This is a genomic window from Levilactobacillus zymae DSM 19395, from assembly GCF_001434115.1.
Classification (GTDB): Bacteria; Bacillota; Bacilli; order Lactobacillales; family Lactobacillaceae; genus Levilactobacillus; species Levilactobacillus zymae.
The window spans coordinates 1-57,671 of record NZ_AZDW01000037.1; the positions used below are offsets into that span (position 1 = coordinate 1).

General features: G+C 52.5%; 57 protein-coding genes and 1 riboswitch (1 of these 58 running past the window's edge). Of the genes, 43 read left to right on the plus strand and 14 right to left on the minus strand.

Annotated elements, in window-relative coordinates:
- Positions 1-64 precede the first annotated feature (64 nt).
- Together FD38_RS08975 and FD38_RS08980 are read left to right on the plus strand one after the other, a co-directional pair.
- Positions 65-430: a restriction endonuclease subunit S gene (locus tag FD38_RS08975; RefSeq protein WP_057733430.1), complete on the plus strand. Its 366-nt coding sequence runs from the start codon at positions 65-67 to the stop codon at positions 428-430.
- A 144-nt stretch (positions 431-574) separates the two neighbouring features.
- Positions 575-1,492: a site-specific integrase gene (locus tag FD38_RS08980; protein WP_057733432.1), complete on the plus strand. Its 918-nt coding sequence runs from the start codon at positions 575-577 to the stop codon at positions 1,490-1,492.
- A gap of 44 nt (positions 1,493-1,536) precedes the next feature.
- On the opposite strand, the gene FD38_RS12625 is transcribed toward FD38_RS08980, so the two are convergent.
- A complete protein-coding gene (locus FD38_RS12625; RefSeq protein WP_338087640.1) occupies positions 1,537-1,983 on the minus strand; it encodes a restriction endonuclease subunit S in 447 nt (148 codons plus the stop codon).
- A gap of 134 nt (positions 1,984-2,117) precedes the next feature.
- Here FD38_RS12625 and FD38_RS12630 point away from each other — a divergent pair, with 134 nt between their 5' ends.
- Positions 2,118-2,651 (plus strand): restriction endonuclease subunit S, encoded by a 534-nt coding sequence (locus tag FD38_RS12630; protein ID WP_225430779.1) that lies wholly within the window; start codon positions 2,118-2,120, stop codon positions 2,649-2,651.
- Between the two features lie 350 nt (positions 2,652-3,001).
- On the opposite strand, the gene FD38_RS08985 is transcribed toward FD38_RS12630, so the two are convergent.
- Positions 3,002-3,949 (minus strand): alpha/beta hydrolase, encoded by a 948-nt coding sequence (locus tag FD38_RS08985; protein WP_057733434.1) that lies wholly within the window; start codon positions 3,947-3,949, stop codon positions 3,002-3,004.
- Between the two features lie 114 nt (positions 3,950-4,063).
- Positions 4,064-4,858, minus strand: a complete 795-nt coding sequence (locus FD38_RS08990; protein ID WP_057733436.1) for a tyrosine-protein phosphatase — start codon at positions 4,856-4,858, stop codon at positions 4,064-4,066.
- Positions 4,859-5,024: 166 nt separating this feature from the next.
- Between FD38_RS08990 and FD38_RS08995 the strand changes: the two genes are divergently transcribed.
- Positions 5,025-5,918 (plus strand): alpha/beta hydrolase fold domain-containing protein, encoded by an 894-nt coding sequence (locus tag FD38_RS08995; RefSeq protein WP_057733438.1) that lies wholly within the window; start codon positions 5,025-5,027, stop codon positions 5,916-5,918.
- A 164-nt stretch (positions 5,919-6,082) separates the two neighbouring features.
- Entirely contained in the window at positions 6,083-6,568 is a 486-nt protein-coding gene (locus FD38_RS09000) for a hypothetical protein (protein WP_057733440.1), read from the plus strand.
- A gap of 65 nt (positions 6,569-6,633) precedes the next feature.
- Here FD38_RS09000 and FD38_RS09005 read toward each other — a convergent pair whose 3' ends face one another.
- Positions 6,634-7,290, minus strand: a complete 657-nt coding sequence (locus tag FD38_RS09005) for a DUF6198 family protein (protein WP_057733442.1) — start codon at positions 7,288-7,290, stop codon at positions 6,634-6,636.
- 183 nt (positions 7,291-7,473) lie between these two features.
- On the opposite strand from FD38_RS09005, the gene FD38_RS09010 reads away from it, so the two are divergent.
- The 4 genes from FD38_RS09010 (at position 7,474) to FD38_RS09025 (ending at position 10,621) form a co-directional block, all read left to right on the plus strand.
- Entirely contained in the window at positions 7,474-7,719 is a 246-nt protein-coding gene (locus tag FD38_RS09010) for a hypothetical protein (RefSeq protein WP_057733444.1), read from the plus strand.
- A gap of 310 nt (positions 7,720-8,029) precedes the next feature.
- Positions 8,030-8,677, plus strand: coding sequence for an endonuclease III domain-containing protein (locus FD38_RS09015; RefSeq protein ID WP_057733445.1), 648 nt, complete (start codon positions 8,030-8,032; stop codon positions 8,675-8,677).
- A 132-nt stretch (positions 8,678-8,809) separates the two neighbouring features.
- Entirely contained in the window at positions 8,810-10,315 is a 1,506-nt protein-coding gene (glpK, locus tag FD38_RS09020) for a glycerol kinase GlpK (RefSeq protein WP_057733447.1), read from the plus strand.
- Positions 10,316-10,351: 36 nt separating this feature from the next.
- Positions 10,352-10,621: a type II toxin-antitoxin system Phd/YefM family antitoxin gene (locus tag FD38_RS09025; protein WP_057733449.1), complete on the plus strand. Its 270-nt coding sequence runs from the start codon at positions 10,352-10,354 to the stop codon at positions 10,619-10,621.
- 94 nt (positions 10,622-10,715) lie between these two features.
- Here the strand turns inward: FD38_RS09025 and FD38_RS09030 are convergent, their stop codons facing one another.
- Both FD38_RS09030 and FD38_RS09035 read right to left on the minus strand, forming a co-directional pair.
- Positions 10,716-11,570 carry a DUF368 domain-containing protein gene (locus tag FD38_RS09030; protein ID WP_057733451.1) on the minus strand — a complete coding sequence of 285 codons (855 nt, stop codon included), beginning with the start codon at positions 11,568-11,570 and terminating at the stop codon, positions 10,716-10,718.
- 465 nt (positions 11,571-12,035) lie between these two features.
- On the minus strand, positions 12,036-12,965 hold the full coding sequence (locus tag FD38_RS09035) for a LysR family transcriptional regulator (protein ID WP_057733453.1): 930 nt from the start codon (positions 12,963-12,965) through the stop codon (positions 12,036-12,038).
- Positions 12,966-13,100: 135 nt separating this feature from the next.
- On the opposite strand from FD38_RS09035, the gene FD38_RS09040 reads away from it, so the two are divergent.
- From FD38_RS09040 to FD38_RS09060, 5 genes are all read left to right on the plus strand, one after another.
- On the plus strand, positions 13,101-14,444 hold the full coding sequence (locus FD38_RS09040) for a YeeE/YedE family protein (RefSeq protein ID WP_057733455.1): 1,344 nt from the start codon (positions 13,101-13,103) through the stop codon (positions 14,442-14,444).
- Positions 14,445-14,463: 19 nt separating this feature from the next.
- Positions 14,464-16,167, plus strand: coding sequence for an FAD-dependent oxidoreductase (locus FD38_RS09045; RefSeq protein WP_057733457.1), 1,704 nt, complete (start codon positions 14,464-14,466; stop codon positions 16,165-16,167).
- A 187-nt stretch (positions 16,168-16,354) separates the two neighbouring features.
- Complete coding sequence (locus tag FD38_RS09050) at positions 16,355-17,134, plus strand: ABC transporter permease (RefSeq protein ID WP_057733459.1); 780 nt, start codon at positions 16,355-16,357, stop codon at positions 17,132-17,134.
- Positions 17,131-18,141: a taurine ABC transporter substrate-binding protein gene (locus FD38_RS09055; RefSeq protein WP_057733461.1), complete on the plus strand. Its 1,011-nt coding sequence runs from the start codon at positions 17,131-17,133 to the stop codon at positions 18,139-18,141. The genes FD38_RS09050 and FD38_RS09055 overlap by 4 nt, the downstream gene beginning before the upstream one ends.
- Before the next feature lie 8 nt (positions 18,142-18,149).
- Entirely contained in the window at positions 18,150-18,899 is a 750-nt protein-coding gene (locus FD38_RS09060; RefSeq protein ID WP_057733462.1) for an ABC transporter ATP-binding protein, read from the plus strand.
- A 95-nt stretch (positions 18,900-18,994) separates the two neighbouring features.
- Here the strand turns inward: FD38_RS09060 and FD38_RS09065 are convergent, their stop codons facing one another.
- Positions 18,995-19,435, minus strand: coding sequence for a DUF2628 domain-containing protein (locus tag FD38_RS09065; RefSeq protein ID WP_057733464.1), 441 nt, complete (start codon positions 19,433-19,435; stop codon positions 18,995-18,997).
- Between the two features lie 71 nt (positions 19,436-19,506).
- Positions 19,507-20,952, minus strand: coding sequence for a 23S rRNA (uracil(1939)-C(5))-methyltransferase RlmD (gene rlmD / locus FD38_RS09070; protein ID WP_083485330.1), 1,446 nt, complete (start codon positions 20,950-20,952; stop codon positions 19,507-19,509).
- 349 nt (positions 20,953-21,301) lie between these two features.
- Between rlmD and FD38_RS09075 the strand changes: the two genes are divergently transcribed.
- The 6 genes from FD38_RS09075 to FD38_RS09100 all read left to right on the plus strand — a co-directional run bounded on the left by FD38_RS09075 (position 21,302) and on the right by FD38_RS09100 (position 29,334).
- Entirely contained in the window at positions 21,302-22,138 is an 837-nt protein-coding gene (locus tag FD38_RS09075; protein ID WP_057733466.1) for an oxidoreductase, read from the plus strand.
- Between the two features lie 45 nt (positions 22,139-22,183).
- Positions 22,184-22,289, plus strand: a riboswitch (TPP riboswitch).
- Between the two features lie 127 nt (positions 22,290-22,416).
- A complete protein-coding gene (thiM, locus tag FD38_RS09080; protein ID WP_057733468.1) occupies positions 22,417-23,205 on the plus strand; it encodes a hydroxyethylthiazole kinase in 789 nt (262 codons plus the stop codon).
- Positions 23,206-23,225: 20 nt separating this feature from the next.
- Positions 23,226-24,041 (plus strand): bifunctional hydroxymethylpyrimidine kinase/phosphomethylpyrimidine kinase, encoded by an 816-nt coding sequence (gene thiD / locus FD38_RS09085; RefSeq protein ID WP_057733470.1) that lies wholly within the window; start codon positions 23,226-23,228, stop codon positions 24,039-24,041.
- Positions 24,041-24,703, plus strand: a complete 663-nt coding sequence (thiE, locus tag FD38_RS09090; protein ID WP_057733472.1) for a thiamine phosphate synthase — start codon at positions 24,041-24,043, stop codon at positions 24,701-24,703. The genes thiD and thiE overlap by 1 nt, the downstream gene beginning before the upstream one ends.
- A gap of 62 nt (positions 24,704-24,765) precedes the next feature.
- Positions 24,766-26,691: an ABC transporter ATP-binding protein/permease gene (locus FD38_RS09095; protein WP_057733474.1), complete on the plus strand. Its 1,926-nt coding sequence runs from the start codon at positions 24,766-24,768 to the stop codon at positions 26,689-26,691.
- Between the two features lie 498 nt (positions 26,692-27,189).
- Positions 27,190-29,334, plus strand: coding sequence for an amidase family protein (locus FD38_RS09100; RefSeq protein WP_083485331.1), 2,145 nt, complete (start codon positions 27,190-27,192; stop codon positions 29,332-29,334).
- A gap of 522 nt (positions 29,335-29,856) precedes the next feature.
- Here the strand turns inward: FD38_RS09100 and FD38_RS09105 are convergent.
- Positions 29,857-30,909 carry a hypothetical protein gene (locus FD38_RS09105; protein WP_057733476.1) on the minus strand — a complete coding sequence of 351 codons (1,053 nt, stop codon included), beginning with the start codon at positions 30,907-30,909 and terminating at the stop codon, positions 29,857-29,859.
- 304 nt (positions 30,910-31,213) lie between these two features.
- On the opposite strand from FD38_RS09105, the gene FD38_RS09110 reads away from it, so the two are divergent.
- The 3 genes from FD38_RS09110 to FD38_RS09120 all read left to right on the plus strand — a co-directional run bounded on the left by FD38_RS09110 (position 31,214) and on the right by FD38_RS09120 (position 32,313).
- Positions 31,214-31,765, plus strand: a complete 552-nt coding sequence (locus FD38_RS09110) for an RNA polymerase sigma factor (RefSeq protein ID WP_225430780.1) — start codon at positions 31,214-31,216, stop codon at positions 31,763-31,765.
- Between the two features lie 92 nt (positions 31,766-31,857).
- Complete coding sequence (locus FD38_RS09115; protein WP_057733480.1) at positions 31,858-32,055, plus strand: hypothetical protein; 198 nt, start codon at positions 31,858-31,860, stop codon at positions 32,053-32,055.
- A 33-nt stretch (positions 32,056-32,088) separates the two neighbouring features.
- Positions 32,089-32,313: a DUF2922 domain-containing protein gene (locus tag FD38_RS09120; protein ID WP_057733481.1), complete on the plus strand. Its 225-nt coding sequence runs from the start codon at positions 32,089-32,091 to the stop codon at positions 32,311-32,313.
- A gap of 79 nt (positions 32,314-32,392) precedes the next feature.
- On the opposite strand, the gene FD38_RS09125 is transcribed toward FD38_RS09120, so the two are convergent.
- Entirely contained in the window at positions 32,393-33,301 is a 909-nt protein-coding gene (locus FD38_RS09125) for a LysR family transcriptional regulator (protein ID WP_057733483.1), read from the minus strand.
- Positions 33,302-33,647: 346 nt separating this feature from the next.
- On the minus strand, positions 33,648-33,878 hold the full coding sequence (locus FD38_RS09130) for a hypothetical protein (protein WP_057733485.1): 231 nt from the start codon (positions 33,876-33,878) through the stop codon (positions 33,648-33,650).
- 662 nt (positions 33,879-34,540) lie between these two features.
- Here FD38_RS09130 and FD38_RS09135 point away from each other — a divergent pair.
- The 4 genes from FD38_RS09135 to FD38_RS09150 all read left to right on the plus strand — a co-directional run bounded on the left by FD38_RS09135 (position 34,541) and on the right by FD38_RS09150 (position 40,119).
- Entirely contained in the window at positions 34,541-35,911 is a 1,371-nt protein-coding gene (locus FD38_RS09135; RefSeq protein ID WP_057733486.1) for a hypothetical protein, read from the plus strand.
- 316 nt (positions 35,912-36,227) lie between these two features.
- Positions 36,228-37,631 (plus strand): hypothetical protein, encoded by a 1,404-nt coding sequence (locus FD38_RS09140; protein WP_057733488.1) that lies wholly within the window; start codon positions 36,228-36,230, stop codon positions 37,629-37,631.
- 175 nt (positions 37,632-37,806) lie between these two features.
- Positions 37,807-39,171 carry a hypothetical protein gene (locus FD38_RS13130; protein ID WP_057733490.1) on the plus strand — a complete coding sequence of 455 codons (1,365 nt, stop codon included), beginning with the start codon at positions 37,807-37,809 and terminating at the stop codon, positions 39,169-39,171.
- Positions 39,172-39,369: 198 nt separating this feature from the next.
- Entirely contained in the window at positions 39,370-40,119 is a 750-nt protein-coding gene (locus FD38_RS09150; RefSeq protein ID WP_057733492.1) for a MucBP domain-containing protein, read from the plus strand.
- Between the two features lie 59 nt (positions 40,120-40,178).
- Here FD38_RS09150 and FD38_RS09155 read toward each other — a convergent pair whose 3' ends face one another.
- A complete protein-coding gene (locus FD38_RS09155) occupies positions 40,179-40,811 on the minus strand; it encodes a hypothetical protein (RefSeq protein WP_147007830.1) in 633 nt (210 codons plus the stop codon).
- A gap of 350 nt (positions 40,812-41,161) precedes the next feature.
- On the opposite strand from FD38_RS09155, the gene FD38_RS09160 reads away from it, so the two are divergent.
- Together FD38_RS09160 and FD38_RS09165 are read left to right on the plus strand one after the other, a co-directional pair.
- Positions 41,162-41,974, plus strand: a complete 813-nt coding sequence (locus FD38_RS09160; protein ID WP_057733496.1) for a hypothetical protein — start codon at positions 41,162-41,164, stop codon at positions 41,972-41,974.
- 206 nt (positions 41,975-42,180) lie between these two features.
- Positions 42,181-42,570, plus strand: a complete 390-nt coding sequence (locus tag FD38_RS09165) for a MarR family winged helix-turn-helix transcriptional regulator (protein WP_057733498.1) — start codon at positions 42,181-42,183, stop codon at positions 42,568-42,570.
- 67 nt (positions 42,571-42,637) lie between these two features.
- On the opposite strand, the gene FD38_RS09170 is transcribed toward FD38_RS09165, so the two are convergent.
- Together FD38_RS09170 and FD38_RS09175 are read right to left on the minus strand one after the other, a co-directional pair.
- Positions 42,638-42,898 carry a hypothetical protein gene (locus FD38_RS09170; RefSeq protein ID WP_057733500.1) on the minus strand — a complete coding sequence of 87 codons (261 nt, stop codon included), beginning with the start codon at positions 42,896-42,898 and terminating at the stop codon, positions 42,638-42,640.
- A 131-nt stretch (positions 42,899-43,029) separates the two neighbouring features.
- Positions 43,030-43,599: a hypothetical protein gene (locus FD38_RS09175; RefSeq protein ID WP_057733502.1), complete on the minus strand. Its 570-nt coding sequence runs from the start codon at positions 43,597-43,599 to the stop codon at positions 43,030-43,032.
- 327 nt (positions 43,600-43,926) lie between these two features.
- Here FD38_RS09175 and FD38_RS09180 point away from each other — a divergent pair, with 327 nt between their 5' ends.
- The 14 genes from FD38_RS09180 to FD38_RS09245 all read left to right on the plus strand — a co-directional run.
- Complete coding sequence (locus FD38_RS09180) at positions 43,927-44,193, plus strand: hypothetical protein (protein WP_057733504.1); 267 nt, start codon at positions 43,927-43,929, stop codon at positions 44,191-44,193.
- A gap of 166 nt (positions 44,194-44,359) precedes the next feature.
- Positions 44,360-45,001, plus strand: a complete 642-nt coding sequence (locus FD38_RS09185; RefSeq protein WP_057733506.1) for an SDR family oxidoreductase — start codon at positions 44,360-44,362, stop codon at positions 44,999-45,001.
- A 1,255-nt stretch (positions 45,002-46,256) separates the two neighbouring features.
- Entirely contained in the window at positions 46,257-47,084 is an 828-nt protein-coding gene (locus FD38_RS09190; protein WP_057733507.1) for an alkaline phosphatase family protein, read from the plus strand.
- Positions 47,085-47,330: 246 nt separating this feature from the next.
- Positions 47,331-48,587, plus strand: coding sequence for a NupC/NupG family nucleoside CNT transporter (locus FD38_RS09195; protein WP_057733509.1), 1,257 nt, complete (start codon positions 47,331-47,333; stop codon positions 48,585-48,587).
- A 240-nt stretch (positions 48,588-48,827) separates the two neighbouring features.
- Entirely contained in the window at positions 48,828-50,162 is a 1,335-nt protein-coding gene (locus tag FD38_RS09200) for an NCS2 family permease (RefSeq protein WP_057733511.1), read from the plus strand.
- 75 nt (positions 50,163-50,237) lie between these two features.
- Entirely contained in the window at positions 50,238-51,152 is a 915-nt protein-coding gene (gene rihC, locus FD38_RS09205; protein WP_057733513.1) for a ribonucleoside hydrolase RihC, read from the plus strand.
- A gap of 486 nt (positions 51,153-51,638) precedes the next feature.
- Positions 51,639-52,484, plus strand: coding sequence for a metallophosphoesterase family protein (locus tag FD38_RS09210; protein ID WP_057733515.1), 846 nt, complete (start codon positions 51,639-51,641; stop codon positions 52,482-52,484).
- A gap of 222 nt (positions 52,485-52,706) precedes the next feature.
- Entirely contained in the window at positions 52,707-53,435 is a 729-nt protein-coding gene (gene rsmG, locus FD38_RS09215) for a 16S rRNA (guanine(527)-N(7))-methyltransferase RsmG (RefSeq protein WP_057733516.1), read from the plus strand.
- 20 nt (positions 53,436-53,455) lie between these two features.
- Complete coding sequence (noc, locus tag FD38_RS09220; RefSeq protein WP_057733518.1) at positions 53,456-54,292, plus strand: nucleoid occlusion protein; 837 nt, start codon at positions 53,456-53,458, stop codon at positions 54,290-54,292.
- A gap of 14 nt (positions 54,293-54,306) precedes the next feature.
- A complete protein-coding gene (locus FD38_RS09225) occupies positions 54,307-55,074 on the plus strand; it encodes a ParA family protein (protein ID WP_057733520.1) in 768 nt (255 codons plus the stop codon).
- On the plus strand, positions 55,064-55,948 hold the full coding sequence (locus FD38_RS09230) for a ParB/RepB/Spo0J family partition protein (protein ID WP_057733522.1): 885 nt from the start codon (positions 55,064-55,066) through the stop codon (positions 55,946-55,948). The genes FD38_RS09225 and FD38_RS09230 overlap by 11 nt, the downstream gene beginning before the upstream one ends.
- A gap of 12 nt (positions 55,949-55,960) precedes the next feature.
- Positions 55,961-56,170 carry a DUF951 domain-containing protein gene (locus FD38_RS09235; RefSeq protein WP_024747235.1) on the plus strand — a complete coding sequence of 70 codons (210 nt, stop codon included), beginning with the start codon at positions 55,961-55,963 and terminating at the stop codon, positions 56,168-56,170.
- 5 nt (positions 56,171-56,175) lie between these two features.
- Positions 56,176-57,276, plus strand: coding sequence for a redox-regulated ATPase YchF (gene ychF, locus FD38_RS09240; RefSeq protein WP_057733525.1), 1,101 nt, complete (start codon positions 56,176-56,178; stop codon positions 57,274-57,276).
- Positions 57,277-57,289: 13 nt separating this feature from the next.
- Positions 57,290-57,671, plus strand: the 5' portion of a protein-coding gene (locus FD38_RS09245) for a DUF1129 domain-containing protein (RefSeq protein ID WP_057733527.1). Its footprint extends 356 nt past the window's final position; 382 of the gene's 738 nt are visible here — the first part of the coding sequence; it begins with the start codon at positions 57,290-57,292; its stop codon lies beyond the right edge, outside the window.

Here is a 57,671-nt window from a genome sequence, read left to right on the forward strand (position 1 = left end):
GTTTTTGAAAAACATGAAAACTGACGACTTTTTTGGAAGGTATGAATAATTCAGGACGCTTGTAATGATCTTAAGTGAACAAGCTCCCGGATTATTAGGAATGACAACCCAAATTCCATATGATAACCGCTTTGTCCTAAATCAGCGTGTGGCAGAGATAAGGCCAAATGAAGAAATAGATGGGGCATTTCTATCAATGCTAATTAACTCTAACCAAAGATATTTTAGTAAACGGGGAGCTGGTACTAAAGTACAAAATATATCGAAAGCTAATGTGGAAAATTTTTCTTTTCAAATTCCTTCCCAATCAGAACAAAATAAAATTGGTGAAGTCTTTCGTACATTAAATTTAACTATCGCTTCCAATCAAAAACAGCTCGACCATCTCAAAAAATTAAAAAAATGGCTTCTACAAAATATGTTTGCTTAATTTTTCTGGTCTATACCGTTACTTTCGCTGCTGTTCAGCGAAAGTTTATAGGGGTTAATACTGGCTAAAAACAGATATATTTGTATTAATAGGTTAGGTGACTTTGCTAAGTTGCCTAATCTATTTTCGTATGGAGGTGTCGTTATGGCACAGGAGGTAAAGCTACATCAATATTTCTATCAGTGGATGCAGTTATATAAACAAAATGCCGTCAGACCAGTAACCTACCGCAAATATGAAATGACTCATCGCCAATTAATTAGTCTCGTTCCAGATTTACAATTAAGCGATTTATCCAGATTGACTTATCAACAACTTTTGAACGACTATGCGGAGAATCACGAACGACAAACCGTTATGGATTTTCACCGCCACGTTAAAAGTGCCTTGATTGACGCATTAGAAGAGGATATGTTGGATCGTGACCCGACGCGAAAGGCGATTATTAAAGGCGTTCAACAGCGGCAACATAAGGCTAAGTATTTAAATCAACACGAGATGCAAAGTCTCTTGAACGTTCTTAATTTAGATGAGGGTGTGAATTGGGATTATTTTATCTTGCTCATTTCAAAGACGGGATTGCGATTTGCGGAAGCTCTGGCTTTAACCCCAAAGGATTTTGACTTTGCACATCAATACCTTAATGTCGGCAGAACGTGGGATTATAAATCAAGACAAGGAGGCTTTGCACCAACCAAAAATAAATCATCCGTACGGAAGGTTCAATTGGACTGGCAAACGGTCATTCAATTTTCCCAACTCACGAAACGATTACCCGAAGATCAGCCGATTTTTATTCAAGGAAAGGTCTACAATGATACGATAAATCACTACCTTGAACGACTTTGTAAACAGGCTGATATCCCAGTGATTTCAGTACATGGACTGCGACACACTCATGCATCATTGTTATTGTATGCAGGGGTAAGCATTGCTTCGGTGGCTCGTCGTCTAGGTCATGCGGATATGACGACTACTCAGCAAACTTATTTGCATATTATTCAAGAACTTGAGAATCAGGATAACGACAAAATAATGAAGCACCTTGCTAGTCTGGTATAAGCATTAGCTGATAGGCCATGATTTTTTTAAAAATCGTGGCTTTTTTACTGTTGCTGATTGGAAGCGATAGTGGCGTCTAGTCGGGATAACAATTCACTTACTAATGATTGTTCAGCAATTGTAGGTGATTTAAATATGAATTTATTCATGTCTACTTGAAAAAGATGTGGAATGCCACTTCCCGATACCTTTTGATGTATTAGTCTTTCAAATAGTGAGCCACGTAATACTTGATATAAGAAATACGGAGATATGGTTTTATCTGTTCTCACAAGCATCATTGTAGAATTGATGGTTGCCTTTATCTGTAAATTACTTATAACTGCAGGATTTCCCAATCGAGAACCATCTTTAGTAAAAATAATATCGCCGTTTTGTAACATTATTTCCGGTGATTCTTCATAACGCCATTCCGGAATATGATCCACACTTTGCCAATCTATTTCTCCAGATTCAATATACCTACCAGAAACCATACTTGGTCCAGACACAGTATATTCTTCATGCTTTAGATTTTTCCATCCTAGTCGGCCCTTAATTACAGAGTTGTCACCCAACTTACGCTGTTCCCAAGAGTTAACTAACAATTGCGCTAAAAACCGATTGGAATTTAAGGTGATTCTGCATTGACGTCTGGGAACAGCGTAAGTTAAAAAAGTATTTCAAAGAACGTAGTGAACGATCCGGTAAAGGGGAAATGCTTTCTGTAACTATTAATGACGGAGTTGTTAAAGCTAGCAGTCTTAAGCGTAAGGATAATTCTAGTAGTGATAAGTCTAACTATAAATTAGTGCGTAAGGGGGACATTGCATATAATTCGATGCGTATGTGGCAGGGAGCAAGTGGAACTTCCCCATATAGCGGAATTGTAAGCCCTGCATATACGATTATTACGCCTATCAATAACATAGTAGTAGATTTTTTTGCTTACCAATTTAAAATGAAATCATCACTATACAAATTTCAAAAATATTCGCAGGGACTTACCTCAGATACATGGAATTTAAAATTTCCACTGCTAAGGGAAATAAAAATGATAGCTCCTAATAAAAATGAGCAAATCAAAATTGTTTGCTTGTTAAAAAAATTAGATTCCACTATCGCTTCCAATCAGCGTCACCCATTTCTTCTCAAAATCCGTCCCAGACCCCCACCATAACAAAAATCTAATTATCCTAACCCACCAAACTACCAGCAAACTGAACAAAAACCCCTTCAGCCGAGGAAGCCGAAGGGGTTCTTTCATGAGGATTGAGTTCCTTTGAGGGGAGAAACTCAAATTTGAGGAGTTTCATCAGGTTTGAGGAGGACCTGACTAGGAGTTGAATTCTCTTAGGGGGAGAGAATTCAATAGGGGATTGGATATAGATTTTGACTAGTAATCGTTACTGGCGAATTACTATGATGCTAACTATACCCGGGAGTTGTGAATAGAAAATGGGGTAAGTCGTGACGACTTTTTGACGATTTTTTAAAGTAAGTCTAAAGTCCTTAGATTCTGGTTAAGACCTACGCCGACGGTTGCTGCGGGTCGAAATACGTGTTTAAGAAGTGGACCACCCGTTGCTGGTAGCGCTGCGGGTTGATCCAGAAACTCTCCGCGTGCGACGCGTTCTTCACGATCCACAACTGCTTAGGCGCGTGGGTCGCCGCGTAGTTCTCGTAGGCCATCCCCACCGGCACGTACACATCCTTTTCGCCGTGGATGAACAGGATCGGTCGCGTGTTTTTCTTCAGTTGACCGGTTGCCGTCACGTCGTTTAAATAGTAGCCCAGCCGGCGCTTGGAAATGGTGGACACTAACGGTTCGATTGGGTACTTGGGTAAATGGTATTGGCGCTTCAGTAAATAGACCAGTTCGGCCTCGACACTGGAATAACCGCAGTCGGCGATGATGGCCTTGACCTGCGGCGGGAGACTTTCGCCCGACAACATTTCCATGGTCGCGCCGCCCATCGATACGCCGAACAGGAGGATCTTCACGGGGCGGTTGCTACGGTCGATGACCTGTTGGATCCACTGCAGGTAGTCCAGCCGGTCCAGCCAGCCGAAGCTGATGTACTTACCGGCGCTTTCGCCGTGGCCCCGGTCGTCGGGGAGCAGGACGTTAAAACCCAGGTTGTGGTACATTTGAGCGAAGTTCGCCATGGTCTCGCCGTTGCCCTTGTAGCCGTGGCCGATGATCACCGTGCGGTCGCTGGCGGTCTCGGCGGGGATGTATTCGGCGACCATCCGGTTACGCGCGTCGTGTTCGTGCAAATACCAGGTCTGCTTGTCGATGGCCTGGTACCAGTCGACGTAAGCGTAGTAGGCGTCCGCGTATTTTTGCTTGTCCGCGGAGGTTTCGGGGACGTAGTTGACCCGTTTGAACGCGAAATTAAACAGGTGTTCGCTGGCCAATAAGGCGGTCGCCGCCGCACCCACTAAGGGGAGGGCTAAGGTTAGTTTTTTCTTCACGGGAATCGTCCTTTCTTCTTATGCAAATACCCAGTCATTATAGAAGAAGCCGTGGTGGGACACAAGCCAAGTCTCACGAAAAAACCGCCACCGGAAATCCGGTGACGGTCTGACTTAATCAAGATAAAGTTCTTTAAGGGCCTCAACGTCTTTACGCGAAAAGTCGAGGACGTCGCGCAGGTAATCCTGGACCCCGCCGTACTGGGTGTTGATGACCTTCATGGCGGTGTCGAAATAGTCTGGGTTGACCGTGGAAAGCGCGCGGATGTTGGCGACAAAGGCGTCTCCCTTGCCGGCCGCCTGCGCCTTAGCCAACATCTTGTCGACCACGGGCGTGACGTTTTCGTTAGTCAACAGGTAGTCGCGCCGAATGACCTGTGGATCGACGCCTAACGCGCTTAACGTTAAGAAGGCGCCAATGCCGGTGCGGTCCTTACCAGCCGTACAGTGGAATAATACGGCCTGGTCGGGTTGCTCGTTAGCCAACAGCGTCGCCAAAAATTCGTGGTAGGCCTGCTGGGCCGTCTCTAAGGTGACCATGTTGCGGTAGACGTCGAGCATGTGCTCGTAGCCCGCCGTATCGTCACTAGAGAACCGGCGTTCCAGATCGGCTTGGCTGGCTGAAGCGTCGGTCTCGTCGCCGTCCGGGAAGACCGGGAGAAAATGGTAGGTGGCACCGGTCGGAACTTTGTCGGGCGCCTGGGTCCGTTCGTCTTGGGAACGGAAGTCCACGTCGGCCACGACCCCATAATTGGCGAGATTATCCTGGTCGGCGGCGGTGAGCTTATTTAAGCCCGCCGAGCGCACCAGCTTGTGCCATTTGACGGTGCGCCCATCGACGGTAGGATACCCCCCGAGTTCGCGGAAGTTGAGGCCGCCCGTCACCTTTAAAATCCGACTATTTGTCATTCGTTTTACCACCCTTTCAATCAGCGTTGTTCTGGCTCTATTCTAACGGTTTTCGCGAAAATAGCCTAGTGATTCCTTTCGAGAGTTCAAGCGTTTTGGGCCGAAACGCTGTATACTATCCCTAAGAGTGCGAGAAATTGACGAAGGAAAAGATAGGGTGATAGTCGTGAGCTTGCGTGGGAAATGGTTACTCTTCAAGACCCAGCACAGTCAACTCAAGCAACAGATTCAACAGGCCTTTTTACAACCGAGCCGGCGAAACCTCGCCGTGGTGCCGGAAAAGTTTCCGGCCGACATCGTGACTAAGGAGCGGGAGATCTTTGGCGGCCGGATTCTGACCGCCGCGACCGGGGCACCGTTGCCCCAACACATCATCTTATTTCATGGCGGCGCCTACACCATGCAGGGGACCGCGAGTCACCGCGAAATCATGACGTCGTTGATTCGCGAGGCCAACCTACGAATCTCGTACGTCGATTACCCCCTGGTGCCCGAAGCCACGGTCGACGACACGTTGACGTTTGTGGGGCGAGCCTATGAGTATTTGCACGCCCAGTATCCCGACGATCAGTTCTTCTTGATGGGTGATTCGGCGGGCGGTGGCTTGGCGCTGGCGCTGTTACAGCAGCTCAAGAGCCAGCAAGCAGATCTGCCGGCCGGGACGATTCTGATCTCGCCCTGGACCGACCTCAGCATGATGAATCCGGACCTGACCACGGCGGCCAAACGCGACCCGTACCTGACGCTAGACACGTTGAAGAAGATTGGCTACCAGTACGCCGGTGACCATCCGGTGACCGATCCGCGGGTCAGTCCGATTTACGGCAACTTCGACGATCTGGGTCCGATTCTGTTGTACTACGGGACCAACGAACTCTTGGCGGCCGACGACCAGCGACTGGTCCAGAAACTAGAACAGGCCACCGGCACCGACTTTACGGTCCACGCGGTGCGCTCGATGCTCCACGATTACGTCTTGTGGCTCAAGCTCCCGGAAGCCAAGCGGACGTTGAAGGAAATCAAACAGTTTATTTTGACCGGCACGTTACCGGAAGACTAGGAGGGTTTCCCACGAATGCGGTGGGAAAGCCTTTTTAGCAGCAGTCGGCGCGACAATCGGATTATTCTTAATTGAACATTTTATGAAATGGATAAATTATTAATTCAAAGAACTTTCATGTCCCCCAAAGTGCTAGCCTTAGACTTAGGGAAGGGGTCATGAAGATGCAAAATGAAGTTAAGGGATTGTTAGCGTTAGGCGCGAGTCTGGGAGTTTTGGGGGTTACCACTCCGGCATCGGCCAGCAGTAACTATTCAGTAGCACGGAGTAATTCTGTGCGGTTAGTGTGGCGGCATTCGATGGGCCAGTATTCGTATACCGCGACTAGGGGCGCACGTTACTCGGCCCATCTGGGAGTGCGGTACGGGGCTAACGCCGCGACACCGAACCAGGTCTGGTACACCAACGCACACGAAAAGCTCTACGATCGGGCAACTCACCGTCATCTGATTTATTACCACTTTAAGGCCCAAGCACCGTATGATGCCACAGCGATTGACCGGGCTCTAAGTAAGGTCGGTTATGATGCTAAAACCCGTGCGAGTTATAGAGGTTGGGCCGTCGGTGGTGGCGTCTTAGCTCTCAGCAACGACCAGGCTGATGCGGGAGAATACCCGGGCGAGGGGTTAGTTTTACTAGTGAGGGAATAAAAAAGCATCCGTTCGTTGACGCTAACCACGTGGCTAGCTCAATAAACGGATGTTTTGAATTATAGTTAAACGTCAACGTGGTGCTTCAACCGCGAGAAGACGTGAACGTCGGCCCAACCCATCACGGCGCCTTGCGTAACGAGCGCCCAGATGGTCCCGAAGCCGATGGCGTGCAGTTGGCCGGTCGCCAGGTAGGACAGCACGATGATCGTGACGGGCGGCAGGTAGCTGGCCCATTGCGCGATGATGGACGATCCGTGCAAGAACCGAAAGCGGATGATGTAGGACAGGTCGTCGTTGGGGTGCATGATGATGTTGCAACGTTGGTAGATCGATACGGCAAACGCCACGCCGGTCAGCCCGATGATGTCGATCACGATGCGGGCGGGAAGCCCTAGTTGGCTGACGCCCAGCCAGTCCCAGAAGTACCCGATCCATTCGACCAAGTAGCTAAATGGGATGATGTAGAGGATGTTGGACACGAACCGCCGCCGGTCGAACCGCCCCAGAAATAACTGGTTCATGATGGTGATCACGATGCCGTAGATGAACATGGTGGTCCCCAATGGCACGTGAATCCAGCTGGCCAGGTTGACCGACGACCCGGTCCACACGGCACTCCCCAGGTTGGTGGAGATGGTTAAGGCGTTGGCGGCGGAGTTGAGGAAGATGGAAAAGCCCAAGAAGCGCATGCGTTGCCCAAAATCCTTCATTTTCGCCACCGGTGTCATCTCCTCGAGTTAGTCTAGTTGTTAGTCTAACCTAAAAAAGGGTGAAGGGAAAGGTGCTGACGATATTTAGTTCCAGAAAATGTTCGCGGCGATAAAATAATTAACAAATGATTCATCGAAAACTATAGTAGAATAGTAGGTGTAACGAAATTAAATATAAGCGAGGTAGAAATGATGACTGAACGGCAGTTGATTCAAGAAATTTTGAATTCCGAAGCGATTGAATACCACTTCGAAAACGTCGATGAAGATTCTAAGGAATACACGCTTTTATTAAAACGCTTGGATAAGGACGTGCGGCCCGTCGAAGAACTCAACGACGAGATCAAGCACTACTTTAAGAGTGCTGATTTTGATTACAACGAAGAACTCCATCCTAAAGACGTGGATGCCGACATTCGCTTAACCATCAAGCGGTAAACGTGTTTTGCCGGTGATTGTTAGCGGTTACCGGCGTCAATCGTCAGAGGGTTCACGGAAGGGAGACCTGCAGAGGCCTCCTTTTTGCGTTAGCTTAAACTGGCTGGACCTCTAGACAAGATGGGATCATTCCCGTGAGTAAGCCTTTAACGTTTAGAAATGTAAATTGCTAAAGTTTATGGCAAATTTGGGAAGCTGATTTCTTCTTGGTTAGGGATGAATAATGCCGATTAGTTGTAGATGATTGGCGGGAAGGAACATCGCTAGCTCACTTTAAACGGATATTTACGAGATAGATTGGAGACACACCATGACCATTGAAGAACTGTACCACACCATGGCCCACGCGATGGGGCCGCAACCCTGGTTGAAGCCGGGGACGCCCTGGGCCGAGACGCCGGTGGAAATCATGCTGGGCGCCATTCTGGTGCAAAACACCAACTGGCGTAACGTCGAACCGGCATTGCGCAACCTCAAACGCGAAACGGCCTTTGAACCCGCGAAGTTGCGGGCGTTGACGCCGGCGACCCTCACGCCACTGATTCAAAGCAGTGGGTTTTACCGCCGCAAGGCCGCGGCCATCCTGAGCCTAGCCGCGTGGTTGGGCGACCACGATGACGACTTGGATGCACTTAAGCACGGCGACGGGGCGCAGGAACGCGCCGAACTGTTAGCCATTACCGGGATTGGTAACGAGACCGCCGACTACATCTTGATGTACACGCTGGATCACGGGACCTTCATGGTCGACACCTACGCCCGGCGACTGTTTAGCTGGTTGGGCGCGACCATGCCCAAGACCTACCCCGCGTTTCAAAAACGGGTCCTGGCCCAATTTCCGTTGGGGTTGCGCGACCGGCAGGAATTTCACGCGCTGATCGACGAATTCGGTAAGCAGGTCAAGACTGACGGCGACTTTGCCGCGTCGTTTCTGGCGGGGCAACACCTGACCGTTTAGTTTAGTCAGCAAGCTGGCGGCGATGAAAAAAACAAATTTTCCCGAGTCACGCACACTTCGTGATATGATAAGTGCAGCGAATTTGAAACCGTTTCCGAAATAACGAACGGGAAACTGGAAGGAGTTTTACATATGGCACTAAAGCAGCCGGAAAACTACGTGTTAGCGATTGACCAAGGGACCAGTAGTACGCGGGCCTTCATCTTTGACCACAGCGGACGCAAGGTGATTGAGGGGTATAAGGAAGTCCATCAATCCTACCCGCACGCCGGTTGGGTCGAATCCGACGCTAACGAGATCTGGAACAGCGTCTTGTCGGTGATTGCCAGCGCGTTGATCGACGCGTCGATTCACCCGGAAAATATCCAGGCCATCGGGATCAGTAGTCAACGGGAAACCACGATTGTCTGGGACAGGGCCACCGGCGAACCAATCTATCCGGCCGTGGGTTGGCAAAGTCAACAGACCGCCGCGTTAGCCAAGCAGTTGGCCACGGACCACGGCGACGAGATTCAGGCCAAGACCGGGTTGGTGGTCGACGCCTACTTTAGTGCCACCAAGATTCGGTGGATCTTAGACCACGTGCCGGGTGCCCAGGAACGCGCCGAGAAGGGCGAGCTGGCCTTCGGGACCGTCGACAGTTGGCTGGCCTGGAAGCTGTCCGGAGGGAAGATTCACGTCACCGACTACAGTAACGCCAGCCGGACCATGTTGTTCAACATCCACGAACTCCAATGGGACGCCGACGTCTTGAACTGGTTGAACATCCCGGCGGCCATGTTGCCAGCCGTGAAGTCCAGTTCCGAGGTCTATGGCGTCACCCAAAACTTCCAGTTCTACGGCGTCGAGGTCCCGATTGCCGGGCTGATGGGGGACCAATCGGCCGCCTTGTTGGGACAACTGGCGATTAAGCCGGGGATGGTTAAGAACACTTACGGCGACGGGGCCTTCGCCATGATGAACACGGGCCACGAGCCGCAAACGTCCAAACACAACCTGCTGACCACGATTGCCTATCAGCTGGACGGCAAGGTCACCTACGCCCTCGAAGGGTCGATCCTGGTGGCCGGGACCGCGCTGGCCTGGTTACACGAGAGTTTGAAGATCATCGACAACGTCCCCGAATCGCGGCAGGCCGCCATGGCCTCGACCGATGACGATGAGGTCTACGTGGTCCCGGCCTTTAACGGGTTGGGGGCGCCGTATTGGGACCCCGATGCGCGCGGGGCGGTCTTTGGTCTGACACGCGGGAGTAACCGCAACGACTTCGTCAAGGCCACCTTGCAGTCGATCGCCTACCAGACGCGCGACGTCTTGACCACCATGACGCAGGACACCGGTATCACGATTTCTGAACTGATGGCCGACGGTGGGGCGTCGCGGAACCGCTATTTGATGCAGTTCCAGGCCGACATTTTAAATACGCCGGTCCAACGGGCGGCCGACGAAGAAACCACGGCTACGGGGGCCGCAATTGCAGCCGGGCTGGCGGTCGGCTACTGGGATAGCCTCGACGAGATCGAGCAGATCCACGCCGATGGCCGCATGTTCGTGCCCGACATGGGCGAGGCCCGGCGTCAACGACTGTATGCCGGTTGGCAACAAGCCGTCAAAGCCACGCGGACGTTTAAGCCCTAACGAATTTGGGGGAATTCCGTTGAAGGGGGAGTAAAAATGACGCAAATCAAAGATACGACAACCAAGAAGCTGCGCAAACATTTTGCCCACTATGCCGATTGGGTCAACCAGCATAACGGCGCGGTGGTCGTGCAGCGCCAACACCACGCTAACGTGGTCATGGTCTCCAAGGCCGAGTACGAGGCCTGGCAACAGACCCTGGAGGCCTGGTCGACGCTGACCAAGAACGAAGACCTGCAGCGCAAGATGGACCGGTTGACTAACGATGCCGATTTGAGTGATTCGGCACCGGATAAACAGGAGTGATGAAAAGGCCGTTACCGTGGGGTGGCGGCCTTTTTTGAGGCCATAAAGCACGAAACGGACGTGATCCTCTACAGGGAATCACGTCCGTTTTAGGTTATTTATACTTAGCTTCCAACCGACTCATCCACCAGCCCAGGGCAATCCCGGCTCCGGCGGCCAGTAGACTGACACCCCAGGTCAGCGGCGTGGTCCCGGCGTAGGAAATGCTTTCGGTCGCGTGAGCGTTAGGAATCAGGATCAGCGCGGTACTGGCGACCACCAGGCCGATGATGAAGTGGTAGACCCGCGAGTGATGGTGGTCGATCAGGTATTCGATGCCTTTCGCCAACAGGGCCATGGTGATCAGTCCTCCGATGGCGATGGGCAAGAAGACGCCCAGCAGGTCGAGGTTCTTGAACCCCAGGAGCATCGGGGAGAACAGCCCCAAAATCAGCAACAGGTTCGACGGGCTGAGACCGGGCACCAGAACGCCTAAGGCAATCAGGCTGCCGGCCACCACGAAGCCGATGAAATTGGCGGGGAGCGTCCCCAAGTGGCTAACGTTGTATAGTCCCAGACCACCCACTAGTAGCGTTCCGCCGAACCACAACCAGTCGACTAGGTCGCGGCGCGAGTGTTGCGTGGCGGTGGCGAGGAGGGCGGGGAGGGTGCCGATAATGGCCCCGGCGAAGCCCCACAGAACGATGACCTGCGCGTGGGTCAGCAGGTAGGCTAACGGCGCGGAGAGCAGGGCGACGCCTAAGATGCCCCCGATGCCGACCGGCAGAAAGAACGGCAGGTCCTGGCGCCAGCGCTGGCGGGGATGGGCCATGAAGCCCAGCAGGCGTTCGTAGAGTCCCAGAATGGCGGCGAGCACGCCACCGGAAACACCGGGCAGAATAAAACCGAGGGCAATAACGATCCCTTTAAAAATGCGGGTCACGAGACTGGACGTCCGTTGGGTCAACATGAGCAGGTTCCTCCTTGTCAGCGAAGCGGGCAACTGAGTTTTGTCTTAGCATATCAAGGTTCACGGTGTTTATCAATTCTTGAGGCGGGGCTTAAGCAAAATTTGAACTCTTTAACTAGGACCTGTCTTAAAAGACTAATTTTGAGTATTCAGCGCCTCCGGGCCAGTCAGAAACGGGCTGGAACGGGGTGGGCACGGCTTCAAGCCCATAGCCCAGGTCTTGAAGACCGACCTTTGTCTAGGCCGGCAAAGGACACCGACCAACACAAATTTCACCCCTGAGCCCATTTCTGACTGGCCCTCCAGCTTATACGAGTTATAACAATAAATAAACTGGATTCTTTTCAGTAAAGGATAATGGATGATCATTTAAATCGGTGATTGAGTTTTAAAACAGACCCTAATTTCCGCGAAAAAACGAGCGCCAAGCCGGTTCCAGTCTGGCGCTCGTTTGGCAATTAGGCGTTAACGCTGGCATTCTGGTTTCAAGGCGGTCGTCAAGTCGATGACGTGCATGAATTCACGCATGGCCTGGGTCAACGGCCGGTCGCGTAGGTAGGCCAACGCCAGGCTCGCTGACAGGGTATCGAGGGGCAGCTTATACACGTTACACCGGGTGGCGTCGAAGTGGGCGGAAGCGAAGAAACTGGGCACGAAGGTGCAACCTAGGCCCGCGTAAGCCATCCGCACGGCGGTTTCGATGTAACGCATCTCGAAACGCCGTTTGATTTTCAAGCGGTTGCTGGTCAAGAAGAGTTCGATCAGACGCATGAAACCAGAACCGGCGTGAAGGGTGATGAAGTCGGCGTTAGCAATCTTGGCCGGGTCGAAATCGGTCTGGATGGTGGTGTGGTGCGGGTCGAACAGCGCGCTGGAGTGATTGACCACCAGGTAGACGGCAAATTGCCCCAATGGTTGGTAGCTGATTTGGTTGGGAAAGATGGGCAACATCCGGATGTGAAAGTCAATCTCTTGGTCGAGTAGTTGTTTTTCCAGGTCGCGGGAGGGCAGTTCCTCAAACGAGATGTGGTTTTGGGGATACTTAGTCAAGTATTGCCGGGCGACCACGGGCGCGATTTCCGTGGAGATGGACTGGTTGATGCCTAACCGGATATGGCTGGTCTGCTGGTAGGTCATCTCGGTGATCTGCGAGAGTAGTTGGTTATAGTCGCTGTCCAGGGTTTCGATACCCTGCAGAAACTTGGCACCGATGTCGGTCAACGCGATGGGCCGTTGTTTGCGGTCTAGGAGTTGAGCGCCCAGTTCGTCTTCGGCTTCGTGGATGTAGCGGCTGAGGTAGGGTTGGGAAATGTAGAGCTTTTGCGCGGCGGCGGTGATGCTCCCACTGGAAATGATGGCTTTGAGGTAGGTTAAGAGCAGTGAACGGTTGTCCATGAAAGGGCTCCTTTGACGGGGGCATAACTGTGAGGTTATGGAACCCCGATAGAATTGGTATTTTACGGGACTGATGAAAGCGAATACAATTTACTTGTGATAAAAAATACATAGAAAGTTTGAGGTGGATGGATAGTGATTGGACATGAGCTTGAAGCCAACGGTTTAGATAAACGCCAGCCTATCTGGGGAATTATTCTGATGGTTGCCATTCTCGGATGGGGCTTTTACCTAGCGGATACGGTGCCTAAACTGCCCATGTTTTTAACGGCCGGACTGATCATCGGGTACTCGTTGACCCGGTCGCGGTTCGGATTTGCCGGCGGGGTCAAACGGACCTTTTACCGGGGTGAATCGAGTTTAGCGGTGGCCTTAATTCTATTATTCACAATCACGGCGATTGTGAATATCGGGATTCAGTGGGCGGCGGCCAGCAAGGGGGCGTTACCCGCTTGGGAAGTCACCAACGCCACGCAAAGCGTGATTCCCGGAACCCAGAACGTGCGAATCGGGAACCTGTCCGTGATTATCGGGGCCTTCATCTTCGGCATGGGAATGATCATGGCGGGGGGCTGTGCCTCCGGAACGTTGAGTGACTTTGGTGAAGGGGAAGGACATGCTTGGATTGCCCTCCCGTTCTTCGTCCTCTTCGCCGCACCAGGCCAATACTTAGGTTACCAGCTAGACAACACGGCCATCGGGAAAATCGGTATTAACGCCTGGTTACCCGAATATCTAGGCTTTGGTGGCGCGATTGCGGCCACTCTAGTGGTCATGCTTCTATTGTACGTCATCACGAAGCGTTACGAAAACCGGAAAAAGCAGCGTGGCGCGTACCTGGATGCTAAGGGGGATTGGCTAGACTTTGAAAAACCGTTACAGGACGACGGTCAGCCGGTCAACTTCTTCTCGTGGCGGACCTACCACAAGTTCTTCGTGGAACGGTGGACGTTCATCACCGGGGCGGTCGGTATCGCCATCGGGGCTATCTTCGTGTTGACCACGACCGGCAAAGCCTGGGGGGTGACCACCGCCTTCGTGACCTTAGACCAGAAATTCTTTGGCCTGTTCGGTCTCAACTTCACGTCACCGGCCTTCGATGAAACAGCGGAAGCCATGAAGGGCTCATTATTAGCCGATGGTGGGACGGTCCGCAACATTGGCCTGGTCTTAGGCGCTGGCGTGGCCTTCCTGATGGCGGGCCGGTTCAAGATGAAGTTTAAGATGAACTTTCGGGACTTCTCCGGGTTTGCGGTCGGCGGTGCTTTGATGGGGCTCGGCTCACGGATGGCTCGGGGCTGCAACATCGGGGCCCTGTATTCCGGCATCACGAACTTCTCCGTTCACGGATACATTTTCATGATTTTCTTGATCTTAGGTGCAGCGTTTGCGATTAAGTTGTTCGAAGGGCGCATCGCCCTGTGTCCGACCTATCGTGACGACGCGACACCCAAAACGAACTTAACGGCAACCGATTAATTGAAAGGACAGGATAAAAATGAGTAAAAAAATCGTAGTTATTGGCGGCGTTGCAGGTGGAGCTTCCGTTGCGGCTCGTGCTCGGCGGTTAGATGAATCGGCTCAGATTACCATATTTGAAAAGGGGCCCAACGTCTCGTTTTCCAACTGTGCGTTACCTTACCATTTATCCGGGACGATTGAGAACGCCGACAATTTGGTCTTGATGGATCCTAAGCAGTTCAAGGGACAATACAACATCGACGCCATCGTGAACCACGAAGTCACAAAAATCAACGCCGCTCAACAGACCGTGACGGTCAAGGACGTTTTGACGGGAGACGTGGAAGACGTGCCGTACGATGACCTGTTCTTGTCACCGGGGGCCGACCCGATTCTGCCAAAGTCCATCGAAGGGATTCAGGGCGACAATGTCTTTACGATTCGTAACGTTGACGATATCCGGGCCATCAAGGGATTCTTGGACGACCATCAGGTGAAAAACGTGTCCGTGATTGGGGCCGGATTCATCGGCATCGAAACCGCCGAAAACTTGATTGAGGGCGGCTACCACGTCAACCTGGTCGAAGGGATGGACCACATTTTAGGAACCATCGATGACGATATGGCTCAAATCATTCAGAAGACCATGATCGATCACGGAGTAGACCTGGTTACCGGTGACACATTAACTAAGATTACCGCTAACGACATCACCCTGGCTTCGGGGAAGACCTTACCGAGTGAAGCGGTCATTATGTCCGTCGGGGTCGTACCGTGCACCGGTCTGGCCAAGCAGACGGGAATCGAACTGGGCGAAACCGGAGCCATCAAGGTCAACCAGCACTTCCAGACCAACTTACCACACATCTACGCGGTCGGTGACGCCATCGAATTGGTCAACCGCCAGACGCGCCAAGCCACGAAGCTTAACCTGGCCTTCCCGGCACAATTGGAGGCGCGGCAAGCTGTGGACCACGCTTACGGCCGGCAGATTCGAAACCGAGGCATCATCGGCTCACAATGTATTCCGGTCTTTGAAATGAACGTGGCGTCGACCGGGCTGACCGAAAAGATGTGCCAAGACCAACACATCGCGTACCAGACGGCAACGGTGATTCCTAAGGACAAGGTGGCGTTGATTCCGAACGCCAAGCCACTGTACTTCAAATTGATCTTTGCGGACCCATCCGGTGAATTGCTGGGAGCTCAAGCCGTGGGCGAAAGTGGCGTGGACAAGCAGGTCGACGTGATTGCCACCATGATTGCCAACCATAACTACGTCGAAGACCTGGAAGGCCTCGAACTCTGCTACCAACCAACCTTTAGTACCGCAAAGAACGCGGTCAACATGGCCGGCTTAGTGGGCACCAACCTGCTTAACGGTGAATTCAAGCAAATCACGGTCGACCAAGTACGGCCACTGGTCGAACAGGGCGCTTGCATCATCGACGTCCGGGAGACCTTCGAGTACCAAGAAGGCCACATCAAGAACGCGGTGAACATTCCGATGAGCGAGTTCCGGGACCGGCTGACGGAAATTCCGACGGACCAACCCGTTTACATTCACTGCCTGAGTGGGCAACGGAGTTACAACGTGGTCCGGGCTTTGGTCAACCTGGGTTACACCAACGTTTACAATATTGCCGGGTCCTTCCTGGAAATCTGTGAATACGAGTATTACAGAGACCAGGTCGACCACCGCGACCCAATCGTCACGGCTTACCGGTTCGATTTACTCTAGGTCGGCGATAGGAGGTCAACGGAAGAGTCGAGACTAACCCGCCAGCCCAACTCAATGGTAGAGGTAGGAATGGTGTTGGCGGTAACCCGCTCGATCCTGCGCAAAATAAAGTTTAGAGAATTCCGGGAGAGACGGTCCGCTACTTGGCGGCTGTCTTTTTCGGGTTATTCCGGAGGAGTGTGTACTGATGGAAACGAAACGTCCAACTAAATATCGTCGACTCAGTCTGGGGGTGCTCCTCTTGATTCTGGCGCTGTGGTTCGGCGCCACGGCCGCCCACCTGGTGTCAGGGATTTTACTGCCGTCGCCGCAACGCGTGGTGACCACGTTTATCAGTCTTTGCCAACACGGGTATAACGGCGTGTCGCTGGGGACGCATTACCTGGTGACCATGCTACGGCTGATCATTGCGGTGGTCGCAGCTATCCTGATTGGGGTTCCCCTGGGGTTAGTGAGTGGCTACCTGCTACGGGTCAAGGCTATCGTGGACCCCATCATTCAGTTCATTCGGCCGATTCCCCCGTTGGCTTACTATACTTTACTGATTTTATGGTTAGGGATTGGTGAATCATCAAAAATTAGCTTGCTATTCTTAGCGGCGATTCCCCCCATCTACATCGCGTGTTTTGACGCGGTAAAAAAGGTGAACGTGGAGTACCTGCAGAGTGCCGCTTCGCTGGGGGCCAACGCGAAACAACGGTTCTGGCATATCGTGTTTCCCGCCGCGGCACCCGATATCTTTACGGGGGTCCGGTCGGCGGTCGGCGTGGCCTACACCACGATTGTCTCGGCCGAAATGGTGGCCTCGTCGACCGGGATCGGTTGGATGATCATCGATGCGTCCCACTACCTCAAGAGTGACGTGATGTTCGTTGGCATTATCGTCCTGGGCGTGACGGGAGTCGCACTAGACTGGGGCATCAAAGCGTTGGAACATCGGCTGATTAAATGGAGTGGTCGCGTATGAAAAACCAACGACGATTAAAATTAGGCGGCCTGTTGGGCGTGGTGGTCCTAGGTTTGATTGGGCTCCTGGTGATGACCGGGGCGTCGCGGCCGACTCAGTCGACGACCACCATTCGTATCGGCATCTTACGGGTGCCTAACGACGTGACGGCCGCCCGGCAACGCGGTGACCTACAACGTGCGGCCCGGCAACGGGGGTATCGCATCAAGTATTACACCTTTGATTCCGGGGTGGACGCCAATAAGGCCTTATTAGCGAACAGTGTCGACCTGGCGACCATGGGCGATACCAACGCGGTGGTTGCCATGGCGGCCAAGATTCCGGTCAACCTGGTCTGGGTCAACGACGTGGTCGGTAGTAACGAACAGTTGGTGGTGCGGCGACAGTTGGGCATTCAGCGGCCCCAAGACCTGGTGGGGAAAACCATCGCGACGCCGTTTGCTTCCACGTCCCACTACAGTTTGATGATGTATTTGAAGGCTCACCACCTGTTAGGGAAGGTTCACCTGATGGACATGCAGACCACGGAGATTGTCGCGGCCTGGCGACGGGGCGACATCGACGGGGCCTACACCTGGGAACCCAGTCTTTCGAACCTGACCCACGCCCAGACTCTCACGGATAGTCAGGCACTGGCCAATGCGGGGTACTTGACGGCGAACGTCACGCTGGCGACGACCCAATTTCAACGTCAGCACCCCCAAGCCTTACGGATGGTCCTAGACGTTTTAGGGCAGATGCACGACCTGAAACAGACGCATCCGGGAGAAATCAACCGGACCACGGGGAAGTTTTTGGACCTGACCGCCCAGCAGGCACAGACCCAGATTGGAACCTCCCGGTGGGTGAGGGCCGATGAGATGCCCCGATTTATGACTCACCAATTTACGCGGCAGTTCAACACGGCCTGCCAGTTCATGGGCCAGCAACAGACCCTGAATAGCCGACCGAATTATCGCGACTGTCAGCGGTTTATCGATGCGCGCTACTGTACCGGAGGAGAGTGAGGGAAATCATGAGTTTATTAGAATTACGCGACGTGAGTTATCGCTATCCCGAAAGCCAAGAGGTGTCGATCGAACACGTCGACTTAACGGTGGACGCCCACGCCCTGACCGTCATCGTCGGGCCTTCTGGGGTAGGGAAGAGTACCCTGTTGAACCTGATTGCGGGCTACACGACACCTCTAAACGGTCAGGTCTTGATGAACCAACAACGGGTGCAGGGGCCTAGTTGGCAACGCGGCATCGTGTTTCAGGACATGGCCCTGTATCCGTGGTTGACCGTGGCGCAAAATATCTGTTTTGGCCCGAAAATGCGGGGGTTGGCGGCGACGACCTACGAACCGTTGCTGACGGAACTGCTGACCGAAACGGGATTGTTAGCCTTTCAAGACCAACCCGTGTACGAACTATCGGGAGGCTTGAAGCAACGGGTCGCCTTGGCGCGAGCCTGTATCAATCAACCGCCGCTGTTGATGCTGGATGAATCGTTCAGTGCGCTGGATAATTACACGCGTAACGAGATGCATCAGCTGCTGTTGAACCTGTGGCGTCGCTTGGAAAATAGCATCATCGCCATCACTCACGATATCGACGAGGCCATTTTCTTGGGGCAACGGATTTTGGTGATCAACGGCAAGCCGGGGACCGTGGCGGCTATGCTAGATAACCCGTATTTTAACCAGGACGTGACCACGGGCTTGGGCACCGATTACGTCGCGTTTCGGCAAAAGCTGTTGGGGTTGATCGAACAGACTAATTAAAAAGAGACACCCGAGCACAGTCACGTGGTCGGGTGTCTCTTTTAACGGCAATGAACGCAAAACAAAAACCGCTCCCTCACAGGAACGGTTCGTTATTAATCAGTTGATTTGGGTTTCCAGTAGTGGGCCCGCGTAAGCAGGTCGCGCGAGCGCTCGTCGGCGGGCACGAAGCCCTGATTGAACAGGTGCTTGTAGTACATCATGTTGTAGATGGCGCCCCAGAGCAGGGCGATACCGAGTTCGACGCTTCCAGTAGCCGTGACCCGTTGATTACCGGGCACGAACATATTGAATAACATTTGTAAGGCGAGTTCCACCCCGATGATACACAGCAGGTTGTACCAGTCCGCGCGGAAAATCGTGGGGAACGGGTGGAACAGAAACATGGTCCACGAGAACCCAACTTTTGCGATGCGGAGGTTACCGGTTTCCGGGTTCACGACGGTGGCGTAATTCGGCGGTAAGGGCAGTCCTTGAGGGCCGTTACCGTTGTTATTGTTGTCGTCATCGTTAAAGCCCTTAAAAGGATCTTGCATGAGATTAGCCAACTTTCTAACAAAATTCGTTAATAAAAGTCTAACACGAAAGCCGTGCGTTGCCTATTATTCTATCGTTGCGACAACTTGACGACCGCTTCGCAGCGGGCCGTTTGCGGCATCATGTCGACGGACTGGATGTAGTCGACGCGGTAATCGTCGGTCAACGTATCCAAATCCTTGGCCAGCGTCGAGGGGTTGCATGAGATGTAGACCAACTTTTGCGGGTGGATCGCTAAGATGGTGTCCATCAGGTGGCCGTCCAGACCGGTGCGGGGTGGGTCGACCACGATGGCGTCCGGCCGGAATCCGGCCACGGCCCATTTCGGCAGAAGGTCTTCGGCGGTGCCGACCTCGTAGTGGGCGTTGGTGATGCCGTTAAGCGCCGCATTGGCGTTGGCGTCGGCCACGGCTTCGGGGATGACGTCCATCCCCCGGACTTCGGCGGCCACGTCGGCTAACGACAGCCCGATGGTGCCGACCCCGGAGTAGGCGTCGACCACGGTTTGACCGGGTTGCAGGTCCAGGGCCTTCTTGGCTTGGTCGTACAAGACTTCGGTCTGGGCCGGGTTGAGTTGGAGAAAGGCCCGCGCGGAGAGCTTGAAGGCCAGGCCGCCCAGCTTTTCGGTGATGGTTTCTTCACCGGCCAGGTGCTGGGTCTCCTCGCCCCAGACCAAGGACGTCTTGCCCGGGTTGATGTTTTGCATCACGGAGGTCACTTGCGGCAGCTCGTCGGCCATCCGCAACAGGAGTTGGTGCTTGTGCGGCAGCTTTTTGGAGTTGGTGATGAAGGTGACCTGGACGTCGTCGGTGTTGGCGGCCGCACGGACCACCAGCGTTTTAACGATGCCGGAGTTATGTTCTTCGTCGTAAATCGGGACTTCTAAATCTTGCAGCATCTTGACCAAGGCGCGCATCACGGTCATGGTGACGGGCATCTGCACGGAGCAGGTGGGCAGGTCGATCAAATCGTGGCTGCGTTCGGCGTATAGCCCGGCTTGGACCGTGCCGTCAGCGGTTTGCCGCACCTGGAATTGGGCCTTGTTGCGGTAGGCGTACGGGTCGGCCATGCCCAGCGTGGGACGGACGTCGTAGTCCTTGAAACCGTAAGGGTGGTAGCGTTCCAGCGACTGACGGACGATGTCGCGTTTGAATTCGAGTTGTTGCGGGTAGGCGAGGTGTTCGAGCTCGAAGCCGCCGACCTGATCGGCGTAGCTGTCGCGTGGTTCGACGCGGTACGGGCTGGCCTTGCGAATCCGGTGGACCTTGGCGCGCAAGTAACGGTGAGAGATGCTGGTGACTTCCACCACGGCTTCTTCACCGGTCAACGCACCGGGCACGAAAACAGCCATGCGCTTGTAGTAGCCGATGCCTTCGCCGTTGATGCCCATCTTCTTGATGGTCAGCGGAAAACGTTGGCCCTCTTCGACTTCGACCTGGGGCTCGTCCCGGTGGTCGTTGCGGCGGCCCCGGCGGTAGTTGTCCCGGTAATCGTCGCGTTTTTGATAATTTCTCATTGATTTTCTCCTAATATAGTGACAGTTGAAACCTATTAATCTTGACCATTATACCAAAGATTGCCGTCAGACGGGGTGGGACGCCTGACCACTAAAAAAATTATTAAAATGAGGCCGCTTTCATAGCCAGTCCTTGTGCTTTTGGGTACAATTGAGTTACCTATGTGGAAGACTGAGGCGATGAGTGGGTAAGCAGTCTAGAACGACGCGACTAATCATCTAATTGAGTAAAACGAGAGGATTAATTGCTCGCTTGAAATTGAGTGATTGCCATCGCATGCTAAGACTGCCCCGGAAGCGCTCTGTCTTTCCAACATCCAGGTACCGAAAAATTTAAGGGGGCTTGACCATGCATCATCGTAAAGTTGCGCTGGTAACCGGCGCATCGTCAGGAATCGGCAACGCCATTGCGCGCAGCCTGCACCGCAACGGGGTCACGGTATACGCCGGGGCCCGGCGGGTGGACCGCATGAATGATTTGGACGACTTAGGCATCACCACGGTGGCGCTAGACGTGACCGACGCCGATAGCGTGGAACAAGTGGTCGACCGGATCGTCAGCGAGACCGGACGCATCGATATTTTAGTCAACAACGCGGGCTTCGGCCTGCTGGGCGCCTTAGAAGACGTCCCCATCAAACAAGCTTTGGGTCAGTTCGACGTCAACCTCTTCGGGGCGGCGCGGCTGATCAAATCGGTCCTGCCGATGATGCGCCAACAGCACAGCGGCCGGATCATCAACATTACCTCGGTCGACGGCAAGGTGGCGCAACCCATGGCCAGCTGGTACGTGGCATCCAAGTTCGCCCTAGAAGGCCTCTCGGACACGCTCCGGTTGGAACTCCAACCCCACGGCATCCACGTGGCCGTGGTCGAACCCGGTGGGATTAAATCCGAATGGGCCGACATCGCGGCGACCCACCTGCACGAGACCTCGGGCGACGGGCCGTACGCCAAGACGGCGACCATGGCCGCGGCGATCCTGACGGCGGTCAAACGCTACGCCAGTGAACCGCAAGTCATCGCCCGGTTGGTCGATCGCGCGGCGCTGACCCGGCGTCCCAAGACCCGCTACCACGCCGGCGCCGGGAGTCAGATTCTGCTGGCCCGCCGGTTCTTATCCGACAAGACCATGGACCGTATCTGGCGGCTGACTGGTCAAGCAGCCCAACGAATCACCCACTAATCTAAGAATCGTTGACGTGCCGCGTCAACATGCTATGCTAAATATAACTAACACTAGGAGTGTCCGTGTACGGGCTGAGATGTGACCTTGTCGCAATTCCTTTGAACCTGTCAAGTCCATGCTTGCGAAGGGAACGTGTTTTGACTGGCGACGGCCACCCGTTCACTTACCGAATGGGTGGCCGTTTTGGCGTTTTTTTGACCGGTTGGGCGTCACTTTTAGCCACGTTGGCGGACCTATCTAGGATTAGCACAACTATTTTTGGGGGTATTTATCAAATGAAAGTCAGTTTACTGGATGATTTACGGCGGCAAAATCCGATTGTGTTCAACATTTCTAATTTCGTGACGGTCCAAGACGTGGCCAACGGCATCAACGCGATTGGCGCGTCGCCCATCATGTCCGAGGAGGTCGACGAGGCCGACGAGATGGTGCAAATGTCGCAGGCGGTCTGCTTGAACCTGGGCGCCTTTACCACGCCGCAGGTTCACCAGATCAAGGTGACCGGCCAATTGGCCAACCAGTACCACAAGCCGTTGGTCGTCGACCCGGTGGCGGTGGGGGCCGTTAAATACCGGGCGCAGGTGGCCGCGGAGCTGTTCCAGGCCTTTCAGCCGGACGTCTTGCGCGGGAACGCCGGCGAGATTGCGGCCTTAGCCGGGATCAACTGGCAGGCCAAGGGCATCGATGCCGGTGAGGGGGCCGCAGACCTAGTCACGATTGCCGAGACCTGTGCTAAGAAGCAAAAGTGTACGGTGATCCTGTCCGGGCCGACCGACGTGATCACCGACGGGACGCGCACCGTGCAGGTCATCAACGGGACCACGCTGTTCCAAACGCACGTGGGGTCCGGCGACATGCTCTCCAGCATCGTGGCGGCCTTTTGTGCGATTGAGGACGACTACTTCGAAGCGGCCCAGACCGCGTGCTTAGTCTTCGCGGCCATCGGACAACGGGTCGCCCAAGCGGACCCGCAGATGGGGGCCGGCACCTTTATTATTAAATTAATGGACGCCTTGCAGCAGACCACCGTGGCACAGATTGAAGCGGTCGCGGCCTACGAATAGGTGGAAAGGATGAGTGACAAATGACGAATGAATTTCCCCAAACGTTAACCATCGCGGGGACCGACAGCGGCGGGGGCGCCGGGGTCATGGCCGACTTAAAGACCATGCAGGAACGCCACGTCTTCGGCACGGCGGTGATCGTGGCGGTGACGGCGCAAAACACCAAGGGGGTCCAAGACTTCCTGGCGTTGCCGCAACAGTTGATTGACGAACAGTTTGCCTCGCTGGCCGATGATTTCAAGATTCGGGCCTGCAAGACGGGGATGCTGGCCGACGCCGAACACGTTCACGGGGTCGTGGAGAATTTAAAGCGCTATAATTTCGGCCCGTTGACGGTCGACCCCGTGATGATTGCCAAGGGGGGCGCGGCTTTACTGGCCGATGACGCCGTGGCGACGGTCCGCGACGAATTGTTGCCGTTGGCCGACGTTTTGACGCCGAACCTGCCGGAAGCCCAACGCCTGACGGGGATGCCCCTCGACACCAAAGAGGAGATGGAGGCCGCGGCGGTCGAACTGCAGAACCTGGGCGCCAAGAACGTGATCATCAAGGGCGGCCACGAAGCCACTCCGGACCAGGCCAGCGACTTTGTCCTGCTTGAAGACGGCCGGTCGTTTTGGTTGAGCGCGCCGCGGATCGACACGGTGCGGACGCACGGCACGGGCGACACCCTGTCGTCGTGTATCACGGCCGAGCTGGCGAAGGGTGCCGACTTCGAAACGGCCATTCGTTTGGGAAAGGATTACGTCACCGCTGCCATCGCCCACCCCATCGAGGTTGGCCACGGCCACGGACCGTTGAACCATTGGGCTTACAATCAAGGGGGAACGCTATAATGTCAGTAACTTTTGAACCCGGTTTGCTCCGGGCCTACTTTGTGGCGGGCAGTCAAGACGTGCCCGGCCGGGACTTACGCGACGTGTTGGCCACCATGCTAGCGGCCGGCATCACGGCCTACCAGTTTCGCGACAAGGGGGCCAGCACGCTGACGCCCGAACAACGGCTGGCGCTAGGCCGCGACCTGCGCGACCAATGCCGGGCGGCCAACGTGCCGTTCATCGTCGACGATGACGTCGAGATGGCGCTACAGCTAAACGCCGACGGGATTCACGTGGGACAAAGCGACGAACGCATCCAACAGGTCTTAGCGGCCACCGACGACCGGCAGATGTTCGTGGGCCTCTCGTGTTCGACGGCGGACGAGGTCGCTGCGGCCAACCAGATCGACGGCATCGCCTACCTGGGCAGTGGCCCCATCTACCCGACGGTCTCTAAGGACGACGCCGACCCCGTGATTGGTACGGCCGGCTTGGCCCAACTGGTGGTCCAGTCCAAGGTGCCGGTGGTGGCCATCGGCGGGGTGACCCTCGAATCATTACCGGCCATCGCTCAGACGGGGGCGGCCGGCGTCGCGGTGATTACGCTTTTGACCCGCCACGACCAGCCCCAGACCGCGGTTGCGGCCATGCGCGCGGCGTTTACTAAACCGGCAAAATAATTGCGTTTTAAGCGAAAATAGGTTATCGTTCAGGATATTACTGAACCAAAAGGGGTTTACCTATGAGCTTTTTAGAGCTAAAAAATATTCACAAATCTTATTACATGAACAAGACGCCCTTTCCCGTTCTGAAGGGAATCAGCCTGAAGTTCGACCGCGGCGAGTTCGTGTCGATTCTGGGGGAGTCCGGGGGTGGGAAAACCACGCTGATGAACATCATCGGTGGGTTGGACGCCCAGTACGAGGGCGACGTCTTGCTGAACGGCGAGTCGTTACACCACGCGTCCGTGAAGCAACTGGATACCTTCCGGCGGCAAACGATTGGGTTTATCTTCCAGAACTTTAACCTGATCAGTCACCTCAGTATCCTAGACAACGTGATGGTGTCACTGCAGATGACCAAACTCAGTCGCAAGGAACAGCGCGAACGGGCCACCGAGTTGTTGGACCAGGTGGGGTTGAAGGAGCACCGGCACAAGCATCCGAACCAACTCTCGGGGGGGCAGAAGCAACGGGTCGCCATCGCGCGGGCCTTGGCCTCGGATCCCGACATCATCATTGCCGACGAACCTACCGGGGCACTGGATTCGCAGAACACCCAGGAAATCCTGGTGTTGATGGACGACATCGCGGCCAGTGGCAAACTGGTCATCTGTGTGACCCACTCGCAAGAGGTCGCCGACCACGGGACGCGAATCGTGCACATGGCCGATGGGGTCATCGACCGCGACGAGAACCTGAAGGAACCGTTTCCGGTCAACGACCACGCCGAAATGCCCGCAAAGCACCTGGGCTTCATGGCGATGGTCCGCATGGCCTTACAGCACATGCGTTATAACCTGGGGCGGAACCTGTTGATCATCTTCGGGGCGTCCATCGGGATTTTCAGTGTGATTCTGATGCTGGGCTTAGGCCGCGGGGTCAAGGGCTACATTAATCACGAAATTTATTCGCAGATTAAGCCCACCGCGGTCCAGGTGGCCCAGAAGACCACCAGTGAAAACCCTAAGAAGCTCGAAATGAAGACCGCCGACGTGCAGCGCTTAAAGAAGCTCGACCACGTCAAGAAGGTTCAACTCGGTTTCTACACCCAGGGCGCCCAGGTCCAACGCAACGGGACCAGTTCGACGGCGCAGATCGTCCAAACGGTCACCGACCAGATGTTGGCCAAGAGCGTCAAGAAGGGCCACACCCCCAAGACCGGTGAAGTGATGCTGTCGAAGGATTTCGCCAAGAAATTCAATAAGCAACATCCTTATCGGCTGGTGGGCAAGACGGTCAAGGTTTCCCTGACGGCCATGGACAAGAACAACATTCCGACCGTGATGACCAAGAAATTGACGGTCAGCGGGGTGACCGATGGCAGCAGTGGTCAGTTACAGACCAACCTTCAGACCATCAAGCAGATGTATCAAAGCAAGCACCTGACCTTCCGGGCCAACTTCGCGACGGTCGACATTGCCGGCTTTAGCCACGTGACTGGCGTCCAGGATAAGATTCGGGCGCTCAAGGCCAGCAACGGCAAGGCCCAGTATCAATTGACGGGGGCCGGTGCCATCGTGTCGACGCTGAACACCTACATCCAGTTGGCGTTCTACGTCTTGGCCGCGATTGCCGGCATCTCGCTGTTGGTTTCCGCGATCATGATCATCGTGGTGCTCTACATCAGCGTATCCGAACGAACCAAGGAAATCGGGATTCTGCGAGCCTTAGGGGTCCGGCGCCGCGACATCAAGAACCTGTTCTTGTCGGAGGCCTTCTTCTTGGGACTGTTCTCCAGTATCTTGGCGTTGGCCTTCACCGAACTGGTGGCGGTCTTAGCCAACAACGTGGCCACCAAGTACATCGGCTACAGCATCATTGGCATCACCGGCAACTACCTGCTCTTCGGGGTGGTCGTCGCCATCGTGATCAGCCTGCTGGCCGCGCTGGCACCATCGAGTCGGGCCGCCAAGCTCGATCCAATCGAAGCCTTAGCCTACGAATAATCAATAAGAAAACCGTTGACGTTTAAACGCGTCAACGGTTTTTAATTTGGTTACGGTTTTAATGGGGTGTCACCCTAAAAATAACGGCTGAAAACGGAAAGAACCCGTCCACGAGATAGGTGCAGTAGGCGGGCCGTTTCCGTCACAGAATTTGAGAAGTTAAGCTGACTAAGACCTAACTTTACGGGTTTATTCTAACATGTGGGACGAGGAAAACCAACCCTAAGATGACAGCTTTAGCTATTATCTTTACTAGGGAATTTAGTGGTAAAAATTGCTGGGTCGTTAGAGGATTGAACGAGTTTTGGAGAGATGCTAATATTAAAAATAACTTCATTGGGAAGAGAACCCTGTTAGGAATAGAGTAAAGAAATGGCTAATAAGTTGCAGTTAGAAACTGCCTTTTATACAAATTAATTTATAAGACAAATTGCTTAGGAGTTTGCAGCTAAACACGTAAACTGGGAGATGGTTAGAAAAAAGGAGGAATTTTAGGTTATGGTTAAATGGGCTTCTGGTCATCACTGTTGGAAACGATCTCTCGGTCGGTGGTTCCTACTGGGGTTAACGTTTGTGAGTGTTGGCGCGCCGGTGGTTACAGGGCGAGCATCTACCTTACCAGTAACAGTTAATGAAGCGTCAACGGGATTATCATCACAGGTGTATCGTCGGAGTTCAGCGCTAGCTTTGGCGGCTGCTATTCGAAGCGGTAAGGTTACAAGTGTTGAATTAGTTAAGCAGGCATTTGCCAAGTTAAAGGCAGATAATCCCCACTTGAATGCAGTCATTACGCTACGAGAAAAGCAGGCATTACAAGAAGCGGCTAGTCTAAAGGATACGGGCCAACCCTTTTTGGGCGTCCCCATTTTAATCAAGGGACTGGGCCAGGCTATGGCGGGAGAATCTAATACCAACGGTTTGTTGACGGCACGTCAGGCAACTTATAGTAAAACTGGAACTTTTGTGGCTAACTTACAAAAAGCAGGCTTCATTGTTATTGGTCAGACGAACTTTCCTGAAATGGGATTGTTGAATGTAACTACGTCAAAGCTTTACGGGGATGCGCGTAATGCGTGGAATCCCGGGTTCCAACCGGGTGGCTCATCAGGTGGTTCTGCGACCAGTGTAGCTGATGGAATAGTTCCGATTGCTACGGGAAATGATGCGGGTGGATCTATTCGTATTCCGGCATCGTGGTCTGGATTAGTAGGATTGAAGCCAACTCAAAGCATTATTCAAGGAGATAGCCACACAGGTCATGGGGTTAACTTTGCTGAGACCAAGACGATGGCGGACACGGAAGCCCTATTTAACGCTTTAGCAACGAATCAAGCTCAACCAGCACCTAAAACGCTTAAGCACGTAACTGTTGCTTATAGCTTGAAATCGCCAGTTAATACGCCGGTTAGTCCAGATGCCATTCAGGCGGTACAACAGGCAGTCAAGTTCTTAGAACAACAGGGGATTAAAGTAAAACAGGTTGACCCGCCATTGGATGGTGTGGCACTGATGAAAGACTACTATGTCCGTAACACGTCGGCGGGGGCCTATTCGGCGCAATTAACTAAGACTTATCAAAAGCGAGAAATGGTGCCTGATGATGTAAGTCCGTTAAATTGGGGCCTCTATCAGGCTTCCAAGAACGTGACGGCTCAACAGTTAAAGGCTGCTGAAACGGAGATTGATCAGGCAGCTAACACCATGGAAAACTTTCATCAAAAGTATACTCTGCTTCTACAACCTACTACGGCCACAACGGCACCAAGTATTGACGATCCCTCAGTATTGCCAGAAAACGAGGCTAAGTTACGGCATATGGAAACCATTCCCGTTAACCAACAAATGCCATTAATTTACGACTCTTGGCTACATGGTTTGACTAAAACGCCATACACTCAACAGGCTAATTTGACCGATGAACCGGCGATTAGTTTACCAACCTATGTCTCGGCTAAGGGAATGCCTCTAGGGATTCAGTTCAACGCAGCTAAGGGCCAAGACCGTCTATTGATGAAGGTTGGGGAACTCTTTGAGCAACACCACCAATTCAAACTACTGCAAGACCAAACGACTACTGAAACCACCACGACGCCTTCAACGTCTACGGACACGACACCGACGTCCCCGAGTGAATCGGCTAAGCCAACCACGCCAGCGCCAACGCAACCTAGCGTAACCGCGCCAACGTCGCCCGCGAAGCCGACCGTTCAGCCTAGTCGGACCGTCAAGGCCGTTTACCTGACCAAGGCCTTTAAACTCTACCAAAACGTCACGAATCTAACCGTTAAGCGTAGTTACAGCGCGCACAGTCGGGCTACGGCACCACACTTCAAGGTGACGGGCATCGTGACGCTCAAGAACGGCCAGCGGTTCTACCGGGTCAAGGGCGGCTACATTCGCGTCAACGCGGCGGCACATAACCTGTACTATCAACGCAAGACCAAGCGGGTGGCGGTCATCGCTAAGCACGGCATCTACGAGTACCGCCACGCCACGTTGAAGGCCAACCAGCGCGTCAAACTGGTCAAGCCCAAGACCGTCTTAAAAGTGAAGAAAATCGTCTTTCAGGGCCACGTCACCCGGTACCAACTGACCAACGGCCACTACATCACGGCCAACCGGCAGTTCATCCAGTGGCGTTAATCCTAAGAATTTGCTGAGAACGACTAAAGCGTGACTGGCCAACGTTTGGCGGGGGTCGATTAATTAACAGCCGCAAGTTGAATTGACGAATGCCGTTTGAGGCGGTAAAGTGGGCGCAGTGGGCATCGAGAATTGGCCCACCGTGATTCGGGAGAGAACCGGATCGCCGCTTACGCCAATGGCGGGCTGCTGGGGGCGGGCAACCTCACCCCGGAAAACAAGCCTTGCCATTCTGAACGTATGTTCGTATAATGAGAAGCGAGACCATCGCGGCTTTTTAGGGTAGTATTCCCCTCATCTGGGGCGACCCCCGGGTGCAACGTATGATTTTTGCACGGTCAACTTTTGTCGTCTGACTAGCAATGGGTCACCATCACCGGGATGGTGGCCGGGAAGACCTTACCGGCGAGCGAAATCCTCGTGGTCGTCGCGTCTATCAATAAAGGAACCAAGTTTTCGTGGGGATACGAAAACTTGGTTCCTTTTTTTCGTTCAAATCAATTGGGATTGCCGGAGTTACCGTTAGAAGGCGCGAGTGGTCTTCATGACCTGGGCCGGTCGGTTGGTTAACAGGTAGCCCGTACCGTTACTGGTGAACTGTAAGCCTTCAAATTCGCGTTTGCCGTTCAGGTTCGTGGCCTCAACGTCGCGGGCCTTGAGGTGGCCGAGCTTGCTGACGGGTACGGACGAGATGCTGCCGTCGCTGATGAAGTACAGCCGGTTACGCTTGGTGTTGTACGCCAACGACTGATTCTTGGTGCCGGGATTGTGCCGCAGACCCTGCATGATCAGGTGGAATTTCACGGACTTACTGTGAATCTTTCCCTGGTAGATCTTGACGGTGCCCTTAGGTGCCCAGCCGCCGTTGGAGTAGGTGTAAAAATAGGCGTTACCATGCTTATCGAAGGTCAGGTTTTCGCCCATCGGGACCGTGTTCTTCAACATGAAGTTGATCCGCTTAACGGGTTTTAGGGTCTTGGTGCTGACCTGCTGGACGTTGCTATGGATGGCGGTGGCGCCCACGAACCAGAGTTGACCGTTCTTGGGGTTGCGGGCTAACGATTGGCCGTGACCACAAGCGAAGTCCGGCCCGACCTTGACGTTCTTCAGGATGGCCTTATCTTTAGCTGTCAGGGCGTGGTTGACCCGGTCCTTGTCGGCCTGCGCCAACGCGGCTGAGGTGGCGCCCAGCTTGCGGAGGGCGGCTAAATTGTACTTGGCGATGAAGCCGCGGTTGTTGTGGTGGGTACTCAGCACGTACATGGTCCGACCGGTGCGGTCTATCACCAGACTTTGGGGATTCTGCCAGCCAATCTGGTCGGGCAACAGGATGTCGGTCTTGAAACCGACCTTGGTGCCCTTGGTACTGGTCAGGGTCGTCCCGCCGCCCGTGAAACTGTAGCGCGGAACGAAGAGGTTCCGGTTATTTACCGTTTTATAGTGGGCCACGTTATAGTTGGCCAGGGCGTTGCCGTGTTGGGTGTAGGTCTTGGCCGCGGCCGTCAGACTCGTCCCGCCGACGAAAAAGAGGGCGGCAACCGTGGCGGTCAGCCAGGCCCAGGTATTTTGGTGCATCGATAATCCACTCCTTATATGCTAAATTCATCACAAGTTATTTATAACACGAACAATCCGAAAAAGAAAATTTTCTTGCGACCAACTATTTAAAATCAACCGGTTTCTTGGCCCCTTAGTGGCGGCGGGACAATCAAGAGAACGCCGCAATGGGAGCGTTCTTATAACTAATGGATATGAATTGAAAGCGGCTAATTAAGGGGAAAGTGGGCAAAATTAGGAGTTAGACGGGTCTAGACCAACCCGGTATGCTAGGTTCTGTTCCCCAGGGAACTAAACCTAAATAGAAATGAGGATTTTGGATTTGAGAAATAACAAAGAAGCGTTTGATTTCTTATTTGCTGGTGACCACGAACGGATTCTCCACGCGGCGTTAAAGCGACTGCACCTGTCGCCGTTGCATGCTGACTATGACGATTACCTCCAGGAAAGCCGACTTCTATTTCTCAAGATTTACCAGCGGTTTCCGGACGATCCGTTGGAAAAACCGCACCAATTCCTGGCGTACGCGCACCAGAAGGTCTACTGGACCTTGTTGGACCGTTTGCGCAAGGAACGCCGACAGGACCAGCACCGTGCCGAGGGGGATCACGAGACGCTGCTGGCCAGCTTACCCGCGACCCGGGTACCCCAAGAAGACGTGGAACGCCGGTTGACTCAGGAGCGGCTCTTGAAGGTCATCCACGCGCAGGGCACCTTGGGCGAGTGGACCTACCTGAGCGGCACGTTAGTCGACCAACTGACGCCCTCCGAGATTGCACGCCGGTGTAACGTCAGTCGGCAGACCGTGTACCGCTGGCGACGAACGCTGGTCAAACGACTCCGGCAAAATAAATTTTGGCTAATGTGGCCTTAGGGGGTGACAAACGCGGGCGGAATTTCGTTAGTAAGAGTGTAAGGGTTGGCCAACCAACTTACATCACCTAACTTTGAGAGGAGTTTCAACTTATGACAAAGACTTGGTTAAAGACGTCAATCACTTTCCTGATGGGGACCAATCCCGCGCATCCCGTCCACATCGTGCTGAACAACGGGGTCGCCGCACCGGAGTCCGAACAGGTCGAAGCCTTTGGAAGCTATTTAGCCAACTTGACGGGGTTACCCTTCATTCGAGCCAACGTGACCACGCAAAACGCTGTTGCCTAAGTAATTTAAGACCAACGAGGAGGACGTTAATCAATGAAGAGTTTGGAATTAGTTTTCAAGGGTACTGACCACCGGATCAAGAACCTGCGACTGAAGTACGTGAACGCCGATTTAACGGCGGAAGAAGCCGAAGCCATCATGGTCAAGATGGCGGCGACCAAGCTATTTGCCAAGCAAGACGTGGAACTCTACGCCACGCCGGTGAGCGCCACCGTGGTGGAAACCACCAAGACGCCGTTGCCGGGAGCGGCCGGCTAGCGCAACCCTAACCTAACCGGGTGACAATCAAAAAACGCAGGTCCCTGTCCGGGGGATCTGCGTTTTTACGTGGATGGAGTTAAACGGCCCCCGGGTGCTGGAGGACCTTGGCGGGATACTTGGTGGTCACGTAGGCGGTGATGGCGGCAATCATCTTGGCGGTCGACGGGGCCTTGGCCTGCTCGCTGTTGACCACCAGGCAGATGGTGCGGTAGAAGCGGGTGTCGAACGGGTAGACGTTGACGTCGCCACTGATGCGTTCCAGCGCTAGTTCCGGTAAGATACCCATGCCCATGCCGGCCTCGACCATGGCCAAGATGGATTGGTCGTCGATGGAGAACCGCAGGGCGTTGGGCTGAATCTGATAGTGGTCCAGCGCGGCCTTGGTGTCCTTGTCGTAGTCGCCACGCTGGAGGATGAAGTTTTGTTTGACCAGGTCGGCCGCGGTCACCGTGGTCCGGTTGGCGGGGATGAAGTCGGCCGGGGTGATGCAGTAGATTTCATCCTTGATCAGGGGCAACACGGTGAGTTTCTCGTTGACCGGAAGCGCGGAGAAGCCTAAATCGAGACGCCCGGTCTTGACGGCCGCCGCAATCTCCGTGAAGTCGGCTTGTTCGACGTTGATGGCGATGTCCGGGTAATCCTGTTTGAAATTTTGGATGATGGGGGGCAGCCAGTTGATGCACACGGACGAAAAGGCGCCTAGCCGCACGGACCCGGAGTTGAGGCCCTTGATGTTGGCGGCGGCCTGTTCGAGGCGCTCCTCGGCGTTGACGATTGCCTGAATCAGCGGTTGGACGGATTTGCCGTCGGGGGTCAGTTCGACGCCCGAACGGTTGCGGATGAACAGGCTGAAGCCGAGTTCCTTTTCCAGCTGGTTGACCGAATGACTAATGGCGGACGGCGTGACGTTTAAGATCTGGGCTGCCCGGTAAAAGGTGTGTTCTTGAATGATGGCTTGAAAGACGCGATAGGCAAATGGAAGCATGCCCGGCCACCTCCTTGGTTAAAATGAAGAATTTTCACGTAAATGGTCAATACATGAATAGTTCTTTCCGTTAAGGCCATTCTATCATATCGCCGGGGCGGGGGATAGGGCGACTAGCGGGTTCGGTGGGTCGCGGAACCGACTGGAAAAATAGAATAGTAATAATAGGAAAAGATTTATTTCAGAGGCACTCTTTAATCGGCCTTTTACCGCCAGACCGCGCGCTTAACGGCAATAAAAATCGACGCTCAACCAGTCAATTGGTCGAGCGCCGGTTCGGTGGGTCGCTGATGGTCTGATATCTCAGACGATGTGAGCGGAGCACATACCATGACAGATCAAACTATCAACGAAAGGCAATCCGGTAATGTTGGACGCCGTCAATCGTGCGGACGGTCTCCTCGGCACCGTCGGTCAGCTTCCCGTCATGCCAGAAGCTGGGGTGTTGGTGACCCACAAAGTAGAAGGTATACCGTGCCGTGTTGGCTTGCTTGGAAACGGACAAGTAACCACGGTCTTGATCGGACAACTGAACGACTTGATCCTGTTGCTTAGGATCGACATAAATCGTGAGCATCTCTCTCACCTCCACCTTGGAGTATAGCCGCTCTTCCCAAGTGTTACAACGATTTAAAGGATTATATTAGGGATACCTTAACTTTTTGTTGGCTAGTAAGGGTAGTGGGAGAAGCAACCCGTCCGACCGGTAGTTATTGGTCAAGTCGTTCTCGTGAAACGCGGGGCGCAACGGTCAAGGGGCGACCTGAAGGCAAAATAAAAGACCGGCGAGAGCATTTCGCCGGTCATCCCTTAAAGAGATTAGTCGTTTCCGTTCTCCGCGGAAGCGATCACTTTAAGGCTACATTGCGTTGCCAAAAAGCATCACCCCCTTTCATTTGATACTTGCAGTTTAGAACCTTTGGGGTGGAAATGCAAGTGACTTGCTTAACCTTAATGGTGGATTAAATTTAACCAAAAAATAGAATGCAAAATAATAGTAACGAAGCCGTTACAAGTAACAGTAATATTACAAAACCCATAAAAATATTTCATTCGGACGACAAAGGAAGCAATTTCCTTGTTTCTAGGGCGTGGAATCGCTATAATCGGATTTGTAGTTAAGGGATGGAGTCATGGTTTATTGATTGGAGAATAAAATTCTTAACAAAATCACTAATATCATGATATACTATTCCTGCTTGATAAATTACATACAATATGTTTGGAGGAAAAAAGATTATGCAATCAAGTTTAAAGAAATCTCTTTACTTGGGCCTCGCTGCATTAAGCTTTGGTGCCGTTGCTACGGTTTCAACCACTGCTTCAGCTAAGTCCTACGCAACCGCAGGTGCATATACTGCCTTAAAGACCGACGCTACTACTCGTAACGTTGAAGCTACGGGTACTAACGCACTTTACACTAAGCCAGGTACTGTTAAGGGTGCTAAGGTTGTTGCTTCCAAGGCCACTATGGCTGAATTAGCTACTTCCAAGAAGTCCGCTAACTACTTCCGTGCTTACGGTGTTAAGACCACTAACCGTGGTTCCGTTTACTACCGTGTTGTCACGATGGACGGCAAGTACCGTGGTTACGTTTACGGTGGTAAGTCTGACACTGCCTTTGCTGGTGGTATCAAGTCCGCTAACACGTTAACTGACGCAACCATGCCTGCAAATAAGACTGTTTACTTGACGAACACTAACAAGAACACTCTTTGGACTTCGCCTAAGTACACTCAATACAAGGCTTCCAAGGTAAACCTGCAAAACACTACGAGCAATGATGCTTGGACTGTTCTTGCTGCTAAGACTAAGACTCGTGAAGGTTCATTGTACTACTATGTACAAAACACCACGACTCCTACTATCAAGGGCTGGGTTTACGCTGGTGGTACTTCCACTAACAGTACCGCAGCTACTGCTTACAACAGTGTAACTATCAAGTACCAAGCTGCTGATGGTTCGACTGTATCTACTGCTTCATGGGTAAACCCAAAGGCTACGACTGCTAACGCTGGTCAAGCTGTTGCGGATGCTGATGTAAACAGTTCAAACGCTAAGTTAGCTGACTTTGTTAAGAGTGCTACGCCTACTGGCTACGTTGCTTCTTCCATCAACAACGACTTAACTGGTGTTAAGTACGGTACTACGGTTGTTATCAACGTTAACAAGCAAGCTACGTCTACGCTTTCCTTCTACGATACCACTAACGCTAACGGTATCACTGGTGGGACTGCCATGACTGCTGCTAACTTTGTTGGTGGTGTATACCCAGCTGTTACTGCTAGCGCACAACAAGCTGCTTTACAAGGTGACTCTACTGTTGCCTTCAACACTGACAACCTTGCTACTATGTTCAAGGGCGTTGCCTTCAACTCTGCTGACAAGACTTCTACTACCGATGTAAAGGCTTCTGATGGTACTACTATCAAGGCCGGCACTGTATACCACTACGTATACGGAATTGACACCGAAGCTACTAAGGCTGCTAACACGAACGCTAAGTACGGTGACAACATCAAGGTTGGTTTGAAGGTTACTAGCACTGTTGCAGGTTCTGCAACTAACACTAGTGTTTCCGACCCAACTAACAGTAACTACGCTAAGTAATCTTTGATTACCGATGCCTAGGTTCTGTGAAAAAACTCAATCCTACGGGATTGAGTTTTTTTGTGGAATAAATTAGAGATGATCTTTATTCGTATTAATATTCTCTTGCTATATAAAGCAATTTATTCCTCTTTAACACCGTATTAGGATTTTACGACATAGTTATCAAAAATGCGTGTTAACAGGACTAAAACGACATTTTATTTAGAATTTTATACTAGATTTGACTCATTATCTAGGAAACTCTTTTGAAAGATGGCGACTCTTGGTATACTTGTCCCGTAACAAAATCTAATTTACTTAGGGGAGAAATAAAATGCAATCTCGTTTGAAGAAAACATTGTATTTAAGTTTAGCTGCAATTAGTTTAGGCGCAGCGTCATTATCTGCTACATCTGCATCTGCAAAATCTTATGCTACGGCGGGCGCATACCAGGCCTTGAAGACCGATGCTACCACTCGTAACGTTGAAGCTACGGGAACTAACGCACTTTATACCAAGCCGGGGACGGTTAAGGGTGCTAAAGTTGTTGCTTCTAAGGCTACCATGGCTAAATTAGCATCATCTCAAAAGTCCTCTGATTACTTCCGTGCTTACGGTGTTAAAACTACTAACCGCGGCTCTGTTTACTATCGTGTCGTTACGATGGATGGTAAATATCGCGGCTACGTTTACGGCGGTACGGTTGCGACTGCTTTTGAAGGTGGTATCAAGTCGGCTAACACGTTAACCGATGCCACGATGCCGCTAAACAAGACCGTTTATTTATCGGATACTAATAAGGATGCACTTTGGACTTCGCCAAAGTATACCCAATATAAAGCAACTAAGATCAACTTACAAAACACGACGAGCGTTGATGCTTGGACCATTTTGGCTGCTAAGACGGAAACACGTGGAGGCGCACTTTACTATTATGTGCAAAATGCTAAAACGCCTACCATCAAGGGATGGGTTCTCGCTAGCGGGACGTCTACTAACAGCACTGCAGCTACGGCTCATAACAGTGTAACAATCAAGTACCAAGCTGCTGATGGTTCAACTGTATCTACCGTTTCATGGGTAAATCCTCAAGCTAAGACTGCAGCTAATGGTGTTGCTGTGGCTGTTAAGGCTACGGATGAAAACTCTTCTAAAGTAGGCTTAAAGGACTTCGTTGCCAAGTCTGTTCCTACAGGATACGTTGCATCTACTACTAACAATGGCTCTGACCCAGCATCCACTACTATTAATTATGGGACTACCATTGTTATTAATATTAATAAGCAAGCAACGTCTAAGCTTTCCTTCTACGATACTACTAAGGCTAACGGTATCACTGGTGGAACTGCTATGACCGCTGCTAACTTTGTTGGCGGTGTATACCCAGCGATTGCTACGAGCAAGCAAGAAGCAGCCTTACAAGGCGATGCTACTATGGCCTTCAATACTGATAATCTTACTGCTATGTTTAAAGATGTAACGATTGCCTCCACTGACAAGGTAGCTACGTCTGATATTACTGACGCGGTTGACGCTACTGGCAAGACTGTTACGGTTAAGAAGGGTGAAACTTACCACGTAGTTTACAGCATTGCTAAGGAAGCTACCAAGGCTGCTAATGCTAATGCTAAATATGGTGATAGCATCAAGGTTGGTTTAAAACAAGAGAAGTTAGTTGCGGGTTCTGCAGCTAAAACTAATGTGTCAGATCCTACTAATGGGAACTACGCTAAGTAATTTGTTGCTATAATTATAGCTAACTTTTAAAAGGGCTAACTCAGAAATGAGTTGGTCCTTTTTAGATGACGTGGCTTTTAACTAATTATTATTAATTTTTTTGCTAACCTACTGGCTAACTCTGCTATACTAAAGACCGTTCAATAAATTTACAATTTCAGAGGAGAAATACATCATGCAATCACGTTTAACTAAGACGTTATACCTTGGTTTAGCTACGTTGAGTTTAGGTGCCGTTACGACGCTGTCAACGACTGCTAGTGCTAAGAGCTACGCAAAGGTAACTTCCACTAAAACCTTAAAGACTGCCGGCGAAACGCGGAACGTTGTGTCTACGGGGACTAATGCCATCTACTCCAAGCCGGGAACGGTTAAGGGGGCTAAGGTCGTTGCGTCCAAGAAGACCATGAAGAAGTTAGCCACTTCCAAGAAGTCCGCAGATTACTTCCGGGCTTACGCCGTTACCACGACTAACAAGGGCTCCGTTTACTACAAGGTCGTTACCATGAACGGTAAGTACCGTGGTTACATCTATGGCGGAAAGAGCGCCGCTACCTTTGCCGGTGGCATCAAGTCTGTGAACACTTTGACGGACGCTAACAAGCCAGCCAACACGACCGTTTACTTCACCAAGCCAGGTAAGGCTAACGTGACGTGGAACGCGCCTAAGTACACCCAATACAAGGCTTCCAAGCAAGTTAAGGATACTACGCCATTTGCCAAGGATGCTTTGACCATCACCAAGGCCGCTACTAAGACCCGTGAAGGCTCCCTGTACTATTACGTTGAAGACGCTAAGAACCCATCCATTAACGGTTGGATCTACAGTGGTGCCGTTACGGCCACGCAAGATACTTTCGATGCTAAGTCCGACGTTAAGGTTGAGTTCAAGACGACCGATGGGACGTTAGTTAAGTCAACAACTTTATCTAAGTTGAACGAAAATGGCAAGACGACCGTTGCAACGGCGACGGGCACTGCCGTTGGAACTGACGCTACTAAGCAAGCCACTGATGCTTGGGGTGCTTCCTTGTTAACCGGGACTGGCTACGCCTACAAAGCAAGCGATTCCGTTAACGTTTCGGCCTTATCCGCTGCTAAGTCTGGCGACACGATTACGTTATACGTGACCAAGAACGCCAACGCTGATACGAAGATTAGCTTCTACAGCGTAACGAGTGACTTATCTCAAAAGGGCACGCCATTGACGGCTTACAAGTCTGGGACTGCAACGGCAACGACGGTGGTCTTCCCTAACTTAACGACCATGTTCACGGGGGCTGACGGTGCAGCTTATGCGGCTAATGACGTGCAAGCTTACCTGACGAGCAATAACCTGAACACGTTGTACACGCCTAGCTACAAAGACGGTTCTAACACCATTTATATGAAGTACACGTTCAACAGTGCTTTAGCTGGTAACTACAGCACGAAGACGAACGCTAAGGCCTTTTACACGGCTACCCAAGAAACTGGGACTTCTCCTGTAGATACGCCAGCAACGACGACCACGAATGCAAACCAAAACTACGTGGGCTAATTTTTCGTCATATAGTCAAGGCCCGGGAAACCGGGCTTTTTCTGTGCCTGAAGTTGTTTTTGGGTGTAGCCTTTAATAAACTGACCTGTGTTTCTCAACTCCTTCACCCGCTGAACTAGTTAACTAAATCTCACAGATGTTAGAATTAGGGTAGATTCAGAGAGTGAAGCACTAAAGATGCTCATGGGGGTGTGCATCATGACAACACGAAATTGGGTTAAATTTACGGTGTTGGCGGGGATCGTCGTGGGGAGCGGCGGTCTGACCACGACCGCTCAGGCGGCCAGTGACCCAGCACCGACGGGGAACACGAGTTTGCAAACTACCGCGACCGTCACGGTTCCCGAACCGGCCCCGGAGACGCCTACAGAAACGGCGTCAGCGGCTCAAGACGGGACCGTGACGGTCAGTTACCAGACCACGACCGGCAAACGGCTAGCGCCCGATAAGGTCCTGACCGGGACCGTGGGCCACGCCTATCAGGTGACGCAGCCGAAGTTTAGTGGCTACGTCCTAGCCAAGGTCGAAGGGGCCGTCAAGGGAGAATTTACCACGACACCCGGCACGGTCAAACTAGTTTATGAGCCACGCCGGGCCGCCGCAGCGACCCCGGCCGTCCCAATGAAACGTACGGCGTCAACGTCGGCACCGGCTAAATCAACCGAACCAACCGAAGCCCCGCCCCGCACGGCCACGCCACGTAACGAAACGGCAACCCGCGACGTGGCAACACCGCGGGAAACCACGACTCGAACCACGTCGCCGACTAAGGGCGTGGAGGTCTTAGGCAAGTATCCGGTCCACCGCGAGGCGTCAGCGACGCAGCGGTTACCGCAAACCGGTGAAGCCACCACGGATGCTTTTCTGCCACTGATGGGCAGCTTCCTGCTACTCACCACCCTGGGCGGAGCTGGCATCCTGAAACGCCGCGATTCAACGCTAGATTAACACAAAACGACTGGACTCACCGTTGGGGAAACGATGAGTCCAGTCGTTTTTGCGTTGCGCTAGAGGTCCATGACGGTCCCGTTGTCGTAAGCCTGGTCAACTACCGCCATCAGGTCGTCTGCGTGGGTGTACTGGCGTAGGTCGTCCGTGTTGAGGACTTCCTTCAACCACGCGACCATGTCGGCCGTCAGCGGCTTCTGCGCGGTCTCCATCTGCCAATAGATCAGCGGGGGCAGGTCGAAGTAATCCGCCAAGGAGACCACGGGCTTCTTGAGAATTGTGACCCGTAAGAAACGCAGAAGGTCCGCATAACGAAACTTGGCTGCGGGGTCGGGATTGTGAGCACTGGGGAAGTGCTGAGCCACCTGAGCACTATCGGGCCAGGGGAGCTGCATCCGCCGGAATTGCCAGGCGTGCTTGTCGAGCAGGGCCAGCATGGCGTCGCTGACCGCTTGCTTGAGGTCTACCGCCGTACGTAGTTGGGGCAAAATGGCGGGGTCGAGGGCGAAGAAACGCATGAGCAGGTCTTCCTTTTCTGGGGGGAGCCGGTCGGCCTGGCTGGTTTCGAGATTGAGATAGTACCAGAGGGGGATGTCAAACATCAACAGATCGTGTTTCAGTCCCCGAAGATCATCCTGATAAGCGCTCTGGCGAATCGTTCGTAAGATTTCACCGATCGTGTGATGCATCATATCATTCCTCCTTAGTTGCAAGGTGAGTATACCAAGCGGACCCCGTGACTTTACTGAGATATAGTTAAGAATTTAGCGAGAATTACGAATGATTTAGTTATATTTTTAATTATCATTCATTATTTTGAGCTTTAAAATGTTGCGACCGAACACGGTTAAACACCGTCAATATCAATGACAGTTTGATATGGCTTTTATCTATAGGGTGAGCTAATTTCTTGCTAATGTTCGTGGTTTATGGCATGGTAGCCATGGTAAGAGCAACGGCTAAGGCCGCCAATTACCTAAGTCCTTAAGGCTCAAGGGATTGAGTCGGTGGTGCACCCGATGAAGGGAGGGGGTGGCAGTTCATGCAACAACCTGCCTGGAACAACTTGACGCCGGATTTTCGCCGCCAGGTGGCAACCCGAAATTGTTTGGAGTTAGCTAAACTAACGCCTAAAGTGGTGACCTATCAGGTTCCCAATAAGCAGCTCGCTGTGGATTGGGATCACGTGATTTTACTGAAATATTGTGCGGGCGCCGGTCCACAACGTCACGGCACGACCATCATCTGGAACGCCTATGCGGGTTTTACCCGGACCGATGTGACGCCGCGCACGTTGATTGATCGGGTCGAACGGAGCAGTCCGGTTACGTGGCTCGACATGCAAGCGTATACAGACGTCAGTGGCGGCCGGGGACCGCTATCGTACGTCTTAGGCCAGCTACAATTGATTCCGATTGAGAACAAGAAGACTCATTATAGCTGGCTGAACGGCCGGTACCTGCAGACTGTCAACCCGTATAACTTGAGTAAATCGGGGAAGCAGTCACTGATTCTACTGACGACCACCAACGAAATCCTGATCCAAGATTCCGCTAAGCGGTTAAATGAAAAGTGGGACATAGCCAATAAAATAAGACGTATTCAACAAATGAACAAGGAATATAATAACGAATTGTACGGTTCACATTATTTAGCAACTGTGCAAGTTCCAGCGGATTTGAGAAAATTTCAAATTCGGATCCAGACCTTGTTAGTGGCGTACGTCGAGAAGCATTTACCAGTAAACTGGACGGCGACTGAACGGGACAAAATCGTTGATGCGGCCCGGCATAATCAGCCTTGGCCGCTAGACGAAACGGGTCCAGCGGAACGGACTGAACGGGTGGATATTTGATCCCCAACGACTCATAAATAATAAAATATTTAACACGGTCGTGACCTGTTTACAGTATAGTCATTTGTTCTATGTTACAATACGAAGAGTATCAGCTTAGTCAATCAGCATTTTGCGGGCTGAGCTGATTCGCGATGACTAATGTTTACGACGACCATTTCCCGGCTTGTCACCCAGAAATGGCCGGCATGAGGAGGAAGAGCAGCATGACAGAAGATGAAATGGCCATGGATATTGAGCGGATTCACCAACTGAATTCTATCCTACGACCCTTTATCAAACGACCGAGCAGTGGGGACGCGGTCACGTTTGAACAATATCGAATTTTACACGAGCTGGTTCACGAAAAGACCAGTACCAGTGAATTGTCTCGGCGGTTGCACGTCGGTCAATCCATGATTTCGATTCAAATCAGCCGGTTACTTAAAGGCGGCTACATCCAAGACGAAACCTTGCCGACCGATCGGCGGTACCACGTCTTTCAGATTACGCCGCAGGGCGAGGCCATTCACGAACACGTGAGTCTGGTCTTAGCCCACGAGCTCCCGCAACTAATGGCGAAGTTAGCCACCTACGTGAAGCCAGCTCAAGGCTAAACACGACTTGAGGTCAGACAAAAAGGCCGAGACACTTGGTGTCTCGACCTTTTTGTGTCGGGGCCGCTTATTCAGCAGCTTCGACCTTTTCGTCGACGGGTTCTGCGATGGCCTCGCCAGCGTCGTTCACCAATTGGAGTTCCGTTTGGCGGATGACCACGAGATCACCGAAAGAATCAATCTTGTCCGTTTCTTTCTTCTTTAATTGTTCCGGTTCTACCTTAACCAAGACAGAGTGTTCGTAAACCTTGGTGACGGAGCCGTAGAATGACGTTGAAAACAGTTCCGTTTCCTTACAATAAACCCGGTCATTTTCGTGTAAAGCCATGAATGATCGTCCCCCATAAAAGTAATTTATAACAGGGTAATGGCAACGAGCTAAAAAGTCAAGAAAAATCGGAATGTTTTTTTATTTAAGATAATTATTAAGGGAATCACCTTATAAACTATCAAAGTACCCTAATGGTGACGGAGTTGGGCAATCCGTTCTTGGGTGGCGAATTTCTGTAAGAGTTCGCTTTGTTTGGCCGTTTGAGTGGCTAGATCCGTCAAAAAATCGATTTCTAGATCACTTAGCGGTGCCTGGGATTGTGCGGCGGTCAGTAGGTCGTCGACGGCCTGGTCCAACCGGTCGTTGGCCGTGTGGAGGGCGGCGAACGCTGACGTGGCGGTCAAGCCGACCCCGGGCGTCGACGTGCGGGACGACTTGGTCGCTGGGACAGCTGACGTAGCGGAGTCCTTCGCTGGTTTGACGTCCGCGTCGGCCACGAAGTAATAGTAGACTTCGCGCGGCTTTAAAGCCGCCTTTTGGATTCGGTGGTCGATGGACGGTGCCGCGGAGACGGCCCCCATGACGGCGGTCTGCGGGTAACCCTGTTCGCCTAACATCTGCCGTAATTGCACGGCCCGGATGCCCCGGATACCGGGGAACCGCTGCTCGGACACGACCTCAATTTTATCCTCATCTTGTAGCCAGGCAATGATCTGCTTACGGATCTTGGCCGCCTGACTATTCTTGGTATTCGCCAATATATGTCACCCTCCAACCGGCAATTAATGATTAATTATTGTCGGAATTATTAATAATATTAGACCATTTTTTAGGGGGCCGATGCAAGCACTAAACGTGGCTTTTCGTGAATTACGGGTCATTTTTCGGGGCCCCTGCAAATTTCTCAGTCAAATATGGTACAATCGACGTACATGGTGAAATTTTAGGGGCGACAATCCCCCTCAGCTTCCACGTGATTGGCCGCAGGACGAGAATGCGACTGCCGATCGGAAGTCCCGACGGCGGGGGCCATTGGCCATCTGCGCGTCCAGTAGTCAGTTTATTGAATATAGGAGTGAACAATTTTGCATATTTTTAGAGATGAAAACGGAATTCGCCTGGTGGTTTCCCATCAACTGGGCCACTTTGCGGCACGCTTCGCAGACTATGCGCCAGAGCAGGAGTTCATCAACTACGAACTAAGCAAGGATAAGCGGGGACGTTATCATCTAGTCATCGAGAAAACGAACCTCACGGAACTCGCAGCCCCAGTTTTTCAAAAGGAACTGGTCTTCGGAGACTTGGGTGATACCCTGACCCCGCTGGCTGGCGTGACCCTGATGTTAATCTAGTTTGGAACCAAAGCGCCACCACCTAACGTTATGTTGGGTGGTGGTTTTTATTTTTCTATAATATTACAGGGTAATTAGTCGTTTCGGTGAGACGTGTGAGTTGCATAATGTAATTATCAGAGTTACAGTATAGACAACAAATCAATCATAAAGGGGTTTTGTTCTCATGACAAACGTATTAGTTCTTGGTGCTCACGGTAAGATCGCCCGGTTAGCTACGGCAATGTTGCTCGCCGACACCGACGCAAAGTTGACCCTCTTCTTACGGAACGCGCAACGCTTAAGCGACGCCGCTAGCGACCGGGTCACGGTTGTCGACGGCGACGCTGCTAACGTCAACGACCTGACGCAAGCCATGGCCGGGATTGACGTGGTGTACGCGAACCTGGCGGGGCACAATATCGAAGCCCAGGCACAAGCGGTAGTGACCGCGATGGGGCAGGCCGGCGTTAAGCGGCTGATCTGGATTTCCACGTTGGGCATTTACGACGAAGTCCCTGGCGCCTATGGTCGGTGGAACCATCAGATGCTGGACGGCGGCTACCTGGAGACCTATGCAGCTGCGGCGAAGGTCATTGAGGGTTCGCCGCTCGACTACACGATCATCCGGCCGGCCTGGTTGTCGAACCACGACGAAGTGGCCTACGAAACCACTCAGAAGAACGAACCCTTCAAGGGCACCGAGGTCTCACGGAAGAGTATCGCGGCGGTGGTCACCAAGCTGGTCGCAGATCCTAGCCAACACGTGCGCGAATCGCTGGGGGTTAACAAACCGAATACCGACGGCGACAAGCCAGCCTGGTACTAGGAAATTAGGGCTTAGTCATCTAAACAAGCAAAAAGTGTGCAATTTAGGACGATTCGCTGTATAACTAAAGTGTGCGTTTAAAGATAGCGCATAGCAGTAAGTACCTTACTTAACGGATAACTTATAATCATACTGAGTCCGCATTATAGAACCTTTCCTCCAAACAAGAACCTATAAGTTTTGTGGCCGTTGGTTATGGGCTATGCGAACCGAGTGTCGACATCCTGGTGGTGGCGGCACTTTTTTTGACCAATTTTCGGCTAATTAAGCGGGCGATAAATTTTTGAATATTTTGGTTGCAACCGCTTACAACTCGTGTTATATTATAGGCGTAGAAAGGATCAGGGGTGGTCAATTCAGTAACAAGTACCACTTGATCTAGTTGATACAACGTGTCAGTTTCGTAAAGCCGATTTCCGTTTTGACGTAAGTCTGGTTTAGAAGTACGAACACCAGTACCAAGCACCATGTTCCACAAGTTACAGCTTCAGGATTTAGCACCATGCGTCAGAACCAACAGGTAAACCTTCTAACGAACTCTAGGAAGAAACAAACGTAAAGCTTCAGGGTTTAGGCACTTCACAAGAATTGAATAGGGTTTTAGCAACACCGTGAAAATTGTTCTGAGATGGATAAACAAAGTTACACCTAGAGCTCGGAGGTCAGCTTAGTCAGGATCATGCGAGGATTTCAAGAAGAATCGTTAGAGCGTTGACTGAACGGGTTGATGAAGGAATTAAGGAAACACTGAAAACGGTAGCCAGAAATTAAATGGATGAGAATGGTTGCGTCAGTTCAGTCGGAAAAATATAGTGTATGAGGCGATTAAGAATTATTAAGATTACAAGACGGAAATTCCGGGATCACGCCTACCTTTCTACGACCGAGTAGACTTCAAGTTGATTCTTTATCAAACTTGAAGTCTATTTTTGACCCCTCGAGTTAGTCGGTGGACCCATTAGTTAAGGCCATAATCTAAACAAACGTTCAGGCTCAGTCCCCCCACCTAAGACGGGGATTCCGGGTAAATTGCCCCACGTAAATCCTTTTAACTTAAATGATAACGGTTTCGAAACGCTGATTTGACGGTCTTAACCACTAAGCAGTTAATGGGCATAATGTTCGGAAAAACCGGCTTTTTACGATTTTCTTAAATCGGGGATTTACAGCGCTTTATTGAAAAGGTATATTATTACTAAGGCCCACAACGAATCTAGTTCGGAAAACACCGTTATGGGAAGAGGGAGTGAGTCACGTGGCCTTTCATCGCATTTTCGTTGTTGATTTTGCCGGTTTGGGATTAGGCGAAGCGTCCGATGCCAACCGCTTTCAATCCGTAGGTGCCGATACGCTCGGCCATGTCGCAGTTAGTTGGCCCGGTCAACTAAAGCTCCCAACATTACAGCAATTAGGTCTGGGCAATATTCGGATTGACCATCCCGTCGCCGGCGTTGAACCGGTCGACCATCCCTTAGGGTTCTACGGGCGCCTGCACATGGCGGCTCAGGGGAACCGGCGGCCCACGGGGCTGCGGGAGATGTGGGATTACACCGGAGAGATTCGCACGGAAAACGTGTTTACCACGTTGACGGCCGCGGGTTATCCCGTGACCTTAGCGGGACCGTTTCTTAGCTACTTAGCTACCCAGACGCCGGCCAGCCGGTATCAGGTCGGTAGTAACCAGGCTAGTTTCCGGATTCTCTACGAGCGGTTGAACGATCCGGCTTCCGGGTTGACTTACATCTCTTTGCCGGAGATGCGGTTTGCCGGCGAGCATCAGGACCTGATGGGTTTCGGTACCGCGTTGACGGCGGCCGACCATTACCTGGAACAGGTGGTCCACGATATGGGGGCGAACGACCTCTTGATCGTCACGGCCACCCACGCCGCCGACCCGACCTTCGGCTTAACGCCGACGCGGGAGTATCTCCCGTTGCTGGTGTACTCCCCATCACGGGCCAACGGTTTTGCCTTAGGCATTCGGCGGACCTTAGCCGACGTGGGCGCCACCATCCTCGAGAACTACGGGGTGGCCGCGACCAGCGCCGGACATAGTTTATTAAATGAAATTACGCAAATCTAGCGAACAAATCCTTGAAAGGGGGTGAGGGACAGCATCAAGCCGCTTCAACGGCGTAAAGCGCAAGGACTAACGGCAGGTATATCACTTATTCAAATTTCACCAATCCCGTTAGGCTTTCCCGTTGAACCGGTGTCGTTCGTGACAGGAATTATGCGTACATAGTTTCTGCAAGTAACATCGTGTCCTAACGTGGGCAGTGGGGCGCCACGCCACGTTAAACAATATCGGAAAGAGGTATTTTGACCAATGTTAGTCGCAATTAATATTCTCGGGGTAATCGTTTACCTCGCTATTGCCTTTCTTTTCTCCAAGAATAAGAAAAAGATCCACTGGCGTTCAGTGGGTATCGTGTTAGTACTTAACGTCGTATTAGCCTGGTTCTTCACGAGTTTCAGTATCGGGCAAGACATTGTTAAGGGTGCGGCCGATGGGTTCAACTGGTTAGTCCAAGTGGCTTACCAAGGGATCGTCTTCGCCTTACCTAACTGGGTTACGCCGGAATTCGGTGGGACCGCTAAGTCAATGAACTTCGTTACGAGTTCATTGCTGCCAATTTTATTGGTTGTTCCAATGTTCGATATCCTGACTTACATCGGGGTCTTACCTTGGATCATCAAGTGGGTTGGTCGTGGCCTTTCCTTCATTACCGGTCAACCAAAGTTCGAATCATTCTTCTCCGTTGAAATGATGTTCTTAGGGAACACTGAAGCCTTAGCCGTTTCCCAATTACAATTAAAGAGTATGCGTAAGGAACGGAACTTAACGCTGGCCATGATGTCCATGTCATGTATCACGGCGTCCATTCTGGGGGCTTATACCCAAATGGTTCCTGGTCAATTCGTTTTGACGGCCGTTCCAATTAACATCTTAAACGCAATCATTGTCACGAACTTATTGAACCCCGTTGACGTGGCTCCTGAAGAAGACACCATCGCTAAGATTGGTGGCTCCAGTGCCAGCGCCGCTACTGAGGGTGTTGAAGAAGACGGCAAGAAGGAACCATTCTTCTCCTTCTTGGGTGACTCTATCTTGGGTGCCGGTCGTCTGATCTTGATCATCGCCGCTAACGTTATCGCCTTCGTTGCCTTAGCTGCCTTGATCGATAAGCTGTTGGGCTTATTCAACCCATGGCTGTCTTTGGAACACATCTTAGGGATCATCATGTTCCCATTTGCTTGGTTAATGGGTCTGAACGTGCACGACGCGTTCGAATTTGCCCAATACATGGGGACTAAGTTAGTCACGAACGAATTCGTGGTTATGGGTAAGATTGCTTCCACCATCAACACTGGTGCCTTCTCCGCTCACTACCGCGCAATTCTGACGGTCTTCTTAACTTCCTTCGCCAACTTCTCTACGACTGGTATGATCATCGGTTGTTTCAAGGGGATTGTCGACCAAGAAAACAACGACTTGATTTCTAAGAACGTTGGTTACATGTTACTTTCCGGGATTCTGGTTTCCTTGCTTTCTGCCGGGATCGTTGGGATCTTCGTTTGGTAATCAATTTGCATTAAACTGTTTTGAAAAGATAGCCCAGGGGCCTGGCCACTGGGCTATCTGTGTCAGGTGACCTCGTGGTTTAGTTTAGACGAGGTTTCGGCTGATGCGCGTCATCGGCCGTACGGGTGCCGACCTTCCTAGCAGGGGAGTGAAACCCAGCCGGGTGCGTGAGACCATTCGGTTGCAAAGCCCGTGAAGTCTGTACGTCGGGTTGTGGCGTATTGAAAGATAGGGAAATCTATGGATAAGCAACAAGCGCAGGCGCAACGAGCGGAATCGGCCATTGAACGGGCCAACAACATGACGCTCCGTGAAGCCTTGCGAGATAAGGAGGTCGTTCGCAACGAAATCATTGCGGGCGTGACGGGCTTCTTTGCCATCTCCTACATTATTATTGTGAACCCGCTGATTCTGAAGGATGCGGGGATTCCGACCGACCTGAGTGTCTTTGCGACGATCTTCTCGTCCGTGATTGGGTGTCTGATTATGGCCTTCTGGTCCAACGCCCCAATCATCTTGACGCCGGGAATGGGAGTCAACGCCTTCTTTACCTACACGATTGTGGTCAACATGGGCCTCAGTTGGCAGGAAGCCTTGGGAATCGCGGCCGTTGCCAGTTTTGCGTACATGTTGATCGCCTTCACCAAGGTGTCGACGATTCTCTCGGAGGCGATTCCCGAATCGCTGAAGAGTGGGATTACCGCGGGAATTGGGCTCTTCTTGGTCGAAATCGGCCTGGAAAAAGCGGGCCTGATCGTCGCCGGTAAATCGTCACTGATCGTGTTGGGGGACTTGACCAAGCCAACGCCGTTACTCGCGTTGTTTGGCTTAGTCTTGAGTTTGATTCTGTATCTGCGAAAGATTAAAGGGAACTTCTTCATTGCCATCATTGCCACTAGTCTGCTGGCGTTCTTCTTGGGCGTCAAAGACAGTGACACACCCAATGTGGATTTGGCGCGCTTGGGGCAATACCATAAGATCGTGTTCCAAAACGACTTCTCCCACTTGATTAGCACGCCGTTTATCTTGGCCGCCTTTTCGATGACCATGATTCTGGTGTTCGAGTCGATGGGCCTCTTGCAAGGGTTACTCCCGAACAAGCAGAAGTTTAAGAAGACCTTCGAAGGGAGTTCCGTCACCACCTTCCTCTCCGGCTTTATGGGGACCAGCCCAACTGTGGCGGCCGCCGAAAGTGCTTCGGGGATCGAAAGTGGGGGCCGGACCGGGATTATGGCGTTAGTCGCCGCCGTCCTGTTTGCCCTGTCACTGATCTTCGTGCCGCTACTGGCCTACGTGCCGTCTGCGGCGATTGCGCCCGTGATTATCATTACGGGGGCGTTAATGATGGCCGCTATCGGTAACATTCAGATGGCGGACTTCTCCGAATGGTTCCCCGCGTTTTTAATCATCGTGTTGATTCCATTCACCAATAGTATTTCGACCGGATTGGCCTTTGGCTTTGTGGCTTACCCGATTATGAAACTCGCCATCGGCAAGGGTAAAACCTTGACCTGGCCAGTTTACCTGCTGGGAGTACTGTTCCTACTGGACTTGGTCTTTAGTGCCATGCTCTAGTAGGGCGTGCTTTCCCGGTAAAACGTAAGCGGTTACGAGCTGTGAAATTTGAGTACTTTTTAGGAGGAAATAAAAATGACGATTAAGATTTTAATGGATACCGACCCCGGAATTGACGATGCTGCTGCCTTAACCATGGCGATCAACGACCCTAAGATTGACTTGAAGTTGATCACCACGGTGGCGGGTAATGTGACGGTCGACAAGACCACCAAGAATGCCTTGAAGATCGTGCGGTTCTTCAACCAAGACATCCCAGTGGCGGCTGGTGCCGAACAACCACTGTTCAAGGACTTTGAAGATGCTGCGCGGATTCACGGGGAATCCGGGATGCCCGGTTACGATTTCCCAGAAGACCTGCCTAAGCCGTTGAACAAGACGGCCGTGGAAGCCTTACATGACGAAATCATGGCCAGCAACGACCCAATTACTTTGGTTCCAACGGGGTCGTATACCAACATCGCCTTACTCTTCTCCGAATACCCAGAAGTAAAGAGCCACATCGACCGGATCGTGGCCATGGGTGGTGCCTTAGGCAAGGGGAACATGACCAGTGCGGCCGAATTCAACGTCTTCACCGACCCAGATGCCGCCGCCATCGTCTACAAGTCCGGTATTCCAATCGTTATGGTGGGCTTGGACATCACCATGAAGGCCTTACTGACCAACGAAAACATCGAAAAACTCCAACACTTAAATGAAGCCGGGCAAATGTTGCACGACATCATCATTAACGATGGGGACCACAACGACAAGGGGAGTGCGATGCACGACGTCAACACCATCTTCTACCTCTTGCACCCAGAAGCCATTACGACCGAAGACATGTGGGTCGACGTGGTCACTCAAGGTCCAGCGATTGGGGAAACCGTTGGCGATATCCGGGGGGCTTACCACAACGGTAAGACCAACGCTAAGGTGTCTGTCGACATCGACGACCAAGCCTTCAACGACTGGTTCATGGAAGAAGTTAAGAACATTAAGATGTAAGTAAACGATTAGTTTGGCGGATTTTGCCAAGCAATGCGTGGAAAACGTTCCGTTGCCTGACCGGTGACGGGACGTTTTTTGGAATCTTTACACAAACGACAACCTAACGATACGGAAACGCGACGTTGGCTTGCTATGATAAGGGTGAATCAGGGGGAAAGAAGATGGTTTGCATGTCTGTCATGGATACCGAAACCTTAATCTTGTTAATTTTGACCTGGTTACCGATGTTATGGCTTTCTAAGCCAGCCCATCATCGTCGCTAGTCTTTCCGTTGGATCGTGTTAATGTCCGCCATGAGAGCGGGGTTAGCACGATTTTTTTGCTATCTTGGTTTGTGCGGTATTTGCGGAAACTTTACACGATGTTGACACGGACCATACCAATAATTTACATAAAGTCGCTATGCTTAGGGGAGACAACTAGGTGTGGTCGACGGCCGGAGTCCGGCGGCCACAATTTTCAGTGCGATAGGGGCAACGTTGGATGAACAAATATACAGTGATTCACGTGTCCGATGTGCAACTCACACCACCACTACCGACGGCGGGGACCGCGGCAGTCGCGAATCTGCAACTGGTCTTTGATGACATCGCTAATCAGGGAACGCAACCGGATTTGATCGTTATCGGTGGCGACTTGATTCAGCGGGGCAGCGAGGCGGATTACCGGTGGTTACGGACATACCTGACACAGCAAAGCGAGCGATTGAACGCGCCGATTCAGGTCATCTTGGGCGACCAAGACAACCGCGACGCCTTTAATGCGGGCTACTTAGGTCAAGCTGCCCGCCCGTATTACGCGTATAAGCAGAACCACCAAAACATGGATTTTTATTTCTTAGATTCGAAATGGGAAACGCGGCGGTCAGCCGGTTGGCTGGTCCGCGACCAACTCGACTGGTTGAACAAAAGTTTGCACCTCGCCCCCCGGCGGCGCGCCTTTATTTTTCTGCATCACCCACTGGACGCGCCGGCCTTGCGTAACCTGCGTTACACGCTTCTGCAGAACAACCGGGAGCTGCTCGCCATTCTGCACGGACATAACGTGGGGGGCATCTTCGCGGGCCACTTGCACTTTGCCGCCAATTATTTAGTGGATAATACGCTGCCGGTAACCGTGGCGGGGGCGGCATCGACCTACATCGATTGTCGCGACCCACACCAGCACGAGGTTCACGTGGCCGTGAGCTACAACGTGATCACCATTGAGCGGGGCATCGCTAGTGTGACGGTGCGGCCACTTCGCTTTGATCCCATGGTCCAGGCGGTGATCCCGGTGGGCAATACCGGCTTTACTAAGCACCGACCGCGGCTACTGCGTCCCCGGTGAGCATAACCGGGGAAATATTATAAAAAATCAGGGAAACGCTGGGAATAACTTCCCAGTTGTTTCCCTGATTTTTTATGGGGGTAGCCGTTTCATGTGACCCCGCTTTTCGGTATAATAGGAAACGATGTGGTGGGGGGCGCGGTTGCGTTTCCCTCATAAGTAAGGTAAAGTATAAGCAAACGTGAAACAATTGTTTCACAGAAGTGGACTGGGAGATTAAACATGAATCCAGAAGAATTTCGGGCCGCACTGGCCGCCCAAGGGATCACGCTGACCCCCGAACAGGAGCAGCAGTTTGCGACGTACTATCAATTTTTAGTGGCGACCAACGAACACGTGAACTTGACCACGATCACGGCCGCCCCAGAAGTTTATTTGAAGCACTTCTATGACTCGCTGACCCCGGCCTTTTATCTGCCGGCGTTACGCGACCAACCTTTGACGTTGTGCGACGTCGGGGCCGGGGCGGGGTTCCCGTCCTTACCGTTGAAGATCGTCTTTCCGCAACTTCAGGTTACCATCGTGGATTCGTTGAACAAGCGAATCACCTTTTTGAACGAGTTGGCGGCCAAGTTGAACCTTAGCGGAGTGGCATTCCATCACGCGCGGGCCGAGGAATTTGGTGGCAAGCGTTCGGACTACCGGGAAGCCTTTGACCTGGTCACGGCGCGGGCCGTGGCCCGGATGTCCGTGCTAAGCGAGCTTTGCTTACCGTTGACCAAGGTGGGCGGCCAGTTTGTCGCCTTAAAGGCGGCGAAGACGGCCGACGAACTGGCGGTCAGTCACAAGGCCATCACCACGTTAGGCGGTCAGTTAACCGCCGACCACGAGTTCCAACTGCCGGAATCCCAGGATCCCCGGCACATCGTGGTGATCGACAAGGTGAAGCACACGCCGAAACGGTACCCTCGGAAGGCGGGAACGCCTAACCGGGAACCGTTGGAAGATTAATGGAGTGGAGGTAAGATAATTTGCCATTTTCATTATTTGGAAATAACCGGGATAAGGACGCCCGTCCGAGTCATCCCGTGAAGCAAAACGTGGTGATGATTCCGGTGGCGCAGATCATTGCGAATCGGTTCCAGCCACGACAACGGTTTGACGCGACGGCCATTGGTGAGTTAGCGCAAACCATCCAGGACCACGGGTTACTTCAACCCATCGTCTTGCGGCAGTACGAACCCGACCACTATGAGATCATCGCCGGCGAACGGCGGTTTCGGGCGGTGTCCAAGCTCCAGTGGACCGAGGTCCCGGCCATCATTGAAGACCTTAACGACGATGAGACCGCCTCGATGGCGCTGATTGAAAACCTGCAACGAGAAGAACTCACTGCCATCGAGGAGGCTACGGCCTACCAACAGTTGATGACGTTGAACCATCTGACGCAGGTCCAACTGGCCCAAGGCATCGGGAAGAGTCAGGGCTTCGTGGCCAACAAGCTGCGGTTGCTAAAGCTAAGTGACCCCGTGCGGCAGGCCATCCTGAACCGTCAGATCACCGAGCGTCACGGCCGGGCTTTATTGACGGTGGCGCCCGAACAACAGGCGACCGTTCTGCATCAGATCATCGATCGGCAGTTGACGGTTAAGGAGACCGAGGCGTTGATTGCCGATTTGGCGCCGCAAAAGGTGAAACGGCGGCGGAAGGTCACCAAGCAGGGCGTGAACGGCGACACCCGCGTGGCGGTCAACACCATCCGCCAATCGGTAAAGATGGTGACCGATGCGGGACTTCCGCTGACCACCAAAGAAGAAGAAACGGCGGACCGTTACCGCATTATTATTGACATTCCAAAAGAAAGCTAGAGGTGGAACGAAGTATGGGCTATATCATCGCATTAGCCAACCAAAAGGGGGGCGTCGGCAAGACGACCACCGGGGTGAACCTGGGCGCCGCTTTGGCCACGGACGGAAAGAAAGTCTTGTTGGTCGATACGGATGCGCAGGGAAACGCCACCAGCGGGGTTGGTATTCAAAAGGCGTCGATTCAACGCGAAATCTATAACGTTCTGGTTGATGAGATTCCAATCCGTGACGCCATTTTGCCGACCCAACATGCGGGATTAGACGTCGTTCCGGCTACCATCCAGCTTTCGGGGGCCGAAATTGAATTGACTCCCATGATGGCCAGAGAAACCCGCCTAAAGGCCGCCCTCGACGAAGTGCGCGACGACTACGATTACATTTTGATCGATTGTCCGCCGTCGTTAGGACTGCTGACCATCAACGCGTTTACCGCGGCCGATTCGATTCTGATTCCGGTCCAAAGCGAATACTACGCGTTGGAAGGGTTGACCCAGTTATTGAACACGGTCAAGCTGGTGCAAAAGCACTTCAACCGTAACTTGAAAATTGAAGGGGTCCTGTTGACCTTATACGATGCCCGGACCAACCTGGGCAAGCAGGTCAACGCCGAAGTGAAAAAGTATTTCCAAAACAAGGTCTACGACACGATCATTCCCCGAAACGTGCAACTGGCCGAGGCTCCGAGTCACGGGATGCCGATTATTGATTATGCCCCGAAATCTAAGGGGGCAGAGGTGTACACTGAACTCGCAAAGGAAGTGCTAGCTGCCCATGGCAAGTAAGAAAGAGAAAAGTTTAGGGCGCGGGATCGACGCGCTGTTCGCTGAAAACGGCGTCGACACCGGCGAAGAGACCGTGGTCGATTTGACGCTGGCGGACATCGTGCCCAACCCGTACCAACCCCGTCAAAAATTCGATCACAAGGGCCTGGCGGATCTCGCCGCGTCCATCGAAAAGACCGGGGTGTTTCAACCCATCATCGTTCGCCAACCGGATAAGCGGGCCAACCGTTACGAAATCTTAGCGGGCGAGCGGCGTTTCCGAGCGTCTAAGATGGCGGGCAAGGTCACGATTCCCGGCATCATCCGCGACGTGACCGAAGAACAAATGATGGAAATCGCGGTGCTAGAAAACCTGCAACGCGAAGACCTGACCCCCCTGGAAGAAGCCGAAGCCTACGATACCTTGATGACTAAGCTCACCTTGACGCAGGCCCAGGTCTCCGAACGACTGGGCAAGAGTCGGCCCTACATCGCTAACTACTTGCGGTTATTGGGCTTGCCTAAGGCCGTCAAGGATATGTTGCAACACAACCAGTTGTCGATGGGCCAAGCCCGGACGCTACTGTCCTTAAAAGACAAGAGTAAGCTGGTAGCGCTGGCCAAGCGGGCCGTTTCCGAGGGGATGACCGTGCGGGCCTTAGAGGCCGAGGTCAGCAAGCTCAACGGGGCGGCCAAGAAGGCGGCCAAGAAACCCGCCAAGAAGAAGTCACCGTTCTTGCGGTCCACGGAGAACCAACTCCAGGAACACTTTGGCACTCAGGTGTCGATCAACGAGAATAACCATCAGGATCACACGGGACACATCGAAATCGAATACCTGTCCAACGATGATCTGAACCGCATTTTGACGTTGCTGAACATTCAATCGAACTAACGGAGGGATACGATGTACGACTTAGGCGATGTGGTTGAAATGAAGAAGCCCCACCCATGTGGTGCCAACCGCTGGGAAATCACCCGGATGGGCGCGGATATCAAGATCAAGTGTACCAACTGCGGCCACGTGGTGATGCTGTCACGGCGTGAGTTTGAGAAGAAACTAAAGAAGGTATTGGTCCGCAAGGCCGATGCCGAAAATTCAGAAAAGAGTGAATAAGAGTTATGTCATTAACTGCAGGGATCGTTGGCTTGCCTAACGTGGGGAAGTCAACCTTATTTAACGCGATTACCAATGCCGGTGCCGAAATGGCCAACTACCCATTCGCCACGATCGACCCCAACGTCGGCATGGTCGAAGTGCCGGATGCCCGCTTGGACCGGATTCAAGAACTGATTCCCGCCAAGAAGGTCGTCCCGACAACGTTTGAATTTACCGACATCGCCGGAATCGTCAAGGGAGCCAGCAAGGGTGAAGGTCTGGGGAACCAATTCCTGGAAAACATCCGGCAGGTGGACGCCATCGTCCACGTGGTGCGGGCGTTTGACGACGATAACATCACCCACGTGACTGGGAAAGTCGACCCCATCGACGACATCGAGACCATCAACTTGGAACTCGGACTGTCCGACCTGGACGCCGTAAACAAGCGCTTGGCCAAGGTCCAACGGGCTGCCAAGGGGAGCGACAAGGAAGCCAAGGCCGAATTGGCCGTCCTCGAAAAGATCAAGCCGGTCCTCGAAAACGGGGGTGCCGTGCGGACGTTAGACTTTGACGAAGACGAACAGAAGATCGTCAAGGGCCTGTTCCTGCTGACCTCGAAGCCGGTTCTCTACGTGGCGAACATTGCCGAAGATGACATGGCCGACCCCGAAAATTCCAAGTACTTCAAGACGATTCAGGACTACGCCGCCAAGGAAGGCGCCGAAGCCATTGCCGTGGCTGCCGAAGCCGAAGAAGAAATCGCCGAACTCGACGATGACGAAAAGAAGGACTTCCTGGAAGCGGAAGGCGTTGAAGAGCCCGGTTTGAACCGGTTGATTCGGGCCTCTTACCACCTCTTAGGCCTAGAAACGTTCTTCACGGCTGGGGGTAAGGAAACCCGGGCTTGGACCTACAAGGCCGGCACCAAGGCGCCCCAAGCCGCGGGAATCATTCACTCCGACTTCGAACGGGGTTTCATCCGGGCCGAAGTCATGGCGTTTGACGATTTAGACAAGTACGAGACCGAAGCGGCCGTCAAGGAAGCCGGCAAGCTGCGGGTCGAAGGTAAGGATTACGTGATGACGGACGGCGACATTGTCGAATTCCGCTTCAACGTTTAGAAGGGATTCAACTATGAGTGAAAACAAGCCAAAGTCGCGGCCGCGGAATGCGGACGTGCATCAAAATCGTAATGCCGTGGCCACCAACGAGCGCACGGCGTTTGACAACTTGGGACTGACCAAGCGAAACGCCGACTACATGTTCCGCTTCAACAAGGCCTTAGAAGACACCAAGCTGACGCCCGAAAAGAAGGCCGCAGCCGTGCAAGAAATGGTCAACGAACTGGTCGAAGGGCAGAAGAGTGGGAAGACCGCCAAGAACCTTTACGGCGACATCGCAAGCCGGGTCGCTTACGTGGTCGACGGTCCCAAGCGTGAGGCCGAGACCAAGGTCTTCGGGGGTCCCGATTACTGGCCCAACATGGCCTACAACGCGTTGACGTTCTTCATGATCT

Excerpts from the sequence above, each read along its gene's own strand:
- FD38_RS09165 (WP_057733498.1), top strand. The coding sequence starts at position 42,181 with ATGACAGAAGATGAAATGGCCATGGATATTGAGCGGATTCACCAACTG.
- FD38_RS09200 (WP_057733511.1), top strand. The coding sequence starts at position 48,828 with ATGGATAAGCAACAAGCGCAGGCGCAACGAGCGGAATCGGCCATTGAA.
- FD38_RS09195 (WP_057733509.1), top strand. The coding sequence starts at position 47,331 with ATGTTAGTCGCAATTAATATTCTCGGGGTAATCGTTTACCTCGCTATT.
- FD38_RS09130 (WP_057733485.1), bottom strand. The coding sequence starts at position 33,878 with ATGCTCACGATTTATGTCGATCCTAAGCAACAGGATCAAGTCGTTCAG.
- FD38_RS09155 (WP_147007830.1), bottom strand. The coding sequence starts at position 40,811 with ATGATGCATCACACGATCGGTGAAATCTTACGAACGATTCGCCAGAGC.
- FD38_RS08990 (WP_057733436.1), bottom strand. The coding sequence starts at position 4,858 with ATGACAAATAGTCGGATTTTAAAGGTGACGGGCGGCCTCAACTTCCGC.
- FD38_RS09035 (WP_057733453.1), bottom strand. The coding sequence starts at position 12,965 with ATGGACAACCGTTCACTGCTCTTAACCTACCTCAAAGCCATCATTTCC.
- FD38_RS09025 (WP_057733449.1), top strand. The coding sequence starts at position 10,352 with ATGACGCAAATCAAAGATACGACAACCAAGAAGCTGCGCAAACATTTT.
- FD38_RS09140 (WP_057733488.1), top strand. The coding sequence starts at position 36,228 with ATGCAATCTCGTTTGAAGAAAACATTGTATTTAAGTTTAGCTGCAATT.
- FD38_RS09235 (WP_024747235.1), top strand. The coding sequence starts at position 55,961 with ATGTACGACTTAGGCGATGTGGTTGAAATGAAGAAGCCCCACCCATGT.
- FD38_RS09115 (WP_057733480.1), top strand. The coding sequence starts at position 31,858 with ATGACAAAGACTTGGTTAAAGACGTCAATCACTTTCCTGATGGGGACC.
- FD38_RS09075 (WP_057733466.1), top strand. The coding sequence starts at position 21,302 with ATGCATCATCGTAAAGTTGCGCTGGTAACCGGCGCATCGTCAGGAATC.
- FD38_RS09225 (WP_057733520.1), top strand. The coding sequence starts at position 54,307 with ATGGGCTATATCATCGCATTAGCCAACCAAAAGGGGGGCGTCGGCAAG.
- rsmG (WP_057733516.1), top strand. The coding sequence starts at position 52,707 with ATGAATCCAGAAGAATTTCGGGCCGCACTGGCCGCCCAAGGGATCACG.
- FD38_RS09105 (WP_057733476.1), bottom strand. The coding sequence starts at position 30,909 with ATGCACCAAAATACCTGGGCCTGGCTGACCGCCACGGTTGCCGCCCTC.
- FD38_RS09015 (WP_057733445.1), top strand. The coding sequence starts at position 8,030 with ATGACCATTGAAGAACTGTACCACACCATGGCCCACGCGATGGGGCCG.
- FD38_RS09095 (WP_057733474.1), top strand. The coding sequence starts at position 24,766 with ATGAGCTTTTTAGAGCTAAAAAATATTCACAAATCTTATTACATGAAC.
- FD38_RS09065 (WP_057733464.1), bottom strand. The coding sequence starts at position 19,435 with ATGCAAGATCCTTTTAAGGGCTTTAACGATGACGACAACAATAACAAC.
- FD38_RS09010 (WP_057733444.1), top strand. The coding sequence starts at position 7,474 with ATGACTGAACGGCAGTTGATTCAAGAAATTTTGAATTCCGAAGCGATT.
- rlmD (WP_083485330.1), bottom strand. The coding sequence starts at position 20,952 with ATGAGAAATTATCAAAAACGCGACGATTACCGGGACAACTACCGCCGG.
- thiD (WP_057733470.1), top strand. The coding sequence starts at position 23,226 with ATGACGAATGAATTTCCCCAAACGTTAACCATCGCGGGGACCGACAGC.
- FD38_RS08980 (WP_057733432.1), top strand. The coding sequence starts at position 575 with ATGGCACAGGAGGTAAAGCTACATCAATATTTCTATCAGTGGATGCAG.
- glpK (WP_057733447.1), top strand. The coding sequence starts at position 8,810 with ATGGCACTAAAGCAGCCGGAAAACTACGTGTTAGCGATTGACCAAGGG.
- FD38_RS09100 (WP_083485331.1), top strand. The coding sequence starts at position 27,190 with ATGGTTAAATGGGCTTCTGGTCATCACTGTTGGAAACGATCTCTCGGT.
- FD38_RS09135 (WP_057733486.1), top strand. The coding sequence starts at position 34,541 with ATGCAATCAAGTTTAAAGAAATCTCTTTACTTGGGCCTCGCTGCATTA.
- FD38_RS09210 (WP_057733515.1), top strand. The coding sequence starts at position 51,639 with ATGAACAAATATACAGTGATTCACGTGTCCGATGTGCAACTCACACCA.
- FD38_RS09125 (WP_057733483.1), bottom strand. The coding sequence starts at position 33,301 with ATGCTTCCATTTGCCTATCGCGTCTTTCAAGCCATCATTCAAGAACAC.
- FD38_RS09000 (WP_057733440.1), top strand. The coding sequence starts at position 6,083 with ATGCAAAATGAAGTTAAGGGATTGTTAGCGTTAGGCGCGAGTCTGGGA.
- FD38_RS09055 (WP_057733461.1), top strand. The coding sequence starts at position 17,131 with ATGAAAAACCAACGACGATTAAAATTAGGCGGCCTGTTGGGCGTGGTG.
- thiE (WP_057733472.1), top strand. The coding sequence starts at position 24,041 with ATGTCAGTAACTTTTGAACCCGGTTTGCTCCGGGCCTACTTTGTGGCG.
- FD38_RS09170 (WP_057733500.1), bottom strand. The coding sequence starts at position 42,898 with ATGGCTTTACACGAAAATGACCGGGTTTATTGTAAGGAAACGGAACTG.
- FD38_RS09185 (WP_057733506.1), top strand. The coding sequence starts at position 44,360 with ATGACAAACGTATTAGTTCTTGGTGCTCACGGTAAGATCGCCCGGTTA.
- thiM (WP_057733468.1), top strand. The coding sequence starts at position 22,417 with ATGAAAGTCAGTTTACTGGATGATTTACGGCGGCAAAATCCGATTGTG.
- FD38_RS09160 (WP_057733496.1), top strand. The coding sequence starts at position 41,162 with ATGCAACAACCTGCCTGGAACAACTTGACGCCGGATTTTCGCCGCCAG.
- FD38_RS13130 (WP_057733490.1), top strand. The coding sequence starts at position 37,807 with ATGCAATCACGTTTAACTAAGACGTTATACCTTGGTTTAGCTACGTTG.
- FD38_RS09060 (WP_057733462.1), top strand. The coding sequence starts at position 18,150 with ATGAGTTTATTAGAATTACGCGACGTGAGTTATCGCTATCCCGAAAGC.
- ychF (WP_057733525.1), top strand. The coding sequence starts at position 56,176 with ATGTCATTAACTGCAGGGATCGTTGGCTTGCCTAACGTGGGGAAGTCA.
- FD38_RS09050 (WP_057733459.1), top strand. The coding sequence starts at position 16,355 with ATGGAAACGAAACGTCCAACTAAATATCGTCGACTCAGTCTGGGGGTG.
- rihC (WP_057733513.1), top strand. The coding sequence starts at position 50,238 with ATGACGATTAAGATTTTAATGGATACCGACCCCGGAATTGACGATGCT.
- FD38_RS09230 (WP_057733522.1), top strand. The coding sequence starts at position 55,064 with ATGGCAAGTAAGAAAGAGAAAAGTTTAGGGCGCGGGATCGACGCGCTG.
- FD38_RS08975 (WP_057733430.1), top strand. The coding sequence starts at position 65 with ATGATCTTAAGTGAACAAGCTCCCGGATTATTAGGAATGACAACCCAA.
- FD38_RS09030 (WP_057733451.1), bottom strand. The coding sequence starts at position 11,570 with ATGTTGACCCAACGGACGTCCAGTCTCGTGACCCGCATTTTTAAAGGG.
- FD38_RS09045 (WP_057733457.1), top strand. The coding sequence starts at position 14,464 with ATGAGTAAAAAAATCGTAGTTATTGGCGGCGTTGCAGGTGGAGCTTCC.
- FD38_RS09150 (WP_057733492.1), top strand. The coding sequence starts at position 39,370 with ATGACAACACGAAATTGGGTTAAATTTACGGTGTTGGCGGGGATCGTC.
- FD38_RS09120 (WP_057733481.1), top strand. The coding sequence starts at position 32,089 with ATGAAGAGTTTGGAATTAGTTTTCAAGGGTACTGACCACCGGATCAAG.